Origin of the sequence: Ramlibacter sp. GCM10027632, assembly GCF_042675325.1 — a bacterium.
GTDB lineage: Bacteria > Pseudomonadota > Gammaproteobacteria > Burkholderiales > Burkholderiaceae_C > Ramlibacter.
In genome coordinates this window covers 1-57553 of the sequence record NZ_JBHTGW010000001.1, presented here as the reverse complement: position 1 = coordinate 57553, position 57553 = coordinate 1, and the positions used below count along the sequence as shown (strand labels likewise).

The 57553-nt window shown below is 66.4% G+C and carries 48 protein-coding genes, 1 tRNA gene and 2 pseudogenes (1 of these 51 cut by a window edge); 38 read left to right on the top strand and 13 right to left on the bottom strand.

The features are described from left to right. The 4 genes in view from ACFQZY_RS00255 to ACFQZY_RS00240 are tightly spaced (at most 39 nt apart) and all read left to right on the top strand, a layout consistent with a single transcriptional unit that may run on beyond the window. Positions 1-1373, top strand: partial view of an acetyl-CoA carboxylase biotin carboxylase subunit gene (locus ACFQZY_RS00255; RefSeq protein WP_377411254.1) — the 3' portion only. Its footprint begins 676 nt before the window's first position; only the last 1373 of its 2049 coding nucleotides appear in the window; its start codon lies off the left edge, out of view; the stop codon is at positions 1371-1373. A 7-nt stretch (positions 1374-1380) separates the two neighbouring features. Next, positions 1381-1662 carry a cupin domain-containing protein gene (locus ACFQZY_RS00250; protein ID WP_377411251.1) on the top strand — a complete coding sequence of 94 codons (282 nt, stop codon included), beginning with the start codon at positions 1381-1383 and terminating at the stop codon, positions 1660-1662. After that, entirely contained in the window at positions 1659-2144 is a 486-nt protein-coding gene (locus ACFQZY_RS00245; protein WP_377411249.1) for a VOC family protein, read from the top strand. The genes ACFQZY_RS00250 and ACFQZY_RS00245 overlap by 4 nt, the downstream gene beginning before the upstream one ends. Positions 2145-2183: 39 nt before the next feature. Further along, the gene (locus tag ACFQZY_RS00240; RefSeq protein WP_377411246.1) at positions 2184-2846 is read left to right on the top strand and encodes a molybdopterin-dependent oxidoreductase; all 663 of its coding nucleotides are present in this window, start codon (positions 2184-2186) and stop codon (positions 2844-2846) included. 42 nt (positions 2847-2888) lie between these two features. On the opposite strand, the gene ACFQZY_RS00235 is transcribed toward ACFQZY_RS00240, so the two are convergent. The 4 genes from ACFQZY_RS00235 to ACFQZY_RS00220 form a co-directional block, all read right to left on the bottom strand. Then, on the bottom strand, positions 2889-4025 hold the full coding sequence (locus ACFQZY_RS00235; RefSeq protein WP_377411244.1) for a two-component system response regulator: 1137 nt from the start codon (positions 4023-4025) through the stop codon (positions 2889-2891). Between the two features lie 93 nt (positions 4026-4118). Continuing rightward, positions 4119-4772, bottom strand: coding sequence for an electron transport complex subunit RsxB (gene rsxB, locus ACFQZY_RS00230; protein WP_377411241.1), 654 nt, complete (start codon positions 4770-4772; stop codon positions 4119-4121). Then, positions 4769-6085 (bottom strand): polyhydroxyalkanoate depolymerase, encoded by a 1317-nt coding sequence (locus ACFQZY_RS00225; protein ID WP_377411238.1) that lies wholly within the window; start codon positions 6083-6085, stop codon positions 4769-4771. Before ACFQZY_RS00225 ends, rsxB begins: the two co-directional genes overlap by 4 nt. Before the next feature lie 186 nt (positions 6086-6271). Further along, a complete protein-coding gene (locus ACFQZY_RS00220; protein ID WP_377411235.1) occupies positions 6272-7468 on the bottom strand; it encodes an amino acid aminotransferase in 1197 nt (398 codons plus the stop codon). A gap of 121 nt (positions 7469-7589) precedes the next feature. Here ACFQZY_RS00220 and uvrB point away from each other — a divergent pair, with 121 nt between their 5' ends. The 25 genes from uvrB (at position 7590) to drmC (ending at position 39054) form a co-directional block, all read left to right on the top strand. Further along, the gene (uvrB, locus tag ACFQZY_RS00215; protein WP_377411233.1) at positions 7590-9686 is read left to right on the top strand and encodes an excinuclease ABC subunit UvrB; all 2097 of its coding nucleotides are present in this window, start codon (positions 7590-7592) and stop codon (positions 9684-9686) included. A 182-nt stretch (positions 9687-9868) separates the two neighbouring features. After that, on the top strand, positions 9869-10405 hold the full coding sequence (iscR, locus tag ACFQZY_RS00210) for a Fe-S cluster assembly transcriptional regulator IscR (RefSeq protein WP_377411230.1): 537 nt from the start codon (positions 9869-9871) through the stop codon (positions 10403-10405). A 23-nt stretch (positions 10406-10428) separates the two neighbouring features. Then, positions 10429-11643 (top strand): IscS subfamily cysteine desulfurase, encoded by a 1215-nt coding sequence (locus ACFQZY_RS00205; protein WP_377411227.1) that lies wholly within the window; start codon positions 10429-10431, stop codon positions 11641-11643. A gap of 36 nt (positions 11644-11679) precedes the next feature. Beyond that, complete coding sequence (gene iscU, locus ACFQZY_RS00200) at positions 11680-12066, top strand: Fe-S cluster assembly scaffold IscU (protein WP_377411224.1); 387 nt, start codon at positions 11680-11682, stop codon at positions 12064-12066. A 20-nt stretch (positions 12067-12086) separates the two neighbouring features. After that, positions 12087-12410, top strand: coding sequence for an iron-sulfur cluster assembly protein IscA (gene iscA, locus ACFQZY_RS00195; RefSeq protein ID WP_377412587.1), 324 nt, complete (start codon positions 12087-12089; stop codon positions 12408-12410). Then, positions 12407-12925 (top strand): Fe-S protein assembly co-chaperone HscB, encoded by a 519-nt coding sequence (gene hscB, locus ACFQZY_RS00190; protein WP_377411222.1) that lies wholly within the window; start codon positions 12407-12409, stop codon positions 12923-12925. The genes iscA and hscB overlap by 4 nt, the downstream gene beginning before the upstream one ends. Positions 12926-12967: 42 nt before the next feature. Continuing rightward, the gene (gene hscA, locus ACFQZY_RS00185; RefSeq protein ID WP_377411218.1) at positions 12968-14827 is read left to right on the top strand and encodes a Fe-S protein assembly chaperone HscA; all 1860 of its coding nucleotides are present in this window, start codon (positions 12968-12970) and stop codon (positions 14825-14827) included. Further along, a complete protein-coding gene (gene fdx, locus ACFQZY_RS00180) occupies positions 14827-15165 on the top strand; it encodes an ISC system 2Fe-2S type ferredoxin (RefSeq protein ID WP_377411215.1) in 339 nt (112 codons plus the stop codon). The genes hscA and fdx overlap by 1 nt, the downstream gene beginning before the upstream one ends. Before the next feature lie 19 nt (positions 15166-15184). Continuing rightward, positions 15185-15913 (top strand): DNA polymerase III subunit epsilon, encoded by a 729-nt coding sequence (gene dnaQ / locus ACFQZY_RS00175; protein ID WP_377411212.1) that lies wholly within the window; start codon positions 15185-15187, stop codon positions 15911-15913. Positions 15914-15981: 68 nt separating this feature from the next. Beyond that, a tRNA-Val gene (locus ACFQZY_RS00170) sits at positions 15982-16056 on the top strand. 96 nt (positions 16057-16152) lie between these two features. Then, positions 16153-17064, top strand: a complete 912-nt coding sequence (locus tag ACFQZY_RS00165; RefSeq protein WP_377411209.1) for a tyrosine-type recombinase/integrase — start codon at positions 16153-16155, stop codon at positions 17062-17064. Beyond that, positions 17040-17639, top strand: coding sequence for a hypothetical protein (locus ACFQZY_RS00160; RefSeq protein WP_377411206.1), 600 nt, complete (start codon positions 17040-17042; stop codon positions 17637-17639). The genes ACFQZY_RS00165 and ACFQZY_RS00160 overlap by 25 nt, the downstream gene beginning before the upstream one ends. A 146-nt stretch (positions 17640-17785) precedes the next feature. After that, the gene (locus ACFQZY_RS00155) at positions 17786-18052 is read left to right on the top strand and encodes a hypothetical protein (protein ID WP_377411203.1); all 267 of its coding nucleotides are present in this window, start codon (positions 17786-17788) and stop codon (positions 18050-18052) included. Beyond that, positions 18052-20439, top strand: coding sequence for a phage/plasmid primase, P4 family (locus ACFQZY_RS00150; RefSeq protein WP_377411200.1), 2388 nt, complete (start codon positions 18052-18054; stop codon positions 20437-20439). Before ACFQZY_RS00155 ends, ACFQZY_RS00150 begins: the two co-directional genes overlap by 1 nt. A 144-nt stretch (positions 20440-20583) precedes the next feature. Further along, the gene (locus ACFQZY_RS00145) at positions 20584-20997 is read left to right on the top strand and encodes a hypothetical protein (protein WP_377411198.1); all 414 of its coding nucleotides are present in this window, start codon (positions 20584-20586) and stop codon (positions 20995-20997) included. 165 nt (positions 20998-21162) lie between these two features. Continuing rightward, complete coding sequence (locus tag ACFQZY_RS00140; RefSeq protein WP_377411195.1) at positions 21163-21687, top strand: hypothetical protein; 525 nt, start codon at positions 21163-21165, stop codon at positions 21685-21687. 277 nt (positions 21688-21964) lie between these two features. Next, positions 21965-23080: a DNA cytosine methyltransferase gene (locus ACFQZY_RS00135; RefSeq protein WP_377412585.1), complete on the top strand. Its 1116-nt coding sequence runs from the start codon at positions 21965-21967 to the stop codon at positions 23078-23080. Further along, positions 23049-23507 carry a very short patch repair endonuclease gene (locus ACFQZY_RS00130; protein ID WP_377411192.1) on the top strand — a complete coding sequence of 153 codons (459 nt, stop codon included), beginning with the start codon at positions 23049-23051 and terminating at the stop codon, positions 23505-23507. The genes ACFQZY_RS00135 and ACFQZY_RS00130 overlap by 32 nt, the downstream gene beginning before the upstream one ends. Continuing rightward, a complete protein-coding gene (drmD, locus tag ACFQZY_RS00125) occupies positions 23507-26653 on the top strand; it encodes a DISARM system SNF2-like helicase DrmD (protein WP_377411189.1) in 3147 nt (1048 codons plus the stop codon). Before ACFQZY_RS00130 ends, drmD begins: the two co-directional genes overlap by 1 nt. Next, the gene (locus ACFQZY_RS00120; protein ID WP_377411186.1) at positions 26650-30948 is read left to right on the top strand and encodes an Eco57I restriction-modification methylase domain-containing protein; all 4299 of its coding nucleotides are present in this window, start codon (positions 26650-26652) and stop codon (positions 30946-30948) included. The genes drmD and ACFQZY_RS00120 overlap by 4 nt, the downstream gene beginning before the upstream one ends. Continuing rightward, a complete protein-coding gene (locus ACFQZY_RS00115; RefSeq protein ID WP_377411183.1) occupies positions 30945-31223 on the top strand; it encodes an O-methyltransferase in 279 nt (92 codons plus the stop codon). Before ACFQZY_RS00120 ends, ACFQZY_RS00115 begins: the two co-directional genes overlap by 4 nt. 22 nt (positions 31224-31245) lie before the next feature. Beyond that, positions 31246-32436 (top strand): restriction endonuclease, encoded by a 1191-nt coding sequence (locus tag ACFQZY_RS00110; protein ID WP_377411180.1) that lies wholly within the window; start codon positions 31246-31248, stop codon positions 32434-32436. A gap of 8 nt (positions 32437-32444) precedes the next feature. Beyond that, a complete protein-coding gene (gene drmA / locus ACFQZY_RS00105; RefSeq protein WP_377411177.1) occupies positions 32445-36428 on the top strand; it encodes a DISARM system helicase DrmA in 3984 nt (1327 codons plus the stop codon). Between the two features lie 5 nt (positions 36429-36433). Beyond that, positions 36434-38296, top strand: a complete 1863-nt coding sequence (gene drmB, locus ACFQZY_RS00100; protein ID WP_377412583.1) for a DrmB family protein — start codon at positions 36434-36436, stop codon at positions 38294-38296. Further along, entirely contained in the window at positions 38293-39054 is a 762-nt protein-coding gene (gene drmC / locus ACFQZY_RS00095; protein ID WP_377411174.1) for a DISARM system phospholipase D-like protein DrmC, read from the top strand. Before drmB ends, drmC begins: the two co-directional genes overlap by 4 nt. Positions 39055-39181: 127 nt before the next feature. On the opposite strand, the gene ACFQZY_RS00090 is transcribed toward drmC, so the two are convergent. After that, positions 39182-40321, bottom strand: a complete 1140-nt coding sequence (locus ACFQZY_RS00090) for a DUF4145 domain-containing protein (protein ID WP_377411172.1) — start codon at positions 40319-40321, stop codon at positions 39182-39184. A gap of 347 nt (positions 40322-40668) precedes the next feature. Here ACFQZY_RS00090 and ACFQZY_RS00085 point away from each other — a divergent pair, with 347 nt between their 5' ends. Then, on the top strand, positions 40669-41397 hold the full coding sequence (locus ACFQZY_RS00085) for a hypothetical protein (RefSeq protein ID WP_377411169.1): 729 nt from the start codon (positions 40669-40671) through the stop codon (positions 41395-41397). A gap of 346 nt (positions 41398-41743) precedes the next feature. On the opposite strand, the gene ACFQZY_RS00080 is transcribed toward ACFQZY_RS00085, so the two are convergent. The 3 genes and pseudogenes from ACFQZY_RS00080 to ACFQZY_RS00070 all read right to left on the bottom strand — a co-directional run bounded on the left by ACFQZY_RS00080 (position 41744) and on the right by ACFQZY_RS00070 (position 43313). After that, positions 41744-42118: a hypothetical protein gene (locus ACFQZY_RS00080; RefSeq protein ID WP_377412641.1), complete on the bottom strand. Its 375-nt coding sequence runs from the start codon at positions 42116-42118 to the stop codon at positions 41744-41746. A gap of 18 nt (positions 42119-42136) precedes the next feature. Continuing rightward, positions 42137-42289: pseudogene (locus ACFQZY_RS00075) on the bottom strand (DUF4124 domain-containing protein); the annotation flags it as partial. Between the two features lie 124 nt (positions 42290-42413). After that, positions 42414-43313 (bottom strand): annotated as a pseudogene (locus tag ACFQZY_RS00070) (LysR family transcriptional regulator). A gap of 86 nt (positions 43314-43399) precedes the next feature. Here ACFQZY_RS00070 and ACFQZY_RS00065 point away from each other — a divergent pair. The 6 genes from ACFQZY_RS00065 to ACFQZY_RS00040 all read left to right on the top strand — a co-directional run bounded on the left by ACFQZY_RS00065 (position 43400) and on the right by ACFQZY_RS00040 (position 49580). Further along, positions 43400-44377 (top strand): tripartite tricarboxylate transporter substrate binding protein, encoded by a 978-nt coding sequence (locus tag ACFQZY_RS00065; RefSeq protein WP_377411167.1) that lies wholly within the window; start codon positions 43400-43402, stop codon positions 44375-44377. A gap of 55 nt (positions 44378-44432) precedes the next feature. Beyond that, positions 44433-45431 carry a Bug family tripartite tricarboxylate transporter substrate binding protein gene (locus ACFQZY_RS00060; protein WP_377411164.1) on the top strand — a complete coding sequence of 333 codons (999 nt, stop codon included), beginning with the start codon at positions 44433-44435 and terminating at the stop codon, positions 45429-45431. A gap of 38 nt (positions 45432-45469) precedes the next feature. Next, a complete protein-coding gene (locus ACFQZY_RS00055) occupies positions 45470-46531 on the top strand; it encodes an isocitrate/isopropylmalate dehydrogenase family protein (RefSeq protein ID WP_377411161.1) in 1062 nt (353 codons plus the stop codon). Positions 46532-46551: 20 nt separating this feature from the next. Further along, positions 46552-47433, top strand: coding sequence for an amidohydrolase family protein (locus tag ACFQZY_RS00050; protein ID WP_377411158.1), 882 nt, complete (start codon positions 46552-46554; stop codon positions 47431-47433). Between the two features lie 30 nt (positions 47434-47463). Then, positions 47464-47931, top strand: coding sequence for a gamma-glutamylcyclotransferase (locus tag ACFQZY_RS00045; protein WP_377411155.1), 468 nt, complete (start codon positions 47464-47466; stop codon positions 47929-47931). A gap of 281 nt (positions 47932-48212) precedes the next feature. Further along, entirely contained in the window at positions 48213-49580 is a 1368-nt protein-coding gene (locus ACFQZY_RS00040) for a hypothetical protein (RefSeq protein WP_377411153.1), read from the top strand. A 21-nt stretch (positions 49581-49601) separates the two neighbouring features. Here ACFQZY_RS00040 and ACFQZY_RS00035 read toward each other — a convergent pair whose 3' ends face one another. The 5 genes from ACFQZY_RS00035 to ACFQZY_RS00015 are packed head-to-tail and all read right to left on the bottom strand — an operon-like array spanning position 49602 to position 54834. After that, positions 49602-50300 (bottom strand): molybdate ABC transporter substrate-binding protein, encoded by a 699-nt coding sequence (locus ACFQZY_RS00035; protein ID WP_377411150.1) that lies wholly within the window; start codon positions 50298-50300, stop codon positions 49602-49604. A gap of 38 nt (positions 50301-50338) precedes the next feature. Further along, complete coding sequence (locus ACFQZY_RS00030) at positions 50339-52510, bottom strand: molybdopterin cofactor-binding domain-containing protein (RefSeq protein WP_377411146.1); 2172 nt, start codon at positions 52508-52510, stop codon at positions 50339-50341. Continuing rightward, entirely contained in the window at positions 52507-52980 is a 474-nt protein-coding gene (locus ACFQZY_RS00025) for a (2Fe-2S)-binding protein (protein ID WP_377411143.1), read from the bottom strand. Before ACFQZY_RS00025 ends, ACFQZY_RS00030 begins: the two co-directional genes overlap by 4 nt. Before the next feature lie 10 nt (positions 52981-52990). After that, positions 52991-53950, bottom strand: coding sequence for a tripartite tricarboxylate transporter substrate binding protein (locus ACFQZY_RS00020; protein WP_377411140.1), 960 nt, complete (start codon positions 53948-53950; stop codon positions 52991-52993). An 11-nt stretch (positions 53951-53961) separates the two neighbouring features. Further along, complete coding sequence (locus tag ACFQZY_RS00015; RefSeq protein ID WP_377411137.1) at positions 53962-54834, bottom strand: fumarylacetoacetate hydrolase family protein; 873 nt, start codon at positions 54832-54834, stop codon at positions 53962-53964. A gap of 285 nt (positions 54835-55119) precedes the next feature. Here ACFQZY_RS00015 and ACFQZY_RS00010 point away from each other — a divergent pair, with 285 nt between their 5' ends. Beyond that, positions 55120-56307: an acetyl-CoA C-acyltransferase family protein gene (locus ACFQZY_RS00010; protein ID WP_377411134.1), complete on the top strand. Its 1188-nt coding sequence runs from the start codon at positions 55120-55122 to the stop codon at positions 56305-56307. A 145-nt stretch (positions 56308-56452) separates the two neighbouring features. Then, positions 56453-57553: caspase domain-containing protein (locus ACFQZY_RS00005; RefSeq protein ID WP_377411131.1), on the top strand; the 1101-nt coding region annotated here is incomplete at its 3' end.

Genomic DNA, 57553 nt, shown 5'->3' with positions numbered 1-57553 from the left:
AGCGCGAGTGCTCGATCCAGCGCCGCCACCAGAAGGTGATCGAGGAGGCGCCGTCGCCCTTCATCTCCGACGCCACCCGCAAGGCCATGGGCGAGCAGGCCGTGGCCCTGGCCAAGGCGGTGAAGTACCAGAGCGCCGGCACGGTGGAATTCGTGGTGGGCAAGGACCAGGACTTCTACTTCCTGGAGATGAACACCCGCCTGCAGGTGGAGCACCCGGTGACCGAGTGCATCACCGGCCTGGACCTGGTGGAGCTGATGATCCGCGTGGCCGCCGGCGAGAAGCTGCCGATCACGCAGGCCGACGTCAAGCGCGAGGGCTGGGCCATCGAGTGCCGCATCAACGCCGAGGACCCGTTCCGCAACTTCCTGCCCTCCACCGGCCGCCTGGTGCGCTTCCAGCCGCCGCCGGAGAGCATGTGGGCCTCGGACACCGGGAACCGCTACGGCGTGCGAGTCGACACCGGCGTGGCCGAGGGCGGCGAGATCCCGATGTACTACGACTCGATGATCGCCAAGCTGATCGTGCACGGCAAGGACCGCGCCGAGGCGATCGCCAAGGCCCGTGAAGCCCTCAACGGCTTCGTGATCCGCGGCATCTCCAGCAACGTGCCGTTCCAGGCCGCGCTGCTGGCGCACCCGAAGTTCCAGACCGGCGAGTTCAACACCGGCTTCATCGCCGAGCACTACGCCAAGGGCTTCCGCGCCGAGGACGTCTCGCACGAGGAGCCGGCCTTCCTGCTGGCCCTGGCCGCCTACGTGAACCGCCGCTCGCTGGAGCGCTCGTCCGGCATCACCGGCCAGCTGCAGGGGCACGAGTTCAAGGTGGGCAGCGAGTTCGTCGTCGTCCAGATCGGCGCCGAGGGCAACCACCAGCGCCATGCGGCCTCGGTGTCGGGCTTCGACCTGGCGTCCGGCGCCTGCACCGTCGAGGTCGGCGGCCACCGCTACGAGATCGCCAGCAACTGGCACCTCGGCGGCGCCCGCATCCGCGGCACCGTCAACGGCAAGGCCTTCACCGCCCAGGTGGAGCGCAACCCGGCACGCAACCCGCTGGCCATCGCCATCAGCCACAACGGCACCCGTGTCGAGGCCATGGTGTTCACGCCGCGCACCGCCGAGCTGCATGCCCTGATGCCCTACAAGGCGCCGCCGGACATGAGCCGCTTCCTGCTCTCGCCGATGCCGGGCCTGCTGGTCGACATCGCGGTGCAGCCGGGGCAGAAGGTGCAGGCCGGCGAGCGCCTGGCGGTGATCGAGGCCATGAAGATGGAGAACGTGCTGTTCGCCGCCGCCGACGGCGTGGTCGGCAAGCTGCTCGCCGCCAAGGGCGAGTCGCTGGCCGTCGACCAGCCGATCCTCGAGTTCCAGTGAGGCCCGCGTGACCCGCGACGACTTCCTGGCCGCCGCCCGCGCGGAAGGCCTGGCCGAGCCGGTGCTCGTCGAGTACGGCAGCACCCATTCGCTGGGTGACCACAGTCATCCCTTCGGGGCCTTCGCCCTCGTGCTCGAGGGCGAGTTCACCATCGAGGTGGCCGGCCGGGCCACCCGCTACGCCCCGGGCGACACCTTCCGCCTGGCGACGGGCACGGTCCACCGCGAGTGGGCCGGGCCGCAGGGCGCCCGCTACCTCTCCGCACGCAAGCAGGCAACGACACCATGAGCCAACGTCCCTTCCAGGTGCTGGGCATCCAGCAGATCGCCATCGGCGGCCCCAGCAAGGAGCGCCTGTCCAGACTCTGGGTCGACATGTTCGGCCTGGAGGTCACCGGCACCTTCCGCAGCGAGCGCGAGAACGTCGACGAGGACATCTGCGCCATCGGCAGCGGCCCGTTCAAGGTCGAGGTCGACCTGATGCAGCCGCTGGACCCGGAGAAGAAGCCCGCGGTCCACGCCACGCCCCTGAACCACGTGGGCCTGTGGATCGACGACCTGCCCAGGGCCGTGGAGTGGCTCACCGCGCAGGGCGTGCGCTTCGCCCCCGGCGGCATCCGCCCCGGCGCGGCGGGCTACGACATCACCTTCCTGCACCCCAAGGGCAACGAGGAGTTCCCCATCGGCGGCGAGGGCGTGCTGATCGAGCTGGTGCAGGCCCCGCCCGAGGTGGTCAAGGCCTTCGCGGCGCTGGCGGCCCGGCCCGCCTGAGGCCCGGGCGGCTGCAGGGCCTGAGCGATACTTGCGCGGATGGACAAGCGCAAGTTCCTCCTGGCGGCCGGCGCGGCCGCCGCCTCCCTGCCCGCCCTCGCGGCCAACAAGCGCCGCGCCGCGGCCAAGCCCGGCGACCGCAAGGGCGCCCGGGCCGCTGCCTCCGGCCAGGCCGCCGAGCCCGCGGCGGCCCCGAAGTCGGCGGGCCAGCCCGCCATCCTCACCCTCGCCGGCCAGGTCGGGCGCAGCAACCGCGGCCCCTCCGACGACGCGCTGGACCAGCTGATGCACAAGCACGGCGTGCGCTTCGACAAGGCCTGGACCCTGTCGCTCGCCGACCTGCTGCGCCTGCCCGCCACCACGATCCGCACCACCCTCGAGTACGACGGCCGCGTCCACGAACTGAGCGGCCCGCAGCTGGCGCTCGCCCTGGGCATGGCCAAGGTGGACGTGAACGCCGGCCTGCGGCTGGTGATGCGCGCGGTGGACGGCTACTCGCCGAGCCTGCCGGTGGCCGAGGCGCGGGCGCGCGGCATGATCCTGGCCACCCACCTCGACGGCAAGCCGCTGGCCCTGGGCGGGCTGGGCCCGCTGTGGGCGGTGTACGAGGCCGACTCGCAGCCCGACCTGCGTGACAAGCCGCTCAACGAGCGCTACGCCGCCTGCCCCTGGGGCCTGTACTTCATCGACGTGGTGGCCTGAGCGGCGCCGCGCCGCCCAGGCGGTGTCCTCGGCGGCCCGGGCTCAGGCGGCCTCGGGCACCGGCTGGCTCGGCGGCCGGTCCTGGTGCCGGCGGGCGATGGCTTCGAACTTCTCGAAATTCGCGTCGAAGACGTCGAACAGGTCGGGCGAGAACTGCGTGCCGCGGCCCACGGCCATCTGGGCGCGCACCGCCTGGGGGTCGCGCGCCTCCTTGTAGACCCGCCGCGTGACCAGGGCGTCGAAGGCGTCCGCAATCCGCATCAGCTGTGCGGCCAGCGGGATGTCGTCGCCGGACAGCCCGTCGGGGTAGCCGGTGCCGTCCCAGTTCTCGTGGTGCCAGCGCGCGATCGACTTGGCGATGGCGAGGAACTCGACCGGGTGCTCGGTATCCTGCTCGGCCCGCTCGATCGCCTGCGCGCCCAGCTCGGCGTGGGTCTTCATCACGGCCCACTCCTCCTCGTCGAAGCGGCCGGGCTTGCGCAGGATGCTGTCGGGGATGCCGACCTTGCCGATGTCGTGCAGCGGCGCGGAGCGGGCCAGCAGGCCCACCATCCGCCCCGTCAGCCGGTGCGCGTACCGCGGATGCTCCCGCAGCAGCGTCGCCAGGGTCCTCACGTACAGGGCGGTGCGCTGCAGGTGCCGGCCGGTCTCGGGGTCGCGGATCTCGGCCAGCCGCGCCAGGGCGTGGATGCCGAGGTCCTGGATCCGCTCGTTCTCCTCCATGCGCCTCGCGACCTCGGCCTCGAGGCTGGCGTTGTGCCGGGCCAGCTGGTCGCGGGCCTGCTTCAGCTCCACATGCGTGCGCACGCGCGCCAGCAGCACCGAGGGGTGGGAGGGCTTGGTCACGTAGTCGACCGCGCCGCGCAGCAGGCCGGCCTCCTCCTCATGCCGGGAGCCCATCGCGGTGAGGAAGATGACCGGGATGCCGTGGGTGCGCGGGTCCGACTTGAGGGCGGCCATGAGCTCGTGGCCGTCCATGCCGGGCATCATGATGTCGAGCAGGATCAGGTCGGGCAGCGGCGCCTGCAGGGCCAGGTCCAGGGCGAGCGGCCCGTTGTCCGCGCACCGCACGTCATAGTGGGGTTCGAGCAGCCGCGTGAGGAGGGACAGGTTGGTGGGGTCGTCGTCCACGACCAGGAGGGTCGGCCGTGCGTCGGGCGTCGGGAGTTGCGATTCCATCGTTCTGGGCGTCCTGCCACCCGCTTGGGGCGGGCCTGTCTCGGATGACCCAGGATACCAGTTGCGGATGAGCCGGCCCCGCCGGCCCGCGCCTCAGGCGCCGCGCCGCGCGCGGGCCCGGGCCAGGGCGGCCTCGATCACCGCCCGCTTGCGGGCCGCTTCCTCGCCCTCGGCGCCGTGGGTGAGGGCCGGCAGGTCGGCCAGCTTGGCGCGGGCCTTGTCCTCCAGGCGCTGGGCGTGTTCCTGCGCCTCGCGGGCCAGCCGCGCCTGGCGCAGGCTGTAGCGCTCGCGGGCGGTGGCGGCCTCGGCGGGGGTCCAGGCGTCCCAGCCAGTGCGCTCGCCCGTCAGGTTCTCCAGCGAGATGCAGTCCACCGGGCAGACCGGGATGCACAGCTCGCAGCCGGTGCACCAGGGCTCGATCACCGTGTGCATGTGCTTGTTGCTGCCCAGGATGGCGTCGGTGGGGCAGGCCTTCAGGCACAGCGTGCAGCCGATGCACCAGGCCTCGTCGATCACCGCCAGGGTGCGCGGGCCCTCGATGCCGCAGGCCGGGTCCAGGGGCAGGGCGGGGCGGCCGGTGAGGGCCGCCAGCCGCTCGACGCCCTGCAGGCCGCCCGGCGGGCACTGGTTGATGCCGGCCTCGCCATCGGCCACGGCCTGGGCGTAGCGGGCGCAGTCGGGGTAGCCGCAGCGCGTGCACTGCGTCTGCGGCAAGGCGTCGTGGATGCGCTGGGCGAGCGGCGTCACGCGACGGCGACGGATGCCGCCCGGCGGCCGCCTCGCGAGGCCTTCACCGGCTCGTTGTGCCGGAGGATGAAGTCACGCACCTCCGGGTACACCGTCTCGCGCCAGCGGCGGCCGCTGAAGATGCCGTAGTGGCCCGCGCCCGGCACCTCGATGTGCTTCTGGCGCGCCTTGGGCACGTTGAAGCACAGGCCGTGGGCCGCCTCGGTCTGGCCGGAGCCGGAGATGTCGTCCAGCTCACCCTCGACGGTGAGGTGGGCGGTGGTGGTGATGTCCTCGGGGCGCACGCGCTCGAGCTTGCCCTCGGGGCTGAGCACGTCCCAGGTGCCGTTGACCAGCTTGAACTCCTGGAACACCGTGCGGATGGTCTCCAGGTAGTAGTCGGCGTCCATGTCGAGCACGGCGTTGTACTCGTCGTAGAACTTGCGGTGCGCCTCGGCGCTGGCCTCGTCACCGACGATCAGGTGCTTGAAGTAGTCGTAGTGGCTGGAGAGGTGGCGGTCGGGGTTCATCGCCACGAAGCCGGTGTGCTGCAGGAAGCCCGGGTAGACGCGGCGGCCGGCGCCGGGGAAGCTCTGCGGCACGCGGTAGATCACGTTGTTCTCGAACCACTCGTAGCTCTTGTTCATCGCCAGGTTGTTCACCGCGGTCGGCGACTTGCGGGCGTCGATGGGGCCGCCCATCATGGTCATCGACAGCGGCGTGGTTTCGCCGCGCGAGGCCATCAGCGAGATCGCGGCCAGCACCGGCACGGTGGGCTGGCAGACCGAGACCACATGGCAGTTGCCGTACTGGCCCTGCACGTAGCGGATGAACTCCTGCACGTAGTTGACGTAGTCGTCCAGGTGGAAGGCGCCGTCTTCGAGCGGCACCATGCGGGCGTTCTTCCAGTCGGTGATGAAGACCTTGTGGTCGCGCAGCATGGTCTTGACCGTGTCGCGCAGCAGCGTGGCGTAGTGGCCCGACAGCGGCGCGACGATCAGCACGGCGGGCTGCTGCTTCATCAGGGCCAGGCGCTTGGGGTCGTCGGTAAAGCGCTTGAAGCGGCGCAGCTCGCAGAAGGGCTTGTCCACCACCACGGCCTCGTGGATCACCACGTCGGCGCCCTCGACCTTGACCGTCTTGATGCCGAACTCGGGCTTCTCGTAGTCCTTGCACAGGCGGTACATCAGCTCGTAGCCGGCCGACACGCGCTGGGAGATCGGGCTCTGCGCCATCGGCAGCAGGGGGTTGCTGTACAGCTTGGCAGCGGCCTGGGCGAAGTCCGCGAAGGGTTCCATCAGCGAGCGCTGGGCTTCGAAGATCTGGTAGAGCATGAGTCTGGGTCCCGTTTCTGGAGCTCGGAGGATTATCGGTCGCAACCGATTGTTTCCAGCTTACTGAGCCGCATTGGCCAGTGAGGAATCACCCGAACGGTACTTCGTCACAGCCCGTGCGGCCCATGAAAAAGGCCGCCCGGGGGCGGCCTTTTCGCGGCATGTACTACGGAAGTAGTGGGGGCCTCAGAGAACCTTGGCAATCGACTGGCAGACGTAGTCGATGTTCTTGCTGTTCAGGGCGGCCACGCACATGCGGCCGGTGTCGGTGCCGTAGACGCTGAACTCGTTGCGCAGGCGCACCATCTGGTCCTTGCTCAGGCCGGAGTAGCTGAACATGCCGATCTGGTCGGTGATGAAGCTCATGTCCTGCTTCACGCCGGCGGCCTTGAGCTTCTCGACCAGGGCCACGCGCATCTGCTTGATGCGGGCCCGCATGTCGCCCAGTTCCTTCTCCCACAGGGCGCGCAGCTCGGGGGTGTTGAGGACCGTGGCCACCACCGTGCCGCCGTGGATCGGCGGGTTGGAGTAGTTGGTGCGGATCATGATCTTCAGCTGCGACAGCACGCGGTCGGCTTCTTCCTTCGTCGAGCACAGCACGGACAGGCCGCCCACGCGCTCGCCGTACAGGCTGAAGCTCTTGGAGAACGAGGTGGAGACCAGGAAGTCCAGGCCGGAGGCGACGAACTTGCCGATCACGGCGCCGTCCTCGGCGATGCCGTAGCCGAAGCCCTGGTAGGCCATGTCCAGGAAGGGCACCAGGCCGGCTTCCTGGCAGGCGGCGACCACCTGGTCCCACTGGGCGGCGGAGATGTCGTAGCCGGTGGGGTTGTGGCAGCAGGCGTGCAGCACGACCACGGTGCCCTTCGGGGCGGCCTTCAGCGCGGCCAGCATGCCCTCGAAGTTGATGCCGCGCTTGGCGGCGTCGTAGTAGGGGTAGGTCTCGACGGTGAAGCCGGCCTGGGTGAACAGGGCGCGGTGGTTCTCCCAGCTCGGGTCGGAGATCAGCACCTTGGCCGAGGGGTTCAGGCGCTTGAGGAAGTCGGCGCCGATCTTCAGGCCGCCGGTGCCGCCCAGGGCCTGCACGGTGGCCACGCGGGCGGCGGTGACCGGCTCGCTGGTCGCGCCGAACACCAGGTTCTTCACCGCCTGGTCATAGGCGGCGATGCCGTCGATGGGCAGGTAGCCGCGCGGCTTGGGCGCGTCCATCATCTGCTTCTCGGCCTTCAGCACGCACTCCAGCAGCGGCAGCTTGCCGTTGTCGTCGTAGTAGACGCCCACGCCCAGGTTGACCTTGTTGGGGTTGGTGTCGGCGTTGAACTGCTCGTTGAGGCCCAGGATGGGGTCGCGCGGCGCCATTTCGACGGCGGTAAACAGAGACATGGACGTCCTTCGTGTGGTGTGTCGTACGTGAGGGGAGGGGAGCCAGGGTCTTCGGGCTTGAGGTACCCTGTCCGGCTGGCCGCGATTTTAAGCGGTCGCATCCGTGGTCACTGCCTGCCTCATGTCCGACGCCCCTGAAGCCGTCCCGTCCCCCAAGGGGGAATTCGTCACCTTCCCCGGCTCGCCCTTCGAGCTGTTCCAGCCGTACCCGCCCGCGGGCGACCAGCCCGCCGCCATCGCCCAGCTGGTCGAGGGGGTGGAGGACGGCGAGGTGTTCCAGACCCTGCTGGGGGTGACCGGCTCCGGCAAGACCTACACCATGGCCAACGTCATCGCCCGCCTGGGGCGGCCGGCCATCGTGTTCGCGCCGAACAAGACCCTGGCGGCGCAGCTGTACAGCGAATTCCGCGAGTTCTTCCCGAAGAACGCGGTCGAGTACTTCGTCTCCTACTACGACTACTACCAGCCCGAGGCCTACGTGCCGCAGCGGGACCTGTTCATCGAGAAGGACAGCTCGATCAACGAGCACATCGAGCAGATGCGGCTGTCCGCCACCAAGAGCGTGCTGGAGCGGCGCGACACGGTGATCGTGGCCACGGTGAGCGCCATCTACGGCATCGGCGCGCCGGAGGACTACACGAAGATGCGCTTCATCCTGCGCGCCGGCGACAAGCTCGGCCAGCGCGACGCGATCGCCAAGCTGATTCGCATGCAGTACAAGCGCAACGACCACGAGTTCGGCCGCGGCACCTTCCGCGTGCGCGGCGACACGATCGACGTGTTCCCCGCCGAACACAGCGAACTGGCGGTGCGCCTGGAGCTGTTCGACGACGAGCTGGAGTCGCTGCAGCTGTTTGACCCGCTCACCGGCCGGATCCGGCAGAAGGTGCCGCGCTTCACCATCTACCCCTCCAGCCACTACGTGACGCCGCGCGAGAAGGTGCTGGCGGCGGTGGAGTCGATCAAGCTGGAGCTGGACCAGCGCCTGAAGGAGCTGGTGGGCATGGGCAAGCTGGTGGAGGCGCAGCGGCTGGAGCAGCGCACCCGCTTCGACCTGGAGATGCTCTCCGAGCTGGGCCACTGCAAGGGCATCGAGAACTACACCCGCCACCTCTCGGGTTCGCCCCCGGGCTCGCCGCCGCCTACCATGGTGGACTACATGCCCAAGGACAGCGTGATGTTCCTGGACGAGAGCCACCAGATGATCGGCCAGCTCTCGGCCATGTACAACGGCGACCGCGCCCGCAAGACCACCCTGGTGGAGTACGGCTTCCGCCTGCCCTCGGCGCTGGACAACCGGCCGCTGAAGTTCGAGGAGTTCGAGGCCCGCATGCGCCAGGTGGTCTTCGTCTCGGCCACGCCGGCCGACTACGAGAAGCAGCACGCCAGCAAGGTGGTCGAGCAGGTGGTGCGGCCCACCGGCCTGGTGGACCCGCTGGTCGAGGTGCGCCCGGCCACCCACCAGGTCGACGACGTGCTGCAGGAGATCCGCATCCGCACCGACCTGGGCGAGCGCGTCCTGATCACCACCCTGACCAAGCGGATGGCCGAGCAGCTCACCGACTACCTCAGCGACAACGGCGTCAAGGTCCGCTACATGCACAGCGACATCGACACGGTGGAGCGGGTCGAGATCCTTCGCGACCTGCGCCTGGGCGCCTTCGACGTGCTGGTGGGCATCAACCTGCTGCGCGAGGGCCTGGACATCCCCGAGGTCTCGCTGGTGGCCATCCTGGACGCGGACAAGGAAGGCTTCCTGCGGGCCGAGCGTTCGCTGATCCAGACCATCGGCCGGGCGGCGCGCAACCTCAACGGCAAGGCCATCCTCTACGCCGACCGCATCACCGAGTCCATGCGCAAGGCCATCGGCGAGACCGAGCGCCGGCGCGCCAAGCAGGTCGCCTTCAACGAGGCCCACGGCATCACGCCGCGCAGCATCGTCAAGCAGGTGCGCGACCTCATCGACGGGGTCTACAGCGAGAAGTCCGGCAAGGAGGCCCAGGCCCAGGAGCTGGCGCGGGCCCAGGCGCAGGACCTGTCCGAGAAGGACATCGCCAAGGAAATCAAGCGGCTGGAGAAGCTCATGCTCGAGCACGCCAAGAACCTGGAGTTCGAGAAGGCGGCCCGGGTGCGCGACCAGCTGGCCCTGCTGCGCGAGCAGGCCTTCGGCGGCCCCGGCCACGACAACGTGGTGCCGATCCAGGCCGGCCAGCGCTGACCTGCGGCCCGCGGCGGGGCGGGGGCGGGGCGGGGCGGGGCGGGAGTACCCGACAAGCTATGTCGGTTTTAGGGTATACTTGACCGGCCTAGTCAGGAAAAGGGGATTTGAATCCCCCCAGGCGGGCGGCAGCCGCCGCCCGGCGGCTGGAACCGGCTTGGCACCTCAGCAAGGAGCTTGCGATGCGTCTCACCACCAAAGGCCGCTTTGCGGTCACCGCGATGATCGACCTGGCGCTGCGCCAGAACAATGGTCCCGTCACCCTGGCGGCCATCAGCCAGCGCCAGCAGATCTCGCTGTCGTACCTGGAGCAGCTGTTCGGCAAGCTTCGCCGCCATGAGCTGGTCGAGTCCACCCGGGGCCCGGGCGGCGGCTACACGCTCGGCCGCAAGGCGGCCGAGATCACCGTGGCCGACATCATCGTCTCCGTCGACGAGCCGCTGGACGCCACCCAGTGCGGCGGCAAGGAGAACTGCACCGGCGACGGCGGGCGCTGCATGACCCATGAGCTGTGGGCCGCGCTGAACCAGCGCATGGTCGAGTTCCTCGACTCGGTGACCCTGCAGAAGCTGGTCGACGAGCAGCTCGCCAAGGGCATCCAGATCGAGGACAAGCCGGCCGTCAAGCGTGCGATCTCCAGCACGCCGGTGGTCAAGCCGATCCGCGTCAACGCCCCCAATTCCGTGTTCGCCCTGGGCAGCGCCCTGGCCAAGAGCTGATCCTTTTTGCATTCCATTCGAGCATGACCCCGCATTTCCCGATCTACATGGACTACGGCGCGACGACGCCGGTCGACCCCCGCGTGGTGGACGCGATGATCCCCTGGCTGCGCGAGCACTTCGGCAACCCGGCGTCCCGCAGCCACGCCTGGGGCTGGGAGGCGGAAGAGGCGGTCGAGAAGGCGCGCGGCCACGTGGCCGACCTGATCGGCGCGGACCCGCGCGAGATCGTCTGGACCTCCGGCGCCACCGAGTCGAACAACCTCGCCATCAAGGGCGCGGCGCACTTCTACCAGTCGCGCGGCAAGCACCTGATCACCGTCAAGACCGAGCACAAGGCGGTCCTGGACTGCATGCGCGAGCTGGAGCGCCAGGGCTTCGAGGTGACCTACCTCGACGTGCAGGAAGACGGCATGCTGGACCTGGAGAAGTTCAAGGCCGCCCTGCGCCCCGACACCATCCTGGCCAGCGTGATGTTCGTGAACAACGAGATCGGCGTCATCCAGGACATCCCCGCGCTGGGCGCGATCTGCCGCGAGAAGGGCATCCTTTTCCACGTGGACGCCGCCCAGGCCACCGGCAAGGTGGCGATCGACCTGGCCACGCTGCCGGTGGACCTCATGAGCCTGGCCTCGCACAAGACCTACGGCCCCAAGGGCATCGGCGCGCTGTACGTGCGCCGCAAGCCGCGCGTGCGCCTGGAAGCCCAGATGCACGGCGGCGGCCACGAGCGCGGCATGCGCTCGGGCACGCTGCCCACGCACCAGTGCGTGGGCATGGGCGAGGCCTTCCGCCTGGCCAAGCTGGAGATGGCCCAGGACAACGCCAAGGCCCGCGCCCTGCACCAGCGCATGCTCGACGGCCTGAAGGACATCGAGCAGGTGTTCGTCAACGGCCACCTGGAGCACCGCGTCCCGCAGAACCTGAACATGAGCTTCAACTTCGTCGAGGGCGAGTCGCTGATCATGGGCATCAAGGGCCTGGCGGTGTCGTCCGGCTCGGCCTGCACCTCGGCTTCGCTGGAGCCGAGCTACGTGCTGCGTGCCCTGGGCCGCAGCGACGAGCTGGCCCACAGCAGCCTGCGCATGACGATCGGCCGCTTCACCACCGAGGAAGAGGTGGACTACGCGATCGACACCATCAAGAAGAACGTGGCCAAGCTGCGTGAGCTCAGCCCCCTCTGGGAGATGTACCAGGACGGCGTGGACCTGAGCACCATCCAGTGGTCGGCCCACTGACCCTGACCCGAGAAGAACGCGAGAGAGGAACACACCATGGCTTACTCTGAAAAGGTCGTTGACCACTACGAGAACCCCCGCAACGTCGGCTCCTTCGACAAGGGCGACGAGTCGGTGGGCACCGGCATGGTCGGTGCGCCCGCCTGCGGCGACGTGATGAAGCTGCAGATCAAGGTGAACCCGGCCACCGGCGTCATCGAGGACGCGCGCTTCAAGACCTACGGCTGCGGCTCCGCCATCGCCTCCAGCTCGCTCGTGACCGAGTGGGTCAAGGGCAAGACGCTGGACGAGGCCGCCGCGCTGAAGAACAGCCAGATCGCCGAGGAACTGGCCCTGCCGCCGGTGAAGATCCACTGCTCCATCCTCGCCGAGGACGCGATCAAGGCGGCCGTCGACGACTACAAGAAGAAGCACGCGAATTGAACACCGCCGCCGCCACTCCGATGGCCGTCACGCTGACGGACGCCGCCGCGCGCCACATCAACCGCTACCTGAGCAAGCGGGGCAAGGGCGTGGGCGTGCGCCTGGGCGTCAAGACCACGGGCTGCTCGGGCCTGGCCTACAAGCTCGAGTACGTGGACGAGGTCGCCCCCGAGGACATCGTCTTCGAGAGCAACGGCGTCAAGCTGATGGTGGACCCCAAGAGCCTGGCCTACATCGACGGCACGCAGCTGGACTTCGTGCGCGAAGGCCTGAACGAGGGGTTCAAGTTCAACAACCCCAATGAGCGGGACCGCTGCGGCTGCGGCGAATCCTTCCGCGTGTGAACCTCGCCGACGACGACTTCACCCTGTTCGGCCTGCCGCCGCGATTCCACCAGGACCGCGCGGCGATCGACGCGCGCTGGAAGGAGCTCCAGCGCGAGGCCCATCCCGACCGTTTCGCGGCCCAGGGTGCGGCGGCCCAGCGCGTGGCCATGCAGTGGTCGGTGCGCATCAACGAGGCCTACCAGCGCCTGAAGAACCCGCTGCATCGCGCCGCCTACCTGTGCGAGCAGCGCGGCGCGCCGATCAACGCCGAGAGCAACACCGCCATGCCGGCCCGCTTCCTCATGGAGCAGATGGCCTGGCGCGAGGCGCTGGAGGAGGCCGAGACCGAGGCCGACCTGGACACGCTGTCCGACCAGCTCGCCGGCTCGCGCAGCGAGGTGCTGCGCGACATCGAGCGCCTGCTCGACGAAGCCGGCGATGCCGCCGGCGCGGCGCAGCAGGTCAGGGCGCTGATGTTCATCGAGCGATTTGCCCATGACGTCGAGGCGCGCTTCGATCAACTGGGACAATAGCGGGATGCCGTTTTCCAATCCCGCGCAGGGGAGGGCTGCCTGATGGCCCTGCTGCAGATTTCCGAACCGGGCCAGGCGCCCGACCCGCACGCCCGCCGCATCGCCGTGGGCATCGACCTGGGCACCACCCATTCGCTGGTGGCTTCCGTGCGCCATGGCGTGGCCGAGTGCCTGCCCGATGGCGAGGGCCGCGTGATCCTGCCCTCGGTGGTGCGCTACCTCGAGGGCGGCGGCCGCCAGATCGGTTTCGACGCCCAGGCCGCCCAGGCCCTGGACCCCGAGAACACCATCGCCTCGGTCAAGCGCTTCATGGGCCGCGGGCTGAAGGACATCGCCGGCCGCGAGAAGCTGCCGTACCGATTCGTCGACCAGCCCGGCATGGTGTCGCTGGAGACCCGCGCCGGCGCCAAGAGCCCGGTGGAGGTCAGCGCCGAGATCCTGGCCACGCTGCGTTACCGCGCCGAGGACACCTTCAACGACGACCTGTACGGCGCGGTCATCACCGTCCCCGCCTACTTCGATGACGCCCAGCGCCAGGCCACCAAGGACGCCGCGCAGCTGGCCGGCCTGAACGTGCTGCGCCTGATCAACGAGCCCACCGCCGCCGCCATCGCCTATGGCCTGGACAACGGCAGCGAGGGCGTTTACGCCGTCTACGACCTGGGCGGCGGCACCTTCGACATCTCCATCCTGCGCCTGGCGCGCGGCGTGTTCGAGGTCATCGCCACCGGCGGCGACTCCGCCCTGGGCGGCGACGACTACGACCGCGCCCTGGCCGAGGTCATGCTCGCCGGCGCCGGCGCGCAGGCCGCCTCCGCCGAGGACAAGGCCGCCATCAAGGTCGCCGCCCGCGCCGCCAAGGAGGCCCTGTCCGACGCCGCCACGGCCACCGTCACCGCCACCCTGGGCGGGCGCGAGGTGGCCTTCACCGTGACGCGCGACCAGTTCGAGGCCGCCACGCACGACCTCACCGGCCGCACGCTGTCGGCGGTGCGCAAGGCGCTGCGTGATGCCAGGCTGTCGAAGGACGAGGTCCAGGGCGTGGTCATGGTGGGCGGCTCCACCCGCATGCCGCAGGTGCAGCGCGCGGTGGGCGAGTTCTTCGGCCGCGAGCCCCTGACCAACCTGAACCCCGACGAGGTCGTGGCCCTGGGCGCGGCCCTGCAGGCCAACCAGCTCGCCGGCAACGACGCCACGGGCGACCTGCTGCTGCTGGACGTGATCCCGCTGTCCCTGGGCATCGAGACCATGGGCGGGCTGGTGGAGCGCATCGTCCACCGCAACGAGACCATCCCCACCGCCAAGGCGCAGGACTTCACCACCTACCAGGACGGCCAGACCGCGATGGCGCTGCACGTGGTGCAGGGCGAGCGCGACCTGGTACAGGACTGCCGCAGCCTCGCGCGCTTCGTGTTGCGCGGCATCCCGCCGATGGCGGCCGGCGCCGCGCGCATCCGCGTGACCTTCACCGTCGACGCCGACGGCCTGCTGTCCGTCTCCGCGAAGGAGCAGGGCAGCGGCGTCGAGGCGAAGATCGACGTCAAGCCGTCCTACGGCCTGTCCGACGAGCAGATCGCGAAGATGCTGCAGGAGAGCTTCTCCACCGCCGAACAGGACATCCGCGCCCGCGCGCTGGTCGAGGCCCGGGTCGATGCCGACCGCCTGGTGCTGGCCACGCGCAGCGCTCTGGCCGCCGACGGCGCGCTGCTCTCCACGGAGGAGCGCGCGCGCATCGAAGACGCCATCACCGCCCTCGAGAAGGCCGCGCGCGAAGCCACCGAGGCCGCCCCGGTCGAGGCCGCCAGCGAGGCGCTGGCCAAGGCCACCGAGGGCTTCGCCGCCGAACGCATGAACCACAGCATCCAGCAGGCCCTGGCCGGCCGGAACGTGGAGACCCTCTGATGCCCACGATCAAGATCCTGCCGCACCCCGAGTACTGCCCCCAGGGCGCCCAGATCACTGCGCCCGCCGGCACCAGCATCTGCGAGGCGCTCCTGGACAACGACATCCGCATCGAGCACGCCTGCGACATGAGCTGCGCCTGCACCACCTGCCACGTGGTGGTGCGCGAGGGCTTCAGCAGCCTCAACGAGCTGGAGGAGGCCGAGGAAGACCTGCTCGACCGCGCCTGGGGCCTGGAGCCGAACTCGCGCCTGTCCTGCCAGGCCATCGTCGACCACAAGGACCTGGTGGTGGAGATTCCCAAGTACTCCATCAACCACGCCAAAGAGAACCACTGAGACTGGATAGGATCCCGGCATGCGCCAGATCATCCTCGACACCGAAACCACCGGCCTGTCCGCCGAGAACGGCGACCGCATCATCGAGATCGGCTGCGTGGAGCTGGTGGCGCGCAAGCTCACCGGCAACAACAAGCACTTCTACATCAACCCGGAGCGTGACAGCCACGAGGACGCGCTCAAGGTCCACGGCATCAGCAACGAGTTCCTGCGGGACAAGCCCAAGTTCGCCGAGATCGTCGACGAGCTGATGGACTACCTCGCCGGCGCCGAGATCATCATCCACAACGCGCCCTTCGACGTCGGCTTCATGAACAAGGAGCTGGAGCTGGTGGGGCGCCCCGGCTTCAAGACCTTCGTCGCCAGCGTGGTGGACTCGCTGGCCCTGGCGAAGGAGCAGTTCCCCGGCAAGCGCAACAGCCTCGACGCGCTGTGTGACCGGCTCGGCGTGGACAACTCGGGCCGCACGCTGCACGGCGCGCTGCTGGACGCCGAGCTGCTCGCGGACGTCTACATCAACCTGACCCGCGGCCAGGACGCGCTCCTGATCGACGCCGGCCCGGCCGAATCCTCCGCGCATGCGGCGGTGGCCATCGACCTGAGCGGCTTCGTGCTGCCCGTGATCGCCGCCAACGAGCAGGAGGTCGCGGCCCATGCCGAGGTCCTCAAGCAGCTGGACAAGGCCAGCGGCGGAAAAACGTTGTGGCGAAGCTTCGAAGTTGAGAAGCCGCCGGAAACTGTGGCATAATTGAGGGCTTCCGAGGAACACAAATAATTGAGTTGTTCGGAAGCTTAGAAGTCGCTTCCAAGCCGATGGGGTGGTTAGCTCAGTGGTAGAGCATCGCCTTCACACGGCGGGGGTCGGGGGTTCGAAACCCTCACCACCCACCATCAGTCTTGGAAATGCGTTAGTATTCAAGCACTTGGTCGCACGCTTGCGGCGATTTTCATCAACGGTCACGGCAGTGACCTCGAGGAGAATCGAAAGTGCACCAAGCCCCCAAGAAGTCCATCGACCTGGCCGCTGCCTTGCAGGCAGTCTGCGTTGCGCCTGCCGCGCAACTTTCTCTGGCCGAACTCCTGAACGCCTACAACGTCGCCCGTGGCGGTGAGGATCTGCTGCGCCTGCGCAAGTGGATCGACGCCTTCGGCACTCGCTCGGCCTGGTCCATCACCGCAGAGGAGCTCGAGGCCGCCGCCCAAGCCATGATCGAGCACGGCTACGCCCCGGCCACCGCCAACCGGGACCTGTCCGCCCTGGGCTCGGCCTACCGGTGGGCGCGCACCAAGCGCCTGACACCGCGCGGCTTCAAGAGTCCCACCCTGGGCGTGCGTCGCTTCGAAGAGCCGGTGCGCCGCGTGCACATCAAGGCCGAGGACCTCGAACGCCTCAAGGTCCGCGCGCTGGCCTATCCCGACCGGCGCTTTGGCGCCTTCGTGAGCCTGCTGATCGAGACCGGCGCGCGCAAGTCCGAGTTACTCGAGCGCCGCTGGACCGACGTGGACCTGGCGAAGGGCGAAATCCTGGCGCCCATGACCAAGAACGGGACACCGCGCGTGCTGTTTTTCAGCGATGCGACCCGCCAGCTGCTGCAACGCCTGTGGCCCAACCCCAAGGCGGCAGATCTGCTGTTCGAGGGTCGCGTGCCGGGCCAGCCGATCTCGTTTCGCAAGGCGTGGTCTATCGTGACGCGCGACGTGGGGCTGCCGCAGTTGCGCATGCACGACATCCGCCACGCCGCAGCGGCCAATCTCCTGCGCTCGGGCGTGACGCTCGGGGTGGCCGCCCAGGTCCTGGGGCATGATCCGGCTGTGTTGGCGCGTCGCTACGGCCATCTGGAGACGGCCTCGCTGCGGCGCGCGCAGGAGCAGGCATGGAGTCAAACGACAGCGAATTGACGTGGTATGACCTGGCCCACTGGCTCACGGTGGGGCGGGTCACCGAGGCCACCTTGGCCAGCGCCATCGAGCAGCACGGGATCTGGGGGTTCGACCGGTTCGGTCGCTTCAAGCACTTCGCGCCGGCGAAAGATCCGCAAAAGCAGGCCCAGGAGCTCGGGGAGGTGTTCGATGCGCTGGCAGCCAACTACGCGGCATCCCTCGAGCACGATGAGCTCGTGCCCGTCGAGAACCTCTGGGGCACCGAGGTCTATTGCCGCTTCGGGTGGCCCCAGGGCAAGGAACCAGACTTCGTCGCCATCGCCGCCGGCCAAGGGCCAGCGCCACGGCCTGCCCATGTCCAACGGGCGGCCGATGCCAAGCGCGCCGCCAACGATCTGCGGCTGATCGGCGCGCTGATGGACTTCATTCGCGGCGACTACACGCCTCAGCCACATCCGCACTACGCGAACCAGGCGCAGCTGATCGAGCTGCTGACCACGAAGATGGCGGGCTATCCCGGCTTCAGCAAGCGCAAGCTCGAAGCGACCTTCGCGCAGGCGCGACGCGCACTGGACGACACGCGCGATCTCTGAAGCGGCCGACGCCGCCCGCACCGCAATTGGAGGATCGGCCACCGCAACTGCGGTGCGGTCGCAGCAGGTACTGAGCAAACTGCCTATCACTCGCCGCAAGCGTGTGATCGAAAGGAACCTCAGTGAACCCTGCACAGCACCATTGGATGACTGGACCAGACGCCTGGTCCGCGTTCATCCAGCAACACCCCGAGTTGGGCTACCGGCCCGGCCGGATGAATTTCCACAATTTCCTGCGCATGACGCGCGAGCGGTTGATCCAGGCCGACGCGATCCGCCGCGCGCGTGGGCGCCATTGGATCGCTCATGTGCCGCGCTTCAGTGCGGTGGCCTTCGAACTGGCCACCGGTGGGCAACCGCTCGCACAGGCATTCGACACGGATTCCGTGCCGTCGCATCCGGAGGTGCGGTGATGGAGGCGATCGTGTCGACACCGACCCTCTTGCTGCCGCTGCGGCCCGAAGGCATCCCGCATTACTTGCGCATCCAGCCGCGTTGGGCCCCTTGGGCAGCTGTCTGGCAGGAGGAGCGTGGCAAGTGGAAGAAGATTCCCCGGCGCGCCGAGGCGCCCGCGGTGGGCCTGTCGCCCCAGTCCCTGGAGGGGTGGACGACTTTCGACGCCGCATTGGCCAGCTGCCTGCGTCACCCGCGCAGCGTCGCCGGCCTGGGCTTCTTGCTGACCGACATCGAGGACCTCGTGGCCATCGATCTGGACCACTGCAGTGACGAGGCCGGCGCCCCCGACGACTTCGCCTCGGACATCTTGGAGCGTGCGCGCAGCGAAGGGGGCTACATCGAGCGCAGCCCCAGTGGCCGTGGGTTTCGCATCTTTCTGCGGGCTCGCGAGGCCGATCCGGACTGGACCCACCACGAGGTGGGCCTGGAAGTCTATCGGGGCAGCAGCGCCCGCTTCGTCACGGTCACGGGACACGCTTTGGCGCAGCCGATCGATGGTGGCGTCGCCGAGCGTTCGGATCTGCTGGAGTACTTGAAAAGGCGCTACCGCGGTGCACGCATCGCCCAGTCGAACGTCCGGGTCCAGGCGGCACCGCCCCTGTTGGATGAACGTGAGATCCCTTCGCTCCAAGAGCTTTCCGATCTGGGGGTGTCGCAACACGCGCTCTCGTTCTTGAGCGAGGGCCCCGAAGGCACCGACCGTTCCCGTGCTTTGTTCGCCAGCGGCGTCGAGTTGTGCAAGCACCTGGCGCCACCGGTTTGTCTGTCCGTGCTCGTCCACAACGAGCATGCCTGGACCATCGCCCTGGATCACCGGAACAGTGAAGACGCCGCCATCGACTACCTGTGGCGCCAGCACGTGGTCAAGGCTCAAGCGCGCCTGGAGGGCAGCGGTCTGAGCGAGACCGACTTCGACGACCTGGCCGAATTCGAGCCGGAAGGCGGTGCTGGGCGTAGGGGCCACACGATGGATCCGCGGGTGGACCCGAGCACCGGGGAATTGATCGATACGACTGAGCGCGATGCGGTGCGCGGCAGCGACCAGGACTTCGCCCGCCGGTTCGTGGCGGCTGCAAGCGGGCGTCTGCGTTGGACGCCAGGGCTGGATTGGATGATCAACCTGGGCAGTCACTGGGTGCGCGACGAGCTCTTGCAGGCGGCCCGCCTGGCCGCAGCGGTGTGCGCAACGTCGTCATTGGAGATGAGCGCCAAGTTGCGGAAGACGGCGTGTTCGGCCTCCACCGCGTCGGCCGTGCTTCGGCTGGCTCGCCACGCCTCGGGGGTCGTCACGCCCACCAAAGCCTGGGATGCCTCACCGATGCTGCTCAACACCCCTGGCGAGGTCATCGACCTGGAGACGGGGCGCGCCATCGATCGAGCTGACTGGCTGTTCACCCAGGTGACGGCGGTCGCCCCGGCTGCGACCCCGACACCCCTGTGGGATCGCTTCCTGGACGAGGTCTTCGGTGGGGATGCGGCCATGGTGGAGTTCGTCCAGCGTCTGTTCGGCTATTGCCTGACCGGTAGTGTTCGTGAACAGAAGTTGTTTTTTCTGTATGGCGCGGGCGCCAACGGCAAGTCGGTGCTGCTCGACGTCCTGCGTCATGTTGCGGGCACCTATGCGCACAACCTGCCGTCCGAGGCCCTGATGCGCCAGAGTGTCGAGGGGCATCCCACGATGCTGGCCTCCCTGCACGGGCGGCGGGTCGCGATCTCCTCCGAGATCGAGGAGTCGGCCCATTGGAACGAATCGCGCATCAAGTCTTTGACGGGTGATCAGACCCTCACGGCGCGGTTTATGCGGCAGGACTTCTTCACCTTTGCGATCACCCACAAGCATGTGATCGCGGGCAATTTCAAGCCGCGCCTCAAGGGCGACGACACCGCGATGGCGCGCCGGTTGGTCCTGATCCCCTTCGAGCAGCGGTTCGAGGGAGCGCGCCGTGACGATCGCCTGCTTGAAAAGCTCATGGCCGAGGGCTCGGGAATCTTGGCCTGGGCGATCGAGGGCGCCCGCAAATGGGCCCAGAGCGGGTTGGTCCTGCCGCCCAGGGTGCTGCGCGCGTCCCAGGAGTACCTGGCCGAGAACGACGATTTGGCGTTGTGGTTGGCCGAGTGTTGCGTCGCAGAAAAAGACGCCACGGTACGCGCCGGTGCCTGCTATGCGTCCTTCCAGATGTTCAAGCAGCGCAGCGGGGAGGTGCCACCGTCCCAGAAAGCCTTCTCCCAGCGTCTGGTTCGTCGCTTCGACAAGGCGCGCGACAGCAACGGGTACTACTTCGTGGGGCTGCGTCTGCGCACGCCCACTGACGACCTGTCGGTCGAGCGCGGCGAAGACCCGTGAACTCGCCCAAAACCCAGCCGTGCAGCTTCTGCACCTTCGGCTCATTGAATCGCTTCGACCGCACAGGTGGGGGAGGTCTTGGAATTTCTCCTACATACCCTGCATGAGTGGTCGATCGGCAGACCCCTGGGGTTGAAAAAACCCATGCATTTGAAAGTAATCATCATGTTGAACGAGCTGCTCGAATATTCCCAGTTCACCGGCCTGATCGAGGGCGACTCGGTCTCCCCCGCGGGAATGCTGTTGCTCCTGGGCCGCCTCGCCAACGACCCTCACTGGTGTAAAGAAGCCGACCGTCGCGCGCGCGCTGCCGCCATGGTGGAGACGATCTTGGACATCGCGGAGGCCCATGGCTTCACTGGCACGAGGGAGTTCCAGGCCCTGTTGGGCGACAACGTCGTTTCGGCCCGCAGTGTGGATTTGGCCGAGGACGCGGCCGCGGCGGCCGGCCGGGAAATCTTTGATGCGCTGTACCGGCCGATGCATGTCCGGGAAGCCGCCAGGCAGGTGCTGCGGCGCCATGGGGTGAATTCCCGTAGGGGGCCCCTGGCACGTTGAACGCCGCGGGGGCGCGACGAGGCATGCTGCTCGAGAGTTTTTGGGCCTGGCTACTTTGATTGCCGCCGTTAGCTTTCTGCTTGGTGTCCGGCTGTCGTGACACGCCCGGCAGTGCCCCCATATATAGTCATAAAATATTATTTATCGTAACCAATTTGATCTGCGATGAAAGACTTGCACGCTGGCCAGCCTCAAGTGGATCCGCTGGATTTCAAGACTGCGCTCGATCGTGATCTACGCTCCAAGAGAATCAATGAACGAATTCTCGCGGCGGAGCTGGGCGTCACCCAACAAACGATAAGCAAGTGGCGCCATAAAGGCTACGCACCGCGATATCGCGTTCAGCCGCTGCTGGACTTTTTGGGACCGGACAGCCATCTGGCGCAATTGAACATGCACGAGGTCCTGGGTTCACGTACGAACCTGAGGTCCGAGCCGCCGCGGAACCTTAAGCGACCTGCAGCTGCGGGCTCGAAGCCTCGTGCGCAGACGATTTCTGCTGGTGAGGAGGCTGGTGAGTCGGCCATGCCCCGCCGGTCGGTGAACCATGCTGGGCGGAGTGATGGCGGGGGCACTTTTGCGCTCCTCATCCAAATGCCGAAGCGGCTGGAGGCTGCATTGATGGCCCGCGGTGGGGCGAAGTGGGCGGAGTCCCGCCTCGAGCAGCTGCTGCTGTGGGAGAGCTCGTGAGTCGCTCAAAGGGATACGGGGGGCACGGCGACGCGAGTGCCGGCTGACGGATGCTTCCGATGGCTTGCCTCGGGGCCTCTTTCAACCTTTCCGAGTCAGGTTGCGCGAACCCGAAGCGGTTCACGGAGGGCCGGGTCGCGTTTCCTGGTGAAATTCCAGCCGAACGGCTGGCAAAATCAAAACGATTCACGCTCCGTTCGGGGGCTGACATTCGGCGAGCTGTCAGGATCGAGTTCTGGGGTGATTGAACGCTGCATCGAGGGTATCCGTCGGGATCATGGTAAATCTGGCAACTATCGACTTATTCTGTGGCGCGGGCGGCCTGACCCACGGTCTGGTCCGTGAAGGGGTGCCGGTCGTCGCGGGCGTGGACATCGAGGACAGCTGCCAATTCGCCTACGAGAACAACAACGGAGCGTTCTTCCTGCACAAGGACGTGGTTCGGGTCAAACCCGGCGAGCTGCGCGAGCTGTTCGGCCAGGTGGACATTCGCATGCTCGCGGGCTGCGCGCCGTGCCAGCCCTTTTCCACCTACGCGCAACGGTACGACACCGTCGGAACGCCCAAGTGGGCGCTGCTGTACGAGTTCAGGCGGCTGATCAAGGGTGTCGATCCCGAACTCGTCACTATGGAGAACGTGCCGACGGTCAGCAAGCACCAGGTCTACCACGACTTCGTGGAGTCTCTGAAAAAGTCTGGATACCACGTCTGGCAGGACGTCGTGGACTGCTCGCGCTACGGGCTCCCCCAGCGGCGCAAGCGCATGGTCTTGTTGGCCTCCCGCCTGGGTCCCGTCAGCCTGATCGAGCCGACGCATGCAGCCCCGGCGACTGTGCGTCAAGCCATCGGCCATCTGCCCCGCATCGCCGCTGGGGCCTCATCGCGCTCGGATCCGCTGCACATGGCAGCGGGCCTGTCGCCGATCAACCTGGATCGCATTCGGGCCTCCAAGCCGGGCGGCAGCTGGCGCGACTGGCCGGCGCACCTGGTGGCCGAATGCCATCAGCGAGACAGCGGGCAGACCTACCCCGGCGTGTACGGTCGTATGGCTTGGGACGAGCCTTCTCCGACGCTGACCACCCAGTATTACGGGTTCGGCAGCGGACGTTTTGGCCATCCGGCTCAGGATCGGGCGATCTCCCTGCGCGAGGGGGCGATTTTGCAGGGCTTCCCGGGTGACTATGCCTTCGTCCAAGATGACGAACCCATCCATCTCAAGACCTTGGGGCGGATGATCGGCAATGCGGTACCCGTGACACTGGGCGAGATCATCGGCCGCAGCATCCGGCGTCACCTCGGGGAGACGGTAGGCTCCACGCAAATCGCGCCCCTGGGCATGGTTGGGACTGGGGGCGGGGATCATGGTCTCGAGCGTCTCCCCCTCGTCGCCTGAGGCGAGCCGGCGCCTAGCCAGGGTCCGCCAGCGCGACACGGACATAGAACTGCGATTGCGTTCCATCCTGCACGGGATGGGTTTACGGTATCGGCTTCAGGTGCCGGTACTGACCAAACCCCGCCGGGTGGCAGACATTTGTTTTCCCAAGATTCGGTTGGCGGTCTTCGTCGACGGGTGCTTTTGGCATGGGTGCCCCATTCACGGGACTCGGCCCAAGAGCAATGCGCAGTTTTGGCTTGAAAAGATCGAAGCCAACCGGGCCCGGGATGCAGATACGGATCGCCGCTTGGAGGCGCTCGGGTGGGAGGTCATGCGTGTCTGGGAACACGAGGATCCGCAAGTGGTGGCACCTGCGATCCAACGGCGTGTGGCCATGCTCAAATCCGACGATCGGCACCGTACAAGAACGACAGGAAGAACTTGATGAACATGAGCCCGGAGACCGACCTCGACGATGGCGCCCTCGTTACCCGAACGCGACCTGAGCCGGGACAGTTGGTCGAGGTTCGGCGACGGCAATGGATCGTCGCCGAGGTGCTCGCCTCGAGATTGGACGCGAGCAAGGCCGCGCAGCACCTAGTCACCCTGTCGTCGATCGATGAAGACGCTCACGGCGAGGAGTTGGAGGTGATCTGGGAGATCGAGCCGGGCGCGCATGTGATCGAGCGCGCCGGCTTGCCCGCCATCACGGGACAGGATGACGCACAGACTCTCGATGCGTTTCTCGACGCCGTGAGGTGGGGCGCTGCTACCAATGCCGACCGCGGGTTCGTTCAGGCCCCGTTTCGCAGCGGGGTGAGCATCGAGAACTTCCAACTCGATCCACTGGTGCGCGCCATCGACATGGCGCGCGTCAATCTGCTGATCGCCGACGACGTCGGCCTGGGAAAGACCATCGAGGCCGGCCTGATCGTCCAAGAGATGCTGTTGCGGCATCGCGTGCGAACTGTCCTCATCCTCTGTCCGGCATCGCTGCAGGAAAAATGGCGCGTCGAGATGCTCGAGAAGTTCGGCCTAGATTTCCACATCGTCGACACCGAATACATCCGGCAATTGCGGCGTCAGCGGGGCATCCATGCCAACCCCTGGACCTCGCACCCGAGGCTCATCACCTCGATGGATTGGGCCAAGGCGGGGGAGGGGCTTCGCGCGATGCGGGATGTGCTCCCGGCATACCCCGGCTATCCCCGCAAATTCGACCTCTTGATCGTGGATGAGGCGCACAACATCGCACCGGCGGCGGGGGCGCATTACGCGATCGACAGTCAACGAACTCGATTCGTGCGGACGATCAGTCCGCATTTCCAGCACCGTCTTTTCCTCACTGCGACGCCGCACAACGGGTATACGGAGTCCTTCACCTCGCTGCTGGAACTTTTGGACGATCAACGCTTTGCTCGCAACGTCCTGCCCGACGAAAAGCAGTTGAGCCGGGTGATGATCCGGCGCCTCAAGAGCGACCTGGTCGATGAAGATGGCCACCCGATCTATGCCCAGCGCAGATTGCAGGCCCTGGCGATCCCCTATACGGACGAAGAGCGTGAGATCCATCGCAAGCTCGACGCTTTTTGCGCCAGCCGGGAGCGTGCCTCGAAGCAGGGAGGCTCGGCAGTTGGTACGTCCTTCGTCAACCAGCTACTGAAGAAGCGATTGTTCTCTTCGCCCGCTGCGTTTGCATCGACTTTGGAAAAGCACCTTGCTTCCCTTGCGGGCGGGGCGAGGCCCACTACGAGCGATCCCATGGCGGATCGGCTCTTGCGCAAGGCCATCCTGAAGGCGGACGAGGACTACGCCGACGACCGGGAATTCGAAAGTGCTCAGTCCGAAGCCGTCGAAGAGGTCTCGCGGCGGGCCCAGCCGCTGACCGCCGATCAGCAGGTCCTCCTCAATGATTTGCGTCGCTGGGCGCAACGCGCCAAGAACCAAGCCGATTCGAAAGCCAGGTCCATCATCCAGTGGCTGACTGAGAACCTCAAGCCCACGGGCCAGTGGAACGAGCGGCGAGTGATCCTGTTCACCGAGTACCGAACGACGCACCAGTGGCTGCACGAGATTCTCGTGAGCCATGGATTTGGAGGTGAACGCCTTGGCGTCCTGCACGGTGGGCTGTCACAGGACGAGCGAGAGCCCGTGAAAGCTGCCTTTCAAGCATCTCCGAAAGACTCGGCGATTCGGATCCTCCTGGCCACGGACGCCGCGGCCGAGGGTATCGATCTGCAGAATCACTGCAACTGCCTCATCCACCTGGAGATCCCCTACAACCCCAACGTGATGGAGCAGCGCAACGGCCGTATCGACCGTCACGGACAGCGGGAAAAGGAGGTGCGGATCTGGCATCCCGTCGATGTTGCTCCGGATGGTCAACCGACCGTGGGCGGACACGGCGAGGACATCCTTCGGGCGCTCAAAAAGCTCGAGTCCATGCGCGCCGACATGGGCAGTGTCAATCCGGTGATCGCACCGCAAATGTCGGGGCTGATCGAAGGATCTCTACGCGATCTGGATACGCGCATTGCGGAGGCGAAGATCGCCAAAGCCAGGCGCTTCATGCGTGCGGATCGAGAGCTGAAGCAGCGGCTCGAGAAGATTCAAGCGGGCCGGCTCGCCATGCAGCAGGAGTTTCATCTCACTCCGGCGCACATACAGAAGGCGGTCAAGACGAGCCTTGCGCTGGCGGGTCGCCCTCCGTTGTCACCCGCTGTTTTGACGGGAGCCCCTGAGGGCAGCGTTTTCGAAATGCCGGCGCTCTCGGGCTCATGGGCGCGTTGTACGGAAGGACTGCGGCATCCCCACACCCAGGTCATTCGTCCGATCACCTTCGACCACGCCGTGGCCAAGGGGCGAGACGACGTCGTCTTGATCCACCTGAACCATCGCCTCGTACAGAGGTGTCTGCGGCTCTTGAGGGCAGAGGTATGGGCGCGCGAAGACGTGAAGAAGCTTCATCGCGTCACGGTTCGCTCGGTGCAGGACTCAAGCCTCGATGGCCCCGCGATCGTGGTCGTTTCCAGATTGGTCATCACAGGCGGAAATCACCACCGATTGCATGAGGAACTGACCATCTCCGGAGGATATCTGCGGGATCAGACTTTCCGCCGAGAGGACAGCGTTGCACGGGTAGAGCAATGGCTAGAGCAGGGCCAGCCGGTCAGAGCGAGCGAGTCCATTCTGGAGGCCCTAAGAGCGCGTTTCGATCGTGCGCGAGACGCCATCCTGAAAACTGTCGATGCTCGATCCGAGGATCGCCTGAAGTCCCTGGCCAATACATTGCAGACCCGCAAACAGCGAGAAATCGACGACATCACGAGCGTCCTCGATGAGTTGGCAAGGACCATCAAGGATGAGTTGGATAAGGCGCAACGGCCTGAGCAGTTGGCCCTTTTCAATGAGGACGAGCGTTTGCAGTTGCGGAGCGACATCACTGCACTGCAGGCGCGGCTGCAACGCATTCCAGAAGAGCGTCAGATGGAAATTCAGTCCATCGAATCGCGCTATGCCAATCTCAACGAACGTACGTTCCCCGTTGCTGTGATTTTGCTCGTTCCCGAGTCTGCCGGAGGCGCCGCATGAGCGTGAACCACGAGTGGCTCTCGCTCATTGAGATCTCAGGCCCATTCCTGGCCGTTCCAGTCTTGCGGGATGCTTTTCCCCAAGGGCTGGATGAACTTGACGCAGGTAAGCGGAAGCGCCTGCGTCAAGCCTACGAGGAATGGCGTGAGGCACTGGACGGCGACGACCCGCGCTTCGACGAGCTACATGGCGCTTGGATAGACGAAGTCTTGTCCCGCGGACTGGAACTCGACGAAGACGGTCGCGGCGAAGTGCTCAAACGAAGGGATTGGTGCGCAGAACACTTCGCTGTCGAGTTGCCCCAGCACGCTGTGAGTCTGGCGCCGGATCTAGCCGTCGTGGGTAATGCCGATCGACCACTGATGCTGGTCCAGGTCTATGGATCTGAGCTCGACCTCGAGGTCGCCTCAAGATTGGAAGGTTGGGTCAGTACCCCTGCAGAGCGGATGGTGACGCTGTGTCGCGCCAAGAGTTGCCGTCTCGGCCTTATCACCAACGGCGAACGCTGGATGCTGGTCGATGCGCCCGTGGGTGCGGTCACCACCTTCGCCAGCTGGTATGCACGCATCTGGGGCCAGGAACCCGTCACCCTTCAAGCCTTCGTCCATCTCTTGGGCATCCGGCGTTTCTTCGTGGACGAGTCCGAACGACTCCCCGCGCTGTTCGACCGCTCGCTGAAGTTCCAGGATGAAGTGACCGACGCTTTGGGCGAGCAAGTGCGACGCGCCGTCGAAGTGCTGATCCAGGCGCTCGACAAGGCAGATCAAGACCGCAGCCGCGAGTTACTGCGCGGCGTGAAGGAAGCCGAACTCTACGAAGCCGCACTGACGGTGATGATGCGGCTGGTCTTCCTGCTATCTGCCGAGGAGCGTGGCCTGCTGCTCTTGGGTGACGAACGCTACGAAGCCAACTACGCGCTCTCGACCTTGCGGATGCAATTGCGCGCCGAATCGGGCGAGATTCTGGAGCGCCGCTGGGACGCATGGTCGCGCCTGCTGGCCGTGTTCCGCGCCGTGTATGGAGGCATCGAGCACGAAAACCTGCGCCTGCCTGCGCTGGGCGGCTCGCTGTTCGATCCGGATCGTTTCCCCTTCCTCGAAGGTCGGGCCAAAGGCTCCGACTGGCGCATCGACGTCGCCAAGCCGCTGCCCATCGACAATCGCACCGTCTTGCTGCTGCTCGAAGCCATCCAGCAATTCCAGGGGCGCACGCTGTCGTATCGGGCGCTGGATGTGGAACAGATCGGCTACGTCTATGAGGGCCTGCTGGAACGCATGGTCAAACGCACCGTCGAGGTCACGCTGGACCTCGACGCTACCAAGAGTGCCCAGTCCCCCTGGGTCACCTTGGCCGAACTCGAATCAGCGCGGTTGGAAGGTGCCGAACGACTCGCCGAACTGCTTCAGCAGCGTTCCGGCAGTTCCGCTAGCCGTGTGCGCAACGATCTGGCGCGTCCGGTGGACGACTCGCTCGCCGACCGCGTTTTGACGGCCTGCCACGGCGACACCGCGCTACGCGACCGCATCAAACCTTTCAGTCATTTGGTGCGCACCGACCCTTGGGGCTATCCGCTGGTCTATCCTGCCGGAGCCTTCATCGTTACCACTGGCTCCGACCGGCGCGAGACCGGCACTCATTACACGCCGAAATCGCTCACCGAGGCCATCGTTGCCGAGACGCTCACGCCCATCGCTTACGTCGGCCCACCACAAGGCATGCCGCGTGCGGCATGGGCGTTGAAATCACCCGCCGAACTGCTCGACCTGAAGATCTGCGACCCGGCGATGGGTTCGGGCGCGTTCCTCGTGCAAGCCTGCCGATGGCTGGCCGACCGGCTAGTGGAGGCATGGGCCCAGGCCGAGGCTAGGGGTAGCACCGTTGGGGCCGATGGGCGGGTGGTGGATGCCGACGCCAGCATCGAGCCGCTGCCGCGAGACACCGAGGCTCGCATCGTCGTCGCCCGCCGTCTCATCGCCGAACGCTGCCTCTATGGCGTCGACCTAAACCCACTGGCGGTCGAACTGGCCAAGCTCTCCATCTGGTTGGTGACGTTGGCCAAGGGTCGCCCCTTCGGCTTCCTCGATCACAACCTTCGGAGTGGCGACAGCCTGCTCGGCATCCATCGGCTCGATCAACTCACCCAGCTTTCGATGAATCCTATGGGTCAAGGCCAACTGCGCCTGTTCGGCCAGAACATCGAACGGGCCGTGCTCGAAGCCATCGAACTGCGGCAACGATTGCGCGGGATGCCGATCCGCGACATCCGTGACGTGGAAGCCATGGCACATCTGGACGCCGACGCGCGTCGCAAACTCGAAGTTGCAGAGAGCATCGCCGATGCATTCATCGGTGAGGTCTTGGCTTCGGATGGCAACGCGACGGCAATCGAAGGCGCGACTACGATGCTGACCATCCAAGCTGGTCAAGCAGTTGCGGGCGACCGCAATGCCGTCAATGCCATCGTGAACCGATCACGGGAAACTTTGAGCGTCGATGTGCCACCGGGCAAGTCCATCCGCAACCCGTTCCATTGGCCGCTGGAATTCCCGGAAGTTTTCGCCAAAACGTCGTCCGGGTTCGATGCCCTGATTGGCAATCCGCCATTTCTCGGAAATCGCTTGTGGAAGGGTGCGCTGGGCGAAAAACTGCAATGGCAGTGCCAGATGGTGCTTGGCGCATCACCCGGCAAGATCGACTTGTGCGTTGTGTTCCATCGGCGGGCGGTCGATCTTCTCAGACCCGATGGCTGCTACGGGATGTTGGCGACCAGCAACATCGCCGAAGGCAGTGCGATTGAGGTCGGCCTCGGTGTTATCGTGCAGAACGGAAGCATCTACTTCGCTCGAAAAGGAATGGCGTGGCCGGGTTCAGCTGCGGTCGTGATCGCCATCGTCAGCTTCTTCAAGGGTAGATGGCAGGCCGACTGCGATGCCGATGGCCGAGGCTGCCCGCGCATCGGGCCGAGGCTGGAGCCGGAGGCGGCAGACATCTGGATGCCGCAGGCGCTGCCTGATGCTCCGTTCACGTTCGCAGGCGTGGACAACAGCAAAGGCTTGGCCTTCGTCATCACATCAGACAACCCGTGGTTCGACCGGCTCAAGAACGAACCAGGCAGCCTGTTGAGGCCCTACATCACCGGTGACGATATTACCAGCTCGGCGTTGAACCGCATCGAACGCTGGGCGCTCGACATCGCCGATCTGAGCCTGGACGAAGTTCACCGCCGCTGGCCCCTGGCGCATCGCTTCATCGTCGAGGAAGTGCAGCCGACCCGCACGGTCGCGGCACTCAAGGGCTACAAGGGGCTGATCCACCGCTGGTGGCAGTTCTGGAATCACCGGGCCGACTTGATGCGTAGGCTACGGCGTCAAGATCGGTTCATTGCATTCTCGAAGGTTACGAAATACCCGTTCAGTGTTCTCGCACCATCTGATTGGATCTACACAAACAAGGTGCTTTTGATCGGATTGGAAAGACCAGACCTGTATCCGATCTGTTTGAGTTCTCTGTTTCGGAGCTGGATATATAAATACTCTGTTCGCAGCTTGGGAGCCGATACAAATACGCTCACCATCTCTATTGGGGAGGCCGTATCAACGTATCCCCTTCCAGCGGACAACGTATCGCAAAAGGGTGCCGTAGCGGCAATGCAATTCAACCGCCTCGTGGTTGAGTTCAGTTCGACACATGACTGTGGTCTAACTGATGTGATGAACGCTGTCCATTCGCCCGACGATTCAGATGAGACGATTGCAGAACTTCGGCAACTTCTGTCCGTCATCGACTCCGAAGTCGCTGCCGCCTACGGCTGGGGCGAAGTGGAAGTGACCTATGACTTCCGTGAATTTGACGGCGGCTCTGCGAACGACAAATGGCGTTGGGCGCTTTCAGCCGATGCCACATCGACACTGCTGAACAAACTCGTCGCGCTCAACCGAGAACGCTTCGAGGCGTCGTCGTCCACAGCCCTTCGAGGCGGACGCACATCGTCCCGCACTCGTCTCTCTACCGATGCCGCGACCGTTCAATCATCGCTCGACTTCGCTACATCGGTCGCGACCAGCACCAACGGAGCCACGTCCGCGACAGCAATCCTCGATTTCTTGGGCGCACATGATGGCTGGCACGCAAAGGCCGACGTCCTTGCTGCCACCGGCATCACGGACGGCCAGTGGAACGCCGCGATCGCTGACCTGATCTCGGATAACAGAGTCGAGCGCCAAGGCGAGAGGCGTGGTGCACGCTATCGCATCCGGCTCGGCCACCGGGACGACTTTCACGAAGGTGCCCCATGACTCGAATCCAAGCCGCACCGATCGTCTGTAAGAGCGACGACAAGGCGGTAGAAGAGTTGGTGAAGGGCTGGGAGTTCTATGCGACGACTGATGCCCCGCATCGCCTCGATCTGCCCGCGCTTTCAACTCTGGATCGGCTGACGATGGAATCGAACATCAATGCCAAGACCATGATGGGCCTTGAGTTGCCGAGGTCGGACATGGTCGAGAACGCATTCGAGATATTCGACAAGTTTTATCGCATTTTTCCGCACTTCTCGCGGGTCGAGCTGTAAGGGGCAGGTTGCCGTGAAAGTTGTGCCATACGACCAGCTGTCAGAGAGTGACCTTATCGTTGATTGCGTTTATGAGAGCGGCGCCGGCGGCCAACTCTCTGGCGAGCCAATTTCAAAGTTATTGCCCGGGTCGGGAAATATGGGTGGGTTTCGTGTTTCCGGGAGAAGTGAGCGCAAGAATTGGATTGTCCTATTCACAACGGGCGAAGACCGAGACTGGCCAGATTCGCTTGATTTGAACACTGGAAAGTTCATTTATTTCGGCGACAACAAGACGCCTGGTCACGAGCTGCATGACACCCGAGCTGGTGGTAACAAGGTGCTGCGTCACACGTTTTCGAGGCTGCATGATGATGAGTCACCACGCATAGATGTCTCGCCATTTTTTATTTTCAAGAAGTATCCAACCAAAAGCGGAAGTCGCTCAGTTCAATTCAAAGGATTGGCTGTTCCTGGGTTCCCGGGTCTGTCCGCAACAGAGGATCTAGTCGCAGTCTGGAAGTCCACCGACGGGCAGCGGTTCCAGAACTACCGTTCCACGTTCACAATTTTGGACGCCCAAGTTGTTTCGAGAGCTTGGGTTGCTGACTTGGCGACAGGAAATGCAAACACTAGCAATGCCCCGAGCGCATGGCAGGACTGGGTGGCGACTGGCGCTTATCGTCCCCTGGTTGCCGAGCCAACCACGGTCATTCGATCGGTAGAGCAGCAGACGCCCGACACGGTGTTGAAAGCATCAATTTTGATGTGTGTTTGGATGCATTTCCGCGATGCACCGATTGCATTTGAAGCCTTCGCCGCTCGTGTCTATCAGATGACCGATGCGCGAGTCATCATTGATGAAATCACTCGCGGATCAGTTGACGGCGGCCGCGATGCGATCGGTCGGTACTTGCTGGGGCTGCCGGATGATCCGGTATATGCAGAGTTTTCTCTAGAGGCGAAGTGTTACAGACCACCCGTAAATGGTTTTTCACCCAATACAGTCGGTGTGAAAGAGGTTTCGCGCCTCATCTCTCGAATCCGTCACCGGCAGTTCGGCGTGTTGGTCACTACTTCTTTGGTTGCCCGGCAGGCGTATGAAGAGGTTCGTTCCGATCGCCACCCAATTCTGTTTATTTCCGGTCGAGATGTTGCCGAGATACTGATCTCCAACGGGTTTAATACTGCGGAGCGTGTCGCTGCGCTTTTGGCCAGTGAATTTCCGGTTTGAGGATCGTCATGCCAAAACAGATACAAAGTAGAAGCCCCACCGCATGGATCGCCTTTGACCACGGTCTCGGAACCGATCTCAGGCTTGCACCGTACACCCTGGTTCTGAAAGGTGATCGCGCCCTGTACGCAGGCATCGCCGAGGATGATTGGGTCCTGGTGCTGAACGCCGCCGGGGCGATCGGCCGTGTCGGACGGGTGCTGCAGGTGCGTTCCGATCTCGAAAACACGACGCTCTACTTCGACCGGGTGTCCGTTGTCGAAGCCCCAGTGCCAGTCGCCAACGTCTCGTTGTTCCCACCTTCGTCGGGAAGTGTCGGTCGCCTCCAGTGGGAGGAGTTTGTCTTGGCGTTAACCAAGGCCATGCACCAAACCGTCGATGGCGTGTCGCTAGTCAAGGATCCAACCTACATCCGGGAGCTCCTCCAACTGGCCGTGATGGACGACCTCTTAGGTCCTGCGGGCGGCCCACACGAGCGCATCCTGGATATGAGCGTGCGAGACCGCTATTTGGTTGGAAAGCTCGCTCCACGTGAAGACGTTCTAGGAGGCATTGAGGGGCTGGAAGGGCCGATGGCCGGCGAAGAGACCGAAGAGCCGGCCGACCCGGTGCTCGCTGGCCAGCATGAACCCGGTGCTGAATTCGGAAAAGTCACAGGGCGCGTGGAGCCCGAGTCCGACTCTAGCGACGAGATCGACGCTGCCAGTAATCAATCGCTAGTGCCGAGCAGCTTTGGTATCACCTTCTGCGTGGACGGTGACGCGGAGCAGATCGAGGTCGAAGCAAGCTGGGGTTGCTATGAGCGTGTGCCGAGCGATGAGCATGAGGTGCAGCGTCCCAACGGCCAGAAGGCCAAGGTCTGGCAGCGTATTCCGTGCGGCGGAAAGTTAGTTTTGCCGCTGACCGAAGGGGTGATTCCTCACCAAGCGCCTGACGTCAGTCGTCCAGCCATACGAATTCAAGGATCGATTCGGGCAAAGAACGCCAACGGCGATCGTTTGGTGACGCTGTTCCTCGTCAATGCGCAGGATGAGCCGCCAACAAATAAGGATGCTGCATGGCTATTTCAGCCTGAACTGATCGTGAGAGCCGAGGCTGGGGCTCGCGAACGCGCCATCTTTCGCCGGCGACCCGTTTTGGATGCGAACGGGATGGACGAAGAGCGGTTGTCGCTGGAAATGATCTATCGGAACCGTGTGGAGTTCGCGGTGGGTCATGGCGTCGCCGTGCATGCAGTGACGTCCGATGACGTGACCCTCGCCACAGAGGTGCGTACCACGGTGCTGCCGCAATACGAGGTCCAGGCTACTGAGACGCCCGGCCTGAATGCCGACGACCGTCCGGCGATGAAGGACATGGTGTCTAGCGGACTGCTCGACATGCAGCGCCTCGCCAGTCTCGACATCGTCGAGTTGGTCGATGGTCTGAGCCTTTTGACCAAGGACTATGCCGAGTGGATTGCGGAGCAGCGTAGCCGAATCGGTAAGGATGTGGTCGGTTATGACGCGCAGGCTCTTAAAGCGATGGCTCGATGTGAGGAGATTCAGTCGCGCTTACAGCAGGGCATAGACACTCTTCGGAATGACCGCAACGCCCTGGCGGCTTTCCGATTTGCCAACCGCGCCATGGCGATTCAGCGGGTACGAAGCCAATACGCGCTGGAGGTGCGCCGCGGTCGTGAGGTCACTGTTGAAGAGTTTGATGTCCCCACGAACCGGAGTTGGCGTCCGTTCCAGCTCGCGTTCCTGTTGCTGTCAATACCTTCCATCTCCGATCCATCGCATCCAGATCGCTCGCAGCCTGTGGAGGCACATGCCGATTTGTTGTGGTTTCCGACGGGCGGTGGAAAGACCGAGGCGTATCTGGGGGTGGCCGCATTCACCATGGCGATTCGCCGTCTGCAGGGAAAGTTGGGCGGCTACGATGCATCGCGCGGACTGAGCGTGATCATGCGGTACACGCTGCGTCTTTTGACCTTACAACAGTTCCAGCGCGCCACGGCGCTGATTTGCGCGATGGAGGTGCTCCGTCGCGAGGCGCTGGCTGGCGGCGACCATTCGCTCGGCCAGGAGCCGTTTTCCATCGGGCTGTGGGTTGGAAACAAGGTCACACCGGGATCGACCGAGGAAAGCCATCGAGCCATCGAAGACATCAGGAATCCCGGAAAGAACCATGCAGGTTCGGCCTCACCGGCTCAACTGACCAGTTGCCCTTGGTGCGGCTCGGAAATCGCACCGGGGCGTGACATCGAGGTCGACCGAAACCGAGGGCGTACCTTGGTGTATTGCGGCGACAAGAAGGGGCGATGCGACTTCTCGCGAGGCAGGTCCAGCAAGCAGCCCCATCCAGGAATACCGGTGCTCACGGTGGACGAGGAGATCTATCACCGGCCTCCGACCATGATGATCGCCACGGTGGACAAGTTCGCCATGATGGCCTGGCGCGGCCAGGTTCGGACCTTGTTTGGTCGAGTCGGTCAAGAGTGCGAGCGTCACGGGCTGTTATGGCGCGATGGTGACTGCACGGGCAATCACCCCGCGGGCAAAGGCTTGCCACTTGTCAGGGCCAAGACGATCAGCCCGATCCGACCGCCTGACCTCATCATTCAGGACGAGTTTCACCTCATCAGCGGCCCGCTCGGAACGATGGTCGGGTTATACGAGTCTGCGGTAGACGAGCTGTGTGGCTGGACGCTGAATGGCAAGACCATCAAGCCGAAGGTCATTGCTTCCACGGCGACGGTACGCAAGGCCAAGGAGCAGGTGAACAACGTTTTCATGCGGCAGATGTCGGTGTTCCCGCCTCATGGGTTGGACGTCGAGGACAACTATTTTTCGGTTCAGCGGTCGATTCAAGCCCGCGCTGGTCGTCGCTACATCGGGGTGTGCTCTCCCGGAAGCTCGCGACCAGCGATGCTGATTCGTGTCTACACGGCTTTCCTCACCGCCTCTCAGGCACTGTTCGATCGATTTGGCCAGGCAGCCGACCCCTACATGACGATGGTGGGTTACTTCAACTCCCTGCGAGAGTTGGGTGGGATGAAGCGCCTAGCCGAAGATGACGTCCAGACACGGTCGTATCGTGTGCAGATGAGTATGGTGGAGCGGCCGGCCTTGGCACAGCGAAACGTGAACTCCATCCGCGAACTCACGTCGCGCGTGTCCAGTCAAGACATTCCGAAGTACCTCGACAACCTCGAAGTTAAATTCAAGGCTCAGTTCGATCCAGCTGCGGGGAAATTCGTCACCCAATGGGGCAAAGAAGAAGTTCGCGCCATCGACATCGTGTTGGCCACCAACATGCTTTCGGTCGGCGTCGACGTCAACAGACTCGGACTGATGGCGGTCAATGGGCAGCCCAAAGGTACGGCGGAATACATCCAGGCCACCAGCCGAGTGGGCCGCGCTTCGCCTGGACTGGTTTGCACCGTGCTCACTTGGGCTCGCCCCCGTGATCTGTCGCACTACGAGACATTCGAGCATTACCACGCGACGTTCTACAAGCACGTCGAGGCCCAGTCGGTCACGCCGTTCTCTCCGAGGGCCCTGGATCGGGGGTTGACCGGATCACTCCTGAGTTTGATGCGACTCGAAAACGATGTTTTCAGTCCGAACGAGGGCGCCAAGGAACTCGAGAAGTCTGATCAGGCCGAAGTCGCCGAGGCGATCGGCATGCTCGTCAAGCGCGCATGGAATGTGAGCGAGTCGCCGGTCGTCAAAGCCCTGGCAGAACAAGAGCTCAAGGAGCGTGCCGACGAGTGGGCAAAAGAAGCGGCCGTCGCGGGCCGAACCTTGGCTTACGAAAAGCGCGGTCAACAAGCCCCGACGATCAAGCCCCTCATCAAGTCGCCCGGAATTCATCCCTGGGACAACTGGACCGTTCCGATGTCCATGCGTGAGGTCGAACCCGGTGTGCGCTTGATCATGAATGTCGGGCAACTCAAGGACGAACAAGAATGGAAGCCTCGTCCAATGCCGAAAGACGAGGATTGAGCATGATGCAGAGTAACAGGACCCCGGTGGGGGAGGTCAGGCCCAGCCAGCTTCTGTGGACGTACGGGCCCGGTGCGTTGATCGACCTACCGAGTCTGTCGGTGGTCACGCTCGGCATCGATCGATGGGAGAAAGATCGATGCCAGCCGGTCCAGGAGGCGCGTCTGCTGGCGGCCGTGCGCAAAGTGCTCGGACCGCAGGTCGATAGCCTTCGGATGCCGCCTTTCCAAAAGAGCGACTCAGTCGATCCTTGGTCCGCAGAGGCCAACATCGGTGTGCCCGTCCGGCCGTTCCCGCGGTGGATGCGGTGTGTGAAATGTGGGTTGCTGTCGCCTTTCGATGCTGGGCTGTTCGAGATCAAGGAGCACCGGTTTCGGCCCGAGCGAACTCGATTCGTTCACAAGGGGTGCAGAGGATCCAAAGGCGATCAGCCTGCCAAGGACGCCGATGCAGTGCCAGCGCGTTTTTTGCTCGCTTGCCGTGACGGGCACCTGGACGACTTTCCCTGGCATTACTTCGTCCATGGAGGAAGCAGTGCATGCAAGGGGATGCTGCGATTTTTCGAAAGTGGTGCATCCCTCCAAACCGAGAACCTGTGGGTCAAGTGCGATCAATGTGGCGCATCGAGGAGCTTGGCTCAGGCGTTTGGAAAGGCCGGCAAAGACAATTTACCGGGTTGCCGCGGCCGCCATCCGCATCTCGATCATTTCGACGCAGAGTGCAAAGAGGAGCCTCGCGCGGTCTTGCTGGGCGCGACGAACAGTTGGTTCCCGATCACACTTTCCGCTCTGGCGATTCCTCAGGCCCAGGACCCGGTGATCCAGATGGTTCAGGACGGTTGGGACTTCTTTGCCGACTTGGACTCGGAAGCTGAAGTTGCCCTCACGGTCAAGACACTCAAGAAGACGGGCGCTTTACCCGGGATCGACAAGCATTCGGCGTCGTCGATTTGGTCGGCGATCGAAGCGCGGCGAAATGGCGGCGGGAAGGAGCCGGTCGGCCAATCCGATATCAAAGGGCCAGAGTGGTCTGCACTGACGGACGCGAATCCGCCAACCGACTACCCGTACTTCATGAGCAAGAAGGTCGGGACGCCGCCAGCCTTTGGAAAGCAGATCGCAAGGGTGCTTTTATTGGAGCGATTGCGTGAGGTCAACGCCTTGCTCGGTTTCACCCGTGTCGAAGCGCCTGAGCAGTCGAGCGATCCGAACGAGCGTCCTCAAATGGCTGACTTGTCACGGGGCAAGTCGGACTGGGTCCCGGTCAGCCAAGTGCACGGGGAGGGGATCTTCATTCAGTTCGACGAGAAGGCCCTCGAGGTTTGGGCGAAGCTCCCTGCGGTCAAGCAGGTGGACCAGATGCTTCTTGGTGGCCATCGCGGCTGGCGCAGTGCGCGCAAACTCGATCCCGACCAGGGGTACCCGGGCATTCGATACGCCATGCTCCACACCCTCTCGCATTTGCTCATACGCGAGCTGGCCCTCGAGTGCGGCTACAACGCCGCGAGCATTCGCGAACGTATTTATGCTGATACTTCTGGTGAAGTGCGGCAAGCGGGCCTCTTGATTTACACGGCGGCGGCAGACTCCGACGGAACGCTGGGTGGCTTGGTCGATCTGGGTAGACCCGAGAACTTGGGGCGCCTGCTCACGCAGGCACTGAACCGAGCCACGATTTGCTCCTCGGATCCACTGTGCTCGGAGCATCATCCGGAAAAGGATCGCTCGCTCCATGCAGCTGCGTGCCACGCCTGTAGCCTGGTCGCCGAGACCTCCTGTGAAGCGGGCAATCGATACCTCGACAGGTCTTTGCTGGTAGCAACCCTCGAGCGCAGCGACGCGGCATTTTTTGCGAGCTCACTTTCATGAAGGAGCTCTTGGACGCTGTCGTTTCGGTGGCTTCCTTGATCTCGCCCGAGAAGGCCCAGGCTCTCGCGTCGCGTATCCGCAGCACCCAACCTGGCAAAGCGGATGTCGCCTTGGCTGGTTTGGTTGGGACTCCGACGGCCACCGCCCTCGTGGATCAGATGCTGGCGGCCTGGCAGGCGTCTGCAGTGGGCAGTGAGGAACTGGCGTCGATGCTCTTGGGCGCCAGTCATGCACTGGCGACGATGGCGAACCGAGAGTCGAACGAGTTGGTGTGGACGGGACCGACGACGCCCTTCGTCTCCGCGCGTCGTACTGAGCAAGCTCTGTTGGAGGTCATCAACGCGGCTCAGGAAACGCTATTCATCACCAGTTTCGTCGCGTATGACGTCCAGAGCATCGTGGCTGCTCTCACCGCTGCAGCTCACCGAAGAGTCGAGGTGTCGGTGTTGCTGGAGCTCGCGCAGGGTCATGGCGGAGTTTTGTCGTTCGATTCGCTGGGAAAAATGCAGGCCGCACTCCCGTTCGCGAAGCTCTATGCCTGGCGGGACAAAGGCCCGGAATTCGTCGAAGGGCGGGTCCACGCGAAGGTCGCAGTGGCCGATGGCCGTAAGTGCTTCATCACCAGCGCGAACCTCACCGGCTACGCAATGGAGCGGAACATCGAGGTCGGCGTGTTGTTGTCTGGTGGCCGCATTCCGGCACAGTTGAACGACCATCTCCAAGCTTTGGTGCAGACCCGGGTGATCACTCCCGTCTGACCCGAGCGAGAGTGGAGGGCAGAAGCGTTGCCGGAGGAGGGCAGCGGTCAGAGTTGAGAAAATGTCGTCGACCGATATGAATCAAAGAGCCGGATTCGATTCGACCTGTTCGCAACTACAGTCGTTTCTAGGTGGCCTCTTCACACGGATTTCCTGGCGGTAAGTTTGGAGGGGTGTTTATCCAGCCTGTATCCAAATCTGAGCAGTACCACTCAATTAGGTGATTGGCCATGTCCAAAAATGGAGCCGAATATTTGAGATTCGGCTGGTCAGGATTGGTGGTCTGATCGTGAGCGCCAATGTTGCCAGCGTATTGAAGTGACCGCAGCCATGGTTCAACGTGCGGCGGAAGCCGGCGCCTTCGGTTGATTGTCGAAATCATATCTTCCAGCGTTGAGTCCGAGAAGGAGTCGCTTGGACGATTGGCCTCTTTTCCCGAGCGGATTCCCGTGGTGATATGCAGCAAGTCTTTGCAGATTGCTTCAGCGATCATTCGGCACTTCGTTAGAACGCTTCCCGCATCCACACTCTGGAGTTGACGCGCGGCAATTAAGTGGTGCGCGATACGACCTGCATTTCTCAACCCTGGCGTGACCGGGGTGATTGAAACCGCTGACGCATCTTGCTGCTCGGGTATGACAGTTTCGTCTTGATGCCTTGATTGTTGCGCCCTGGACTCCGGCTCAAACGAAACTCTATTCTCAATCGCGCGTATGGCCTCGCGAACTAAGCCAAGCAACTCCTTATGAGCGTTCGCTCCTAGCCTGACAGTCGCCTGGTCGAAGCCGAATACTTCAGGTGTTGATCCGGCCACTAACGACTTCACGCCCGCAGCGGCAGCCAGGTCATGCTCTAGCGCGAGCAAGTAGGGGAGGGATGATGAACTGCCTCGAAGTTTGAGTGCTTCTACAAGATTCGTTCGCTCTGCCCTTAACTCAAGGCCGATACGGTCGAGTGTCGTTGCGATGAAGGATTCCTCCTCGCTAGACCCGAATCCATTGCCATACAAATCTGCCAGTTCGGTACCGTAGCCGGTCTTCAGTTGGGACTTTACGGCATCAAAAACAGAAGTAGCGCGGAATTTTGTTATGAACGGAGGAAGCTCCCAAGGGACGATATTTGCGCCGTTGTGGATCCTCTCTGCGAGGGCATCTAAAACTTCGGCGTCCAGATGATCTCTCTTCTTAAGTAAATCAAGAAGATCCTTGTCTATCGCTCGGGCGTGGCGTATTTGTTTGATCAGCCATGCATTTTCTGATGGGCTCATATTCGCTCCGGAGGCGGCTATTCGGTTGTAGTCTGTCGCGATGGACTCGGCTTCGCAAGACCATGTTGATTTGCACTTACCTGAATCTCGCTGATCGCGGTCGCTCGCCTTAAACTTGGCGACCTCTATTGTGGGGTAAGGCTCTGCTGGGTCCTATGCGCGCTGTGTAGCGCTATATCCAGTCAGCCACTTTCTCGCTCAGATAGCGAACATTCAAACTCACCAGGTGCTACGCTCCCGTCGCACAAAATTTAGACGCCGCTGAACCATCAATGGCGTCTTCTCAATTGCCTACGCGTTGCATGAAGAAGGCGACGACTTAGTGCTATCCAGGCGTTGGAGGCCAAATGACTCAGCACTGTTATGTAGATTGGGCGGTACTCCTTGAGTACCTTAGATTGTTTCTTGCGTGGCCGTTCCTCTCGATGGTGACGGTGATCGTGTTCCTTCTTGTTTTCCGCGGGAGTTTGCATTTGCTGATCGGGCGGATCAAGTCAATCGAAGGGTGGGGAGGAAGGTTAGACACTACTCCCGCAGAGCGTCAAGCTCAGCGTGGCTCGCTTCCTACCCCAAATGAACCACACGGTCCGGGTGATGAGCCAACCTCCGTTGCGGCGATCGCTTCGACCACGGTGCTGAGTACGAGCGATTTGCCTCCCCAGGCTGATGCTGGCCCGTCGCATCAGGGGGGTCGGGTCGATTGGTTGGCTCACTACAGCAGCGACCCGACTCGTGCGAAGGCCGAGATTCTTCGTTGGTGGACCTTGGCAAAGTACGAATCAGTTTTCAATTTGATTTTTGGGACTCAGGTCCGTTTGATTCACGCTCTGTCTCAAGTGCCTGCTACCGGTGATACCAAGGAAAACATTCATGTGTTCTACGACGAGCACAGAGGCGTCGCCCGATCGATGGGTGTGAATCCGGCACCTGAAGCCGATTTCTTCAGCTTTCTCACGAGGGACAACTTCATCCGTTTTGAAGGTGGACGGGTATACATTACAGAGTGGGGTCAGGCGTTCGCGACCCACATCGCAACCCGATACGGCCCGATGGCGTTGACGATGCGCGCCTACTGACTCGGAGGCCACTACTGGACCACATTGCCTCGGCGCATAGTGCGGAGGTATGCTTTGTTGCCGCGTTGCGCTAAAGTTGTGGCTTGTTCGCTGCGCGCGCGACCTTCACACGGCGGGGGTCGGGGGTTCGAAACCCTCACCACCCACCATCACTTGAAAGCATTTCGGAGCATCTCCAAGCGCCGCAAGGCACGCAGCGAAAGCGCCCCCTGGTTCCAGCGGGCGCTTTTTTGTTGTTCGCGTTTCCCACGAACCGATGTGGCGGGTGCCGAGGTGCGCCGGCATGGGGCTCAGCGAGGCATCGCGAGGGCGTCGGTTCGCTCCCCCGAACGAAGGCTCCTGCCGGTCACCTCCGGCAACTGCCGGTGCTTGAGCATTCCTTCAGCAGGTTCTCGCGCTCCAGGGCCATCTCCCGCTGCTTGGTATCGCAGCGCGTCGCGACGGCAGACATCTCGCTGGATAGCGACAGTTCCCAGGTGGCGCCGGCGAGGTTGTTCGCGGCAGACTGCTTGCGATTGCGCAAAGCCGCCATTTCTCTATCGCACTGGGCACGTAGGCTTGATGAGCGCTGCTCGACGTCCGGAATCAGTATTTCCTCGATCTCTCGCCCGCGCCGCTGACGTTGGCTCAGCTCGGTCGCAGCATTGATTCTCTGGGCCTCGGTCTGGCGCGGGCGGCCAGAAGAACTTGCCGCGCTGTCAGGGCCGTCTGCCTGTACCAAGGGGCTTGAGCCACTTGCGGGCCGGATGTCCAGCCTTTCGCCACCCTGCTGGCACGGGACCTCCTGAAAGGTCAACCGGCCGCCTGGACCTGCGCACTTGTAGATCGCCCATGCGGAACTGCTCGCAACAGACAGGAGGAGCAGTGAAAGGGTGCACCGCAGCGTTCGCATCGCCATCGCTCGACCTTTATCGTTATCGATTAGAAAACATTATATTTAATAGCTGGTTTTTGGATCCGCTGTAAACCTATAGAGTTTGATCCGTGGTGGCGCGATGTTTCCGTCGGCGTGCGCCTCACCTCCCCCGGGCGCGCGCGCGCTTCGCCAGCAGCTCCCGGAAGGCCTGCGCCGCCGGCAGCAGCGGCTTGCCGCGGCGGCGGATCACGCCGATCGTGCGCACCACGCGCGGCTCCACCAGCGCGATCGCGGCCAGCGCCGACCCGCTGCCCGCCGGCACCGCGAAGCGCGGCACCGGCCCGACGCCCAGGCCCGCCTCGACCAGGTCCAGCACCGCCGGCACATGCCGCACCTCGCAGGCCCAGGGCAGGGCCAGGTCGCGCCCGGCCAGGGCCTGGTCGATCAGCAGGCGGTTGCCGGTGCCCGGCGCGAGCAGGATGCATTCGTGCTGCGCCAGCTCCGACTAGCGCAGGTGGCGGCGTCTGGCCAGGGCGTGGCCCCGGGGACAGGCCACCACGAAGTCCTCCTCCAGCAGCGGCTCGAACTCCAGGTCCGGCTCCTGCGTGCCCAGGTAGGTCACGCCGAAGTCCGCCTCGCCGCGCGCCACCGCCGGCAGGATGTCGGTCGCCGCGTCGTCCACCAGCCGCACCCGGATGCGGGGGAACTTCGCATGGAAGTCCTTCAGCGCCTGCGCGATGAAGCTGCCCACCGCCGAGGGCACGCAGGCCACGGTGACCTGGCCGCGCAGGCGGTCGGACAGGTCGGTCATCCCCAGCAGCGCGCCCTCCAGCTCGTGCAGGACATGCCGCGCGCGCGGCATGAAGTGCCGACCCATCGCGTTGAGTTCGACCTTGCGCGTGGTCCGGTCGAACAGCCGGAAGCCCAGGCCGGATTCCAGCTTCTCCACCCGCCGCGACAGGGCAGGCTGCGACAGGTGCAGCGATTCGGAAGCGGCGCGGAAGCTGCCGAGGTCGGCGACGGCGACGAAGGCGCGCAGGCCGTCGAGGTCGATATTCATGTGCGTTTCGTATCAATCCACAGGATCTTTGCAATTTACAGCGAAAGCGGGGCGGCCGATGATGCGTGCCCAAGGAGACTTCAACCATGCCCCTGTTCCGACGCAGCCTGGCCGGCGCGCTCGCGGCCATCGCCCTGCTGGGTGCCCACGCCGGCGCCGGCGCGCAGGCCTTCCCGGCCCGCCCGGTGACCCTGGTCGTGCCCTTCGCGCCCGGCGGCGGCACCGACAGCATCGCCCGTGACCTGGCCAAGACGATGGCCGACCAGCTCGGGCAGCCGGTGATCGTGGAGAACCGCGGCGGCGCCGGCGGCGCGCTGGGCGCCGACGCGGTGGCCAAGGCGAAGCCGGACGGCCACACCCTGCTGCTGGCGACCTCCACCTTCGCCACCCATGCCGCCACCGCGGGCAAGCTGCCCTACGACCCGCTGAAGGATTTCGCGCCGGTGGCCATGATCGGGCGCGGCCCGCTGCTGGTGGTGGCCTCGCGCCAGAGCGGCGTGGGCACGCTGGCGCAGCTGATGGCCGCGGCAAAGGCGCGCCCCCAGGGCCTGAACTTCTGTTCGGCCGGGGAGGGCAGCATCAACCACCTGGCCGGCGAGATGTTCCGCCAGAAGACCGGCCTGGCCATGACCCATGTCCCGTTCAAGGGCAGCGGCCCGGCGACGGTGGAACTGCTGGCGGGGCGCATCGACCTGTTCTTCGCCACGGTGCCCACCATCCTGCCGCATGTGAAGGACGGCAAGCTGCCGGTGCTGGCCGTGACCGGCGCGCGCCGCTCGCCGCTGTTCCCGCAGGTGCCGACGATGGCCGAGGCCGGCGTGCCGGGCTTCGAGGTCACGACCTGGTGGGGCGTGCTCGCCCCCGCGCAGACGCCGCCGGCCGTGGTCGAGGCGCTCAATCGCGTGGTCAACGAGGCGGCCGCCGCCGAGCCGGTGCGCGGCCGGCTGGTGGGCGAGGGCGCCGACCCGCTGCGCATGGCCCCCGCCGCCTTCGGCCAGGAGCTGGCCCGCGAGCTGGCCGCCTGGACCGCCGTCGCCCGCCACCCCGGCATGCAACTGCGCTGATTCCCCAGTCCCCTGAGATCACCCTGAGATCACCCTGAGCCTGAGAGCCCCCGAGATGACCCCTGCTCCGAACTTCCTGAACCGCCGCCAGCTGCTCGCCGCCGGCGCGGCCTGGGCCGCCGCCGGCCTGCCCGGCGCCGCCCACGCGCAGGCCGACTACCCGTCGCGCCCCATCACCGTGATCGTTCCCTACGCCCCCGGCGGCCAGGGCGACGTGTTCGCGCGCATCGTCGGCGAGCGCCTGGCCCGCTCGCTCGGCCAGCCGATGGTGGTGGACAACAAGCCCGGCGCCAGCGGTGCGCTCGGCGCCCGCCTGCTGGCCAAGGCCCGCGGCGACGGCTACACGCTGATGCTGGGGCAGACCGGCGAGGTCGCGGTGAACCGCTCGGCCATGAAGAACCCGGGCTATGACAGCCTGGCGGATTTCCGCCCCGTCGCCCTGGTGGGCAACGCGCCGCTGGTGCTGGCCGCGCCCGCCGCGGCCCCGTACAACACGCTCGCCGAGCTGCTGCAGCTGGCGCGCAGCAAGCCGGGCTCGGTGTCGTACGCCTCCTCCGGCACGGCCACGCCGGGCCACCTGGCGGCGGCGGCGCTGGCCCTGGGCACCCGCACCGAGATGGTCCACATCCCGTACAAGGGCGCGGGCCAGGCGATCACCGACCTGATCGCGGGCCAGGTGCAGTTCTTCTTCTCCAGCGCCTCGGCCATCATGCCCCACGTCAAGGGCGGCAAGGTCAAGGCGCTGGCGGTGTCCTCCTCGCGCCGGCTCGCCGCGCTGCCGAACGTGCCCACGGTGGCCGAGGCCGCGGTGCCGGGCTTCGAGTTCAGCCTGTGGGGCGGCTACTTCGCGCCGAAGGACACGCCCGACGCGGTCGTGAACCGCCTGAACGCCGAGGTGAACAAGGCCATCGCCGAGGCCGACCTGCATGCCCGCCTCGAGGCCGACGGCAGCGCCGTCGCGCCGATGTCCGCGCAGGCCTTCGCCGCCTTCGTGCGCGCCGAGATGGACAAGTACGCGCGCCTGGTCAAGGAAACCGGCGCCCAGGTCGACTGACAATCCCCACGCACCCCACCCCCATCCCCACGCACACCATGAAAATCGTTGTTCTTCCCGGCGACGGCATCGGCCCCGAAACCATGGCGGTCACCGTCGACGTGCTCGAGGCCGCCTCGCGCCGCTTCCACCTCGGCCTCGAGCTGGACCACGACATCACCGGCCATGCCAGCCTCAGGCAGCACGGCGCCACGGTGACGCCGGCGCTCCTGGCCAAGGTCAGGGCCGCCGACGGGCTGATGCTCGGCCCCACCGCGACCTACGAGTTCAAGGACGAATCCAAGGGCGAGATCAACCCGTCCAAGTTCTTCCGCAAGGAACTGGACCTGTACGCCAACATCCGCCCCGCGCGCACCTACCCCGGCCTGCCGAACAAGGTCGGCGCGTTCGACATGGTGGTGGTGCGCGAGAACACCGAGGGCTTCTACGCCGACCGCAACATCGCCTCCGGCGGCAGCGAGATGCTGATCACGCCTGACGTGGTGGTGTCCCTGCGCCGCATCACCCGCGAGTGCTGCGAGCGCATCGCCCGCAGCGCCTTCGAGCTGGCCATGACCCGCGGCAGGCACGTGAGCATCGTCCACAAGGCCAACGTGCTGCGCCTGGGCGACGGCATGTTCATCGAAATGTGCCAGCAGGTGGCGCGCGAATTCCCCGAGGTGCGGGTGGACGACTTCATCGTCGACGCCATGATGGCCCACGTGGTGCGCGCGCCCGAGCGCTTCGACGTGATCGTCACCACCAACATGTTCGGCGACATCCTCTCGGACCTCACCGCCGAGCTCTCCGGCAGCCTGGGCCTGGGCGGCTCGCTCAACGCCGGCCGTGACCATGCCATGGGCCAGGCCGCCCACGGCTCCGCGCCCGACATCGCGGGTCAGGACATCGCCAACCCCTTCTCCCTGGTGCTCTCGGCCGCCCAGCTGCTCGGGTGGCACGGCCAGCGCAAGGGCCTGCCGGCCTTCGCCCAGGCGGCCCAGGCGATCGAGGACGGGGTGGCCGGCGCCATCGCCGCGCGCGAGTGCACCCGTGACGTCGGCGGCCAGCTCGGCACCGCCGCCACCGGCCGCGCGTTCGTGCAGCGCCTGCTGGCGGCATGATCCCGGGCCCGCCCGACGCCATGGCCTCTCCCGTTCCCGCTCCCGCTCACGCGGCCTCCGCCGCCTGGCCCGCCGGTGCCTGCGACTGCCACACCCACGTGGTGGGCGACCCGCAGGCCTGGCCCATGGTGGCCGACCGGCACTACACCGCCGGCCCGGCGCCGGCCGCCGCGCTCGCGGCGCACCTGCGCGCCTGCGGGCTGCAACGCGCCGTCATCGTGCAGCCCAGCTTCTATGGCACCGACAACGGCTGCCTGCTCGAGGCCCTGGACGAACTCCAGGGCGCGGGCCGCGGCGTGGCGGTGCTCGACCCGGGCGTGGACGACGCCACCCTGGCCGGCCTGCATGCCCGCGGCGTGCGCGGCCTGCGGCTCAACATGGAGAGCGGCGGCATCCGCGACCCGCGCGCGGTGGAGGCCGGCCTGCGCGCCTGGGCCGGCCGGCTCGCGCCGCTGGGGTGGCACCTGCAGGTGTTCGCCACGCCGGCCACCACCGGCCCGCTCGCCGGGCTGCTGGCCGACCTGCCGGTGCCGGTGGTCCTGGACCACTTCGCCCTGGTGGCCTCGCTGGACGACCCGATGGCCGCGCCGCTGCTGGCGCTGGTGCGCGGCGGCCAGGCCTACGTGAAGCTGTCCGCGGCCTACCGCATCGCGCCGGCCTGGCCCCGGGCCGACGTCAGCGCGGTGGCCCGGGCCTTCCTCGAGGTCAACCCCGCGCGGGTGCTCTGGGGCAGCGACTGGCCCCACACCAACCGCGAGCCGGGCAAGGGGCCGCTGGAGACCAGCCGCTACCGCGACATCGCCAGCGCCGACCTGCGCGACACCATCGCCCGCTGGCTGCCCACGCCGGCGCTGCGCCAGCAGGTGCTGGTGGACAACCCGGCGCGCCTCTACGGGTTCTGAGGGCGCCGGCCCGGCCGTACCATCGGCCGCATGCCGACCGCACCGCCCGCCCACCCCCGCGCCTTCTTCGTCTACGGCACGCTCCTGCGGGGCGAGCCGAACCACCGCGTGATCGCCCGCCTGGGCCTGGCCGGGGTGCGGGCGGCGCGCGTGCGCGGGCGCCTGTTCGACACCGGCGAGGGCTACCCCGCGATGCTGGCGCCGCTGGAGCCGCGGGCGGGGCAGGGCGGGGACGCGCCCGCGCAAGGGGCCGGCGTGGTGGCCGGCGAGCTCATGGTCCCGGCGGATCTCGCGGCGGCGCTGCGCGACCTCGACGCCCTCGAGGAGTTCTTCGGCCCCGGCGACCCGCACAACCTCTACGAGCGCCGCGAGGTCGAGGCCGACACCGGCGAGGGCGCGCCGGTGCGGGCCTGGGCCTACCTCTATGTCGGCACCGCGCGCCTCGTCCCCATCCCCTCGGGCGACTGGAAAGCTCATCAGCAGGGTGTCGGCCCGTAAGTTCATCCGCCGCTGCACGGCCCCGGCAGGGGCACGCCCAGGGATGAGGTGTAAGCGCTGAGCCATCCGCTTACAGCCCATCAACATCTGCCTACACGATGTCGGACGCGTCCTACTACAGTCCCTCCCATCGCTGACTGGCGTCCCCGATGACAGCGCGGCCCCCGCCGCGACAGCCAGCAGCGTTTCACCGCATCGCCCCTTCAAGCACGACCGCCGCAACAGCCGCGGTGGGTCGGCCGGGCGGAGCTTTGTCTGAACTTTTTCGAGACCTGTACCGAATGCCATTCCGCCTCGCCTCCAAGACTTTCCGAACTGCCGCCCAGAACGCGATCCACGCCACCGTCCTCGCCGCCGCCGCCGTGTGCGCCGGCCAGGCCGCCGCCGCCACCGAGGTCGGCCCCTACTTCCAGGGCTATGCCAGCGGCAGCATGGTCGACGCGAAGAACAAGGCCGGCATGAACGCCGCCACCCTGGCCTTCGGCGTGACCCGCGGCTCCTGCGCGTTCGACGCCTACTTCACCGAGCGCATGCCCGACGCCCGCGCCTACGTGGCCGCCGGCGGCACGCTCGCCGTCTCGCTGGGCGGCGCCGACGGCATCTATGCCGAAATCTCCTGCTCGGACGACCAGCTCTTCGCGCTCCTGGACAAGCTCGTGGTCGACTCCAAGGCCCACCGCATCGACTGGGACATCGAGGGCCACCAGCTCAATAACACCGACGCCACCGCGCGCCGCAACCGCGTCCTCAAGCGGCTGCAGGCCAAGTACCCGAACGTGAAGACCTCGTTCACGCTGCCCGGTTGGCTGAACGGCATCCAGCCCAATGGCATGGCGCTGCTGAAAAGCACCATCGCCGCGGGCGTGCGCATCGACATCGTGAACATGATGGCCATGACCTTCGGCCCGGAGAACATCCGCACCATGGTCTCGCCCTCGACGCTGGGCCAGGCCGTGGTCATGACCTACAACGCCACCGAGAAGCAGATGGCCGGCCTGTTCCCGGGCAAGACCCCGGCGCAGATCAACGCGATGATGGGCATCACGCCCATGATCGGCACGCAGGACGACCCGACCACCTTCACCCTGGCCGACGCGAAGACGGTGGCCGACCTGGTGAAGTCCAAGGGCTCCGCGCTGCTCGCCTACTGGGCCTTCCAGCGTGACCGGGCGCAGGACCGCGCCGGCATCACCCCGCTGGACCAGTACAGCGGCGTCGTGCAGTCGGACTACCAGTTCCTGAACATCTTCAAGACCGCGCAGGGCGCCTCGCCCGCCCCGGCCCCTGCGCCGTCGCCCGCCCCGGCGCCGATCGCCTCGCCGGTGATCGCCACCTGTGCGAACTGGGACGCCGCGAAGTGGTACGTGGCCGGCACCAAGGTCGCCCGCCTGGGCCGCACCTACGTGGCCACCGCCGGCAACCAGAACTCGCCGCCGGAATGGACGCCCACCCACTGGGCGCTGACCACCTGCTCGGCCCCTGCGCCGGCGCCGGCCCCGGTCGTGACCTACCCGAACTGGGTGATGGGCCAGTACTACGCGGCGGGCAGCGTGGTCTCGTACGGCGGCAAGCTGTACAAGGCGCGCTACGCCAACCCGGGCTACAACCCCACCATCAGCACCTACTACTGGGCGCCGTACGCCGCGTAAGCGCAGCCCGCCCCGGCGGCTTCAGAAGACGAAGCCGCCCGCGCGCCGGATCCCGGCCGACGCCTCGCCCGCCACCAGCGCGGCGAGGCGTTGCGCCAGGTCCGGCGCGTTCGCCTTCGTGCACACGCCCAGCGTGTAGTCGGTGGACAGCTCGAACTCCCGGGGCAGCGAGCCGACCAGGTCGACCCCGGGCGTGTAGTTGATCTCGGTCTCCTGGGTGCAGCCGATCACGTCGTCGGTGTCGGCCCGGGCCATGGCCGCCATCGCGGTCGCGCCGTTCGGGAAGGGCCGCAGGCGCTCGCGCAGTTCGGCGTCCAGCCCGAGCGCCTTGAGTACGTTCATGAAGTGGATGCCCGCGGTGGCCTTGTCCGGGTCCGGGTGGTAGATCGCGCGGGCGCCCCGGAAAGCCGCGGCCAGCGCCTCGCGGTCGTCGATGGCCGGGCGCGGCGCGCCGGATCTCACCGCGATGCCGGTAGCCACCAGCCCCAGCGAGCGCTCGGTGCCCGCCACCACATGGCCATCGGCCACGAGCTGGGCCACCAGCGGGCGGGTGAGGATCACCAGGTCGCAGGGCGCGCCGGCCACCAGCTGGTCGCGCATCTGGCCGACGGCGCTGAAGGTGGCCTCGATGCGCGCGCCGGTCTCCTGCTCGAAGCGGGCCTGGACTCCCTTGACGACGGCGGCTGCGGCGCCGCCGCTCAGGACGTGGACGGTGGTCATGGGGAAGGGGTTCCTTGTCGTTGGAGGTTCATGGGCGCTCAGGCGCCGTGCGCGGCGGCCAGCAGGCGCTGCGGGGTGAAGGGCATCTCGCGCAGGCGCAGGCCCAGCGCGTCATGGATGGCGTTGGCGATGGCGGCGGCGGTCGGGCCGGCGCTGCATTCGCCCGCGCCCAGCGACGGGCTGTCGGGCCGGTCGGCGATCGTCGTGTGCAGGGCCGGCAGGTCGGCGAAGCCCAGGATCGGGTAGCGCTCCCAGTCGCTGGAGGCGATGCCCTGGGCGGTGAGGTCGGCGGCTTCGCACAGCGTCCAGCTCGCGGCCTGCAGCGCGCCGCCCTCGAGCTGGTTGCGCGCGCCATCGGGGTGGACCACCAGGCCCAGGTCGGCGGCGATGTGCAGGCGGCGCAGGCGCACCGCGTCGTCCACCTCGATCTCGGCCACCACCGCGCAGTAAGCGCCGGTGCCCTTGTAGCGGGCGAAGCCCAGGCCGCGGCCCCAGCCCTCGGGGCGCTCGCCGCGCTGCGGCGCGTCGCAGTCCCACCCGGCCAAGCGCGCGGCCTCCTGCAGCACCTCGCGGGCCCGCGGGTCGGCCAGGTGCGCGAGGCGGTAGGCGAGCGGGTCGCGGCCGAGGGCGCGGGCGACCTCGTCCATCATGGACTCGGCGGCCATCACGTTGACATGCGCGCCCAGCGCCCGCAGCGCCGAGACGCGCTGCGGCATCGCCAGGACGCGGTGGTTCACCGCCTCGATGCGGCCGATGGCGTAGGGCGGCACCGCGTTGCGCTCGGAGCCGCCGCCCACCGCGAGCGCGGCGTTCACCGCCATCGGCACCGGGAACGGCCGCTCCACCTGCCACGCGCCCAGCAGGCTGGGCGTGGCGCCGCGGCCGGGGCGGGTGCCATGGCCCTGGCTCCAGACCTCCTGGCGCCAGGACACCAGCCGGCCCTGCGCATCGACCGCGGCGTCCACCTCCACGGCCATCGCCGGGCCCAAGGGCGCGTGGGCCATCTCCTGGTGGCGCGTCCACTCGACGCGCACCGGCCGGCCGCCGGCATGGCGCGCGAGCCAGGCCGCGTCGAAGGCCACGTCGTCCGCGCCGTTGTGGCCGTAGCAGCCCGCGCCCTCCGCGTGGTGCACGGTCACCTGCGATTCGGCCAGCCCGAAGGCCAGCGCCAGGTCGCGCCGCAGGTTGAAGATGCCCTGGGTGTGGCTCCAGACCTCCAGGCGCTCGCCCCCTTGCGCGCCCCCTTGCGCGCCCTCCGGCGGGCTCTCCCAGCGGGCGAGGGCGCAGCACAGGCCCACCGAGGCATGCTGCAGCCAGCCGCGGCCGTAGGCTGCCCGGAAGCGGCGGGCGGGGGCGGCTGGCGCCTCGCCCTGGTCGAGGATCGGGGTCGTCTCCAGCGGCTGGGCCTGGAGCCAGGCGGCGGTCCCGGGACCGGCTGGCACCTCGGCCTCGCCGTGCCAGAGCGCGGCCTGGGCGATCGCCCGGGCCGGCCGCTCCAGCGCGTGCGCCGTGGCCGCGAGCACGCCGACCAACAGGCCGTCACGCGCGACGGCCACCACGCCAGGCAGGGCGGGCAGGCGCGGGGCGAGGGCGGTCCAGGCCGCCTCGTCGACGCGGGCGCGCAGCGTGTCGGGGCGGTGCACGCGCCCGTGCAGCAGGCCGGGCAGCGTGAGGTCATGGAGGAAGCGGAACTCGCCGAACACCTTGGCCGCGATGTCCTCGCGCGGGCTGCCGCCGAAGGCACTGCGCTGGCCCGACCGGGGCGCGACATGGGCCGGGTCGATGGCCGAGGCGAGCAGGGCCTGGTCGGCCAGGTCGGCGTAGCGCAGGCGCTGCGCGCCGGCGACGAAGAGGCCGTCCTGCAGCTGCACGGCGCCGGCGGCCACGCCGGCGCGCTGCGCCGCGCGCAAGCGGCAGGCCTCGCGCAGGTGGGCGGCGGCGGCCCGCAGGGCGCTGCCGGAGTGCTGCAGGGACAGGCTGCCGGAGGTGACCGCCTCGTCCGGGCTGGTCGCGGTGGAGGGCGGCACCATGGCCACCTGCGCCGGGTCGATGCGCAGTTCCTCGGCCACCACCAGCCTGAGCGCGTGCGAGATGCCCTGGCCGATGTCGACCTTGCCGGAGGTGGCGAGCACGCGCCCGTCCGGCGCCACGCGCAGCCACTGGCCGAGGCGCGGGTGCCGGGTGAGGCTCTCGGGGTGCAGCGGGCTCATGGCGCTGCGAGGCTGCCCGCCGCGCGCTGCACGGCGCGCACGATGCGCGGGTGGGCGCCACAGCGGCACAGGTGGCCGGCCAGCGCCTCGCGGATGCGGGCCTCGCCGGGCCGCGGCTCCTCGCGCAGCAGCTGCGCGGCGCGCAGGATCATGCCGCTGGTGCACCAGCCGCATTGCAGCGCCTGTTCCTCGATGAAGGCGGCCTGCAGCGGGTGCGGTAACTCGCGCGTGCCCAGGCCCTCCAGCGTGGTCACCGCGCGGCCCGCCACCGACCCCAGCGGGGTGTTGCAGGCGGTGGTGGCGCGGCCGTCGACGAGCACGGTGCAGGCGCCGCACTGGCCCAGGCCGCAGCCCAGGCGCGTGGCCTTCAGGTCCAGCGCGTGGCGCAGCGCGTCCAGCAGGGTACGGTCGGCGTCGCCGTCGACGGTGCAGGCCCGGCCGTTGACGGTCAGGGAGACCGGGGCGTCCATGCGGGCCGCGTCAGTCCGGCTTGGCGCCGGAGACGCGCACGATCTCGCCCCATTTGGCGATGTCCTCGCCCAGGTACTTCTCGAACTCGGGCACCGTCATGGACATCGGCACCGCGCCCTGCTGCGCCCAGGCGGCCTTGACGTCGGGCGCGTTGACGATGCGCCGCACGGCCTCGTTCAGCTTGCTCACCACCGCCGGCGGCGTGCCCTTGGGCGCCATCAGGCCGAGCCAGATCGTCGCCTCGTACTTCGGCACGGTCTCGGCCACGGTGGGCATGTCCGGCGCGGAGCGGGTGAGGCCGGTGGTGGCCAGGCCGCGCACGCGGCCGTCCTTGGCCATCTGGGTCATGGTGGTGACCGCGTCGAACATCATCTCCACCTGGCCGCCGACCACGTCGGTGCGCGCGCCGGAGCTGCCCTTGTACGGCACGTGGGTGATCTGCACCCCGGCCAGGTGCTTGAACAGCTCGCCGGCCATGTGGTAGGGCGTTCCGTTGCCCGAGGAGGCGTAATTGAGCTTGCCGGGGCGCGACTTGGCCAGCGCGATCAGCTCCGGCAGCGTCTTCGCGGGCACCGAGGGGTGCACCACCAGCATCAGGTCCGAGTAGTTCACCGGCGCCACGCCGACGAAGTCCTGCATCAGCTTGAACGGCTTGCTGGGGATCAGCGTCTCGTTCACCGTGTGCGTGTTGGACATCATCAGCAGCGTGTAGCCGTCGGCCGGCGCCTTCGCCGCCTCGGCGGTGCCGATGACGGAGCCGGCGCCGGGCTTGTTCTCGACGACGAAGGACTGCTTGAGCTCCGCGGACAGCCGCTGCCCGATGAAGCGCGCGTAGTTGTCCGCCGGCCCGCTGGCGGCGAAGGGGACGATGATGCGTACCGGCCGGTTCGGGTAGTCGGCCTGGGCGAAGGCGCCGGTGGCGGCTGCGAGGGCTGCAGCGAGGACGATGGCCTGGCGGACGATGCGCATGCGGGTTCCTTTCAGACGAAGCGGTTCTCGATGGCGCCGATCCCGTCGATCTCGACGCGGATGCGGTCGCCGGGCTGGATGTACTTCGGCGGCTTGAGCCCCATGCCCACGCCGGCCGGTGTGCCGGTGGCGATCACGTCGCCGGGGTAGAGCGTGATGCCCCGCGAGATGGTCTCGATCAGCGTGGGGATGTCGAAGATCATGTTGGCCGTGGGGCCGTCCTGGCGCAGCTCGCCGTTGACCCAGCAGCGCACCCGGGTGTTCAGGCCGTCCACCTCGTCGGCGGTGACCAGCCAGGGGCCCATCGGGCAGAAGGTGTCGAACGACTTGCCCATGTCCCACTGCTGGTGGCGCATCTGCACGTCGCGCGCGGTGACGTCGTTGACGATGGTGTAGCCCCAGACATGGGCCATGGCGTCGGCCTTGGCGATGTTCTTGCCGCCGCGCCCGATCACCACCGCGAGTTCGGCCTCGTAGTCGATCTGGTCGGAGATCGCGGCGCCCGGCAGGTGGACGTCGTCATGCGGGCCGACCACGCACTCGGGCACCTTGGTGAAGACGATGGGCCACTCCATCACGTTGGCCGCGCTGTCCTTGAACACCGAGGTGGCCAGCTCCTTGGCATGGGCGTGGTAGTTGCGGCCCACGCACCAGACGTTGCGGCGCGGCACCGGCAGCGGGGCCTCGAGCCGGACCGAGGCGATGTCCAGGGCCGCCCCCACGGTGGCCGGCATCGGCTCGCCGCGCGCGCTGGCCTCGACCAGGGGCAGGGCGCCGCGCGCGGCGGCCTCGGCCGTGAGGGCGAGGGGCGAGACCTGGCGGCCGTCGGACGAGACCAGGCCGACGTGGCGGCGGCCTGCATGTTGGAAGGTGGCGATGCGCATGCGGTACGTGCTCCCTGGTGGACTGGTGGATGCATTCATGGCCGGTGGCCGAGCGCCCGATCCTAGGAAGCCCGCGGCACCGCCTCCATCGGTGTAATCACCATCGGGGCCGGCCCTAGGAGGCCCCGGGACGCGTGGCCATCGGCCCACCCTGGTGAGGACCTTTGGATTAAGCGGGAGGCAGCGGCCGGGCGTGTCGGATGCGTGTCAGGTTTGGCCGCACAATGGTCCGCACGGCCGGTCCGGGCAGGGCCGCCGCCACCCGCAAACCCACCAGGAGACACCATGCCCCAGACCGACGTCTACGTCGTCGCCGCCGCGCGCACCGCCATCGGCACCTTCGGCGGATCCCTCAAGGACACGCCGCTGTCGGACCTCGCCACCACCGCCGTGCGCGCCGCGCTGGAGCGCAGCGGCGCCCCGCTGGATGCCGTCGGCCACCTGGTCATGGGCAACGTGATCCCCACCGAGCCGCGCGACGCCTACCTGTCCCGCGTGGCCGCGATGAACGCCGGCCTGGCCCAGGAGGTCCCCGCCTTCAACGTGAACCGCCTGTGCGGCTCGGGCCTGCAGGCCATCGTGTCCGCGGCCCAGTCCATCCTGCTCGGCGACACCCAGGTCGCGGTGGGCGCCGGCGCCGAGGCCATGTCGCGCGGCGTCTACGTGTCCTCCGCCGCCCGCTGGGGCGCCCGCATGGGCGACATGCAGCTGCAGGACTACATGCTGACCATCCTGCACGACCCGTTCCACCGCATCCACATGGGCGTGACCGCGGAGAACGTCGCCGAGGCCTACGGCATCACCCGCGAGCAGATGGACCAGCTCGCGGTCGTGAGCCACACCCGCGCCGCCGCCGCCATCGCCGCCGGCCGCTTCAAGGAGCAGATCGTCCCGGTGGTCCTCAAGACCCGCAAGGGCGAGGTGAACTTCGAGGTCGACGAGCATGTGAAGGCCGACACCTCGATGGAGGTGCTGGCCAAGATGAAGCCGGCCTTCAAGAAGGAGGGCGGCATGGTCACCGCCGGCAATGCCTCCGGCATCAACGACGGCGCCGCCGCCGTGGTGCTGGCCTCGGGCGAGGCCGTCAGGACGCACGGCCTCAAGCCGCTGGGTCGCCTCGTCTCGTACGCGCACGCCGGTGTCGACCCCAAGGTGATGGGCATCGGCCCGGTCCCGGCGACCCGCAAGGCGCTGGAGAAGGCCGGCCTGTCGATCAACGACCTGGACGTGATCGAGTCCAACGAGGCCTTCGCCGCGCAGGCCTGCGCGGTGACGCAGCAGCTGGGCCTGGACCCGGCCAAGGTCAACCCCAACGGCTCGGGCATCTCGCTGGGCCACCCGGTGGGCGCGACCGGCGCGATCATCACCACCAAGGCCCTGTACGAGCTGCAGCGCATCGGCGGCCGCTACGCGCTGGTCACCATGTGCATCGGCGGCGGCCAGGGCATCGCGGCGATCTTCGAGCGCGCCTGATGGCCCGGGGGCGATCCGCTGGGAAGCGGGCTCGTCCATACACCGGAAGTTGGCGGCTTCCGAGCGGAACGGCCTTGTTTTGGATTCCGTTGTACAAAAGTCAAATTGACCACGGAGAGGGCGGCCGGCCCTAGAATCCCGAGGCATGCAAGCCCGAGTCCCGGCCGCCCGCCTGCGGCCCGTCACCCGCGCCGCGCTGGCCCTGCTGGCCGGCGCCGGCCTCGCCATCCCGGTGCCCGCGCAGAACGCGCCAGGGGCCGGGGCGGATCGCAACCTGGTGATCGCCCTGCCGGCGCCGCCGGCGCCCGTGGTCGCGCCCTCGGCCGCGCGTCGCGTCGCCCTGGTGATCGGCAACGCCAGCTACAAGGATGCGCCGCTCACCAACCCGGTGAACGATGCGCGCGCCATCGCGCAGGCGCTGCGTGACAGCGGCTTCGCGGTGACGCTGCGCGAAAACGCCGACATGAAGGAGATGCTCGCCGCGGTGCGCGGCTTCGGCGACGAGCTGCGCAAGGGCGGCGTCGGCGTCTTCTACTTCGCCGGGCACGGCATGCAGATCAAGGGCCGCAACTACCTGATCCCGGTGGGCGGTTCGATCGAGCGCGAGGACGAGGTGGCCTATTCGGCGGTCGATGCCCAGGCCGTCCTCGACAAGATGGACGCGGCCGGCAACGGCACCAACCTCCTGATCCTCGATGCCTGCCGCAACAACCCGTTCGCGCGCAGCTTCCGCAGCGCGCAGCAGGGCCTGGCGCAGATGGACGCGCCGGTCGGCACGCTGGTGGCGTTCGCCACCTCGCCCGGCTCGGTGGCCAGCGACGGGCAGGGCGGCAACGGCCTGTACACCCAGCATCTGCTGCAGGCCATGCGTGAGCCGGGCGCGAAGGTGGAGGATGTTTTCAAGCGGGTGCGCGCCAATGTGCGCCGCGACTCGCAGGGCAAGCAGGTGCCGTGGGAGTCGACCTCGCTGGAGGGGGACTTCTACTTCCTCACGCCCAAGCCGGCCGCCGCCCCCGAGTCGGGTGACGCGGCCCTGGAAAAGGCCATGTGGGCGCTGGTGAAGGAGAGCCGGCAGGCGCTGGAAATCAAGGCCTTCCTCTCGCGCTTCCCGTCGGGGGCCTTCGCGAAGGAGGCGGGCGCCCGGCTGGCCGCGCTGGAGGAGGGCGCCCGGCGCACGGCCGCCGACGCGCAGGCCGCGGCGGCGAAGGCGCCGGCGGCCCCGGCCCCGGCCCCGGCCCCGGCCCCG

Bases quoted from the DNA above. Each gene is read 5' to 3' on its own strand.
- ACFQZY_RS00150 (WP_377411200.1), top strand. From the start codon at position 18,052: ATGGAGGCGATCGTGTCGACACCGACCCTCTTGCTGCCGCTGCGGCCC.
- ACFQZY_RS00155 (WP_377411203.1), top strand. From the start codon at position 17,786: ATGACTGGACCAGACGCCTGGTCCGCGTTCATCCAGCAACACCCCGAG.
- ACFQZY_RS00090 (WP_377411172.1), bottom strand. From the start codon at position 40,321: ATGAGCCCATCAGAAAATGCATGGCTGATCAAACAAATACGCCACGCC.
- ACFQZY_RS00205 (WP_377411227.1), top strand. From the start codon at position 10,429: ATGACCCCGCATTTCCCGATCTACATGGACTACGGCGCGACGACGCCG.
- ACFQZY_RS00240 (WP_377411246.1), top strand. From the start codon at position 2,184: ATGGACAAGCGCAAGTTCCTCCTGGCGGCCGGCGCGGCCGCCGCCTCC.
- hscA (WP_377411218.1), top strand. From the start codon at position 12,968: ATGGCCCTGCTGCAGATTTCCGAACCGGGCCAGGCGCCCGACCCGCAC.
- ACFQZY_RS00015 (WP_377411137.1), bottom strand. From the start codon at position 54,834: ATGCGCATCGCCACCTTCCAACATGCAGGCCGCCGCCACGTCGGCCTG.
- ACFQZY_RS00235 (WP_377411244.1), bottom strand. From the start codon at position 4,025: ATGGAATCGCAACTCCCGACGCCCGACGCACGGCCGACCCTCCTGGTC.
- ACFQZY_RS00115 (WP_377411183.1), top strand. From the start codon at position 30,945: ATGACTCGAATCCAAGCCGCACCGATCGTCTGTAAGAGCGACGACAAG.
- dnaQ (WP_377411212.1), top strand. From the start codon at position 15,185: ATGCGCCAGATCATCCTCGACACCGAAACCACCGGCCTGTCCGCCGAG.
- ACFQZY_RS00245 (WP_377411249.1), top strand. From the start codon at position 1,659: ATGAGCCAACGTCCCTTCCAGGTGCTGGGCATCCAGCAGATCGCCATC.
- drmC (WP_377411174.1), top strand. From the start codon at position 38,293: ATGAAGGAGCTCTTGGACGCTGTCGTTTCGGTGGCTTCCTTGATCTCG.
- ACFQZY_RS00085 (WP_377411169.1), top strand. From the start codon at position 40,669: ATGACTCAGCACTGTTATGTAGATTGGGCGGTACTCCTTGAGTACCTT.
- ACFQZY_RS00225 (WP_377411238.1), bottom strand. From the start codon at position 6,085: ATGCTCTACCAGATCTTCGAAGCCCAGCGCTCGCTGATGGAACCCTTC.
- ACFQZY_RS00010 (WP_377411134.1), top strand. From the start codon at position 55,120: ATGCCCCAGACCGACGTCTACGTCGTCGCCGCCGCGCGCACCGCCATC.
- ACFQZY_RS00060 (WP_377411164.1), top strand. From the start codon at position 44,433: ATGACCCCTGCTCCGAACTTCCTGAACCGCCGCCAGCTGCTCGCCGCC.
- ACFQZY_RS00050 (WP_377411158.1), top strand. From the start codon at position 46,552: ATGGCCTCTCCCGTTCCCGCTCCCGCTCACGCGGCCTCCGCCGCCTGG.
- ACFQZY_RS00065 (WP_377411167.1), top strand. From the start codon at position 43,400: ATGCCCCTGTTCCGACGCAGCCTGGCCGGCGCGCTCGCGGCCATCGCC.
- iscU (WP_377411224.1), top strand. From the start codon at position 11,680: ATGGCTTACTCTGAAAAGGTCGTTGACCACTACGAGAACCCCCGCAAC.
- ACFQZY_RS00220 (WP_377411235.1), bottom strand. From the start codon at position 7,468: ATGTCTCTGTTTACCGCCGTCGAAATGGCGCCGCGCGACCCCATCCTG.
- ACFQZY_RS00145 (WP_377411198.1), top strand. From the start codon at position 20,584: ATGCATTTGAAAGTAATCATCATGTTGAACGAGCTGCTCGAATATTCC.
- drmA (WP_377411177.1), top strand. From the start codon at position 32,445: ATGCCAAAACAGATACAAAGTAGAAGCCCCACCGCATGGATCGCCTTT.
- ACFQZY_RS00140 (WP_377411195.1), top strand. From the start codon at position 21,163: ATGAAAGACTTGCACGCTGGCCAGCCTCAAGTGGATCCGCTGGATTTC.
- ACFQZY_RS00030 (WP_377411146.1), bottom strand. From the start codon at position 52,510: ATGAGCCCGCTGCACCCCGAGAGCCTCACCCGGCACCCGCGCCTCGGC.
- ACFQZY_RS00025 (WP_377411143.1), bottom strand. From the start codon at position 52,980: ATGGACGCCCCGGTCTCCCTGACCGTCAACGGCCGGGCCTGCACCGTC.
- ACFQZY_RS00045 (WP_377411155.1), top strand. From the start codon at position 47,464: ATGCCGACCGCACCGCCCGCCCACCCCCGCGCCTTCTTCGTCTACGGC.
- ACFQZY_RS00130 (WP_377411192.1), top strand. From the start codon at position 23,049: ATGGTCTCGAGCGTCTCCCCCTCGTCGCCTGAGGCGAGCCGGCGCCTA.
- iscA (WP_377412587.1), top strand. From the start codon at position 12,087: ATGGCCGTCACGCTGACGGACGCCGCCGCGCGCCACATCAACCGCTAC.
- ACFQZY_RS00135 (WP_377412585.1), top strand. From the start codon at position 21,965: ATGGTAAATCTGGCAACTATCGACTTATTCTGTGGCGCGGGCGGCCTG.
- uvrB (WP_377411233.1), top strand. From the start codon at position 7,590: ATGTCCGACGCCCCTGAAGCCGTCCCGTCCCCCAAGGGGGAATTCGTC.
- ACFQZY_RS00160 (WP_377411206.1), top strand. From the start codon at position 17,040: ATGGAGTCAAACGACAGCGAATTGACGTGGTATGACCTGGCCCACTGG.
- iscR (WP_377411230.1), top strand. From the start codon at position 9,869: ATGCGTCTCACCACCAAAGGCCGCTTTGCGGTCACCGCGATGATCGAC.
- drmD (WP_377411189.1), top strand. From the start codon at position 23,507: ATGAACATGAGCCCGGAGACCGACCTCGACGATGGCGCCCTCGTTACC.
- ACFQZY_RS00120 (WP_377411186.1), top strand. From the start codon at position 26,650: ATGAGCGTGAACCACGAGTGGCTCTCGCTCATTGAGATCTCAGGCCCA.
- ACFQZY_RS00035 (WP_377411150.1), bottom strand. From the start codon at position 50,300: ATGACCACCGTCCACGTCCTGAGCGGCGGCGCCGCAGCCGCCGTCGTC.
- ACFQZY_RS00020 (WP_377411140.1), bottom strand. From the start codon at position 53,950: ATGCGCATCGTCCGCCAGGCCATCGTCCTCGCTGCAGCCCTCGCAGCC.
- drmB (WP_377412583.1), top strand. From the start codon at position 36,434: ATGCAGAGTAACAGGACCCCGGTGGGGGAGGTCAGGCCCAGCCAGCTT.
- ACFQZY_RS00040 (WP_377411153.1), top strand. From the start codon at position 48,213: ATGCCATTCCGCCTCGCCTCCAAGACTTTCCGAACTGCCGCCCAGAAC.
- fdx (WP_377411215.1), top strand. From the start codon at position 14,827: ATGCCCACGATCAAGATCCTGCCGCACCCCGAGTACTGCCCCCAGGGC.
- ACFQZY_RS00055 (WP_377411161.1), top strand. From the start codon at position 45,470: ATGAAAATCGTTGTTCTTCCCGGCGACGGCATCGGCCCCGAAACCATG.